General features: G+C 56.8%; 49 protein-coding genes, 4 tRNA genes and 1 other annotated feature (2 of these 54 only partly in view). Of the genes, 27 read left to right on the forward strand and 26 right to left on the reverse strand.

Translation table 11 applies throughout. From position 1 onward, the window contains the following. The 6 genes from hisH to hisL form a co-directional block, all read right to left on the reverse strand. Window positions 1–379: the 5' portion of an imidazole glycerol phosphate synthase subunit HisH gene (gene hisH / locus D5067_RS08440; RefSeq protein ID WP_119938334.1), read on the reverse strand. 212 nt of this gene lie to the left of the window's left edge; 379 of the gene's 591 nt are visible here — the first part of the coding sequence; the start codon lies at window positions 377–379; its stop codon lies off the left edge, out of view. Then, complete coding sequence (gene hisB / locus D5067_RS08445; protein ID WP_119938335.1) at window positions 379–1,446, reverse strand: bifunctional histidinol-phosphatase/imidazoleglycerol-phosphate dehydratase HisB; 1,068 nt, start codon at window positions 1,444–1,446, stop codon at window positions 379–381. Before hisB ends, hisH begins: the two co-directional genes overlap by 1 nt. Further along, window positions 1,443–2,504, reverse strand: coding sequence for a histidinol-phosphate transaminase (gene hisC / locus D5067_RS08450; protein ID WP_119938336.1), 1,062 nt, complete (start codon window positions 2,502–2,504; stop codon window positions 1,443–1,445). Before hisC ends, hisB begins: the two co-directional genes overlap by 4 nt. Continuing rightward, entirely contained in the window at window positions 2,501–3,805 is a 1,305-nt protein-coding gene (gene hisD, locus D5067_RS08455) for a histidinol dehydrogenase (RefSeq protein WP_119938337.1), read from the reverse strand. The genes hisC and hisD overlap by 4 nt, the downstream gene beginning before the upstream one ends. A gap of 5 nt (window positions 3,806–3,810) precedes the next feature. Next, window positions 3,811–4,710, reverse strand: coding sequence for an ATP phosphoribosyltransferase (gene hisG, locus D5067_RS08460; RefSeq protein ID WP_119938338.1), 900 nt, complete (start codon window positions 4,708–4,710; stop codon window positions 3,811–3,813). A 45-nt stretch (window positions 4,711–4,755) separates the two neighbouring features. Next, window positions 4,756–4,879, reverse strand: a sequence feature (His leader region). Continuing rightward, window positions 4,855–4,905, reverse strand: coding sequence for a his operon leader peptide (gene hisL / locus D5067_RS08465; RefSeq protein ID WP_099516347.1), 51 nt, complete (start codon window positions 4,903–4,905; stop codon window positions 4,855–4,857). Its footprint overlaps the feature before it by 25 nt. A gap of 175 nt (window positions 4,906–5,080) precedes the next feature. Between hisL and D5067_RS08470 the strand changes: the two genes are divergently transcribed. From D5067_RS08470 to D5067_RS08480, 4 genes are all read left to right on the forward strand, one after another. Further along, window positions 5,081–5,905 carry an SDR family oxidoreductase gene (locus D5067_RS08470; RefSeq protein ID WP_119938339.1) on the forward strand — a complete coding sequence of 275 codons (825 nt, stop codon included), beginning with the start codon at window positions 5,081–5,083 and terminating at the stop codon, window positions 5,903–5,905. Between the two features lie 41 nt (window positions 5,906–5,946). Then, window positions 5,947–6,876: a LysR substrate-binding domain-containing protein gene (locus D5067_RS08475; protein ID WP_119938340.1), complete on the forward strand. Its 930-nt coding sequence runs from the start codon at window positions 5,947–5,949 to the stop codon at window positions 6,874–6,876. Window positions 6,877–7,097: 221 nt separating this feature from the next. Next, on the forward strand, window positions 7,098–7,160 hold the full coding sequence (gene yoeI, locus D5067_RS24135; protein WP_119938412.1) for a membrane protein YoeI: 63 nt from the start codon (window positions 7,098–7,100) through the stop codon (window positions 7,158–7,160). Further along, the gene (locus D5067_RS08480; RefSeq protein ID WP_119938341.1) at window positions 7,150–8,508 is read left to right on the forward strand and encodes an APC family permease; all 1,359 of its coding nucleotides are present in this window, start codon (window positions 7,150–7,152) and stop codon (window positions 8,506–8,508) included. The genes yoeI and D5067_RS08480 overlap by 11 nt, the downstream gene beginning before the upstream one ends. A 111-nt stretch (window positions 8,509–8,619) precedes the next feature. Here the strand turns inward: D5067_RS08480 and sbcB are convergent, their stop codons facing one another. Continuing rightward, window positions 8,620–10,044 (reverse strand): exodeoxyribonuclease I, encoded by a 1,425-nt coding sequence (gene sbcB / locus D5067_RS08485; RefSeq protein ID WP_119938342.1) that lies wholly within the window; start codon window positions 10,042–10,044, stop codon window positions 8,620–8,622. Window positions 10,045–10,254: 210 nt separating this feature from the next. Here sbcB and dacD point away from each other — a divergent pair, with 210 nt between their 5' ends. From dacD to D5067_RS08505, 4 genes are all read left to right on the forward strand, one after another. Then, window positions 10,255–11,421, forward strand: a complete 1,167-nt coding sequence (gene dacD / locus D5067_RS08490; protein ID WP_119938343.1) for a serine-type D-Ala-D-Ala carboxypeptidase DacD — start codon at window positions 10,255–10,257, stop codon at window positions 11,419–11,421. A gap of 118 nt (window positions 11,422–11,539) precedes the next feature. Beyond that, entirely contained in the window at window positions 11,540–12,013 is a 474-nt protein-coding gene (gene sbmC, locus D5067_RS08495) for a DNA gyrase inhibitor SbmC (protein ID WP_119938344.1), read from the forward strand. Window positions 12,014–12,104: 91 nt separating this feature from the next. After that, window positions 12,105–13,163: an FUSC family protein gene (locus D5067_RS08500; RefSeq protein ID WP_119938345.1), complete on the forward strand. Its 1,059-nt coding sequence runs from the start codon at window positions 12,105–12,107 to the stop codon at window positions 13,161–13,163. Between the two features lie 168 nt (window positions 13,164–13,331). After that, window positions 13,332–13,667 carry a DUF496 family protein gene (locus D5067_RS08505; protein WP_119938346.1) on the forward strand — a complete coding sequence of 112 codons (336 nt, stop codon included), beginning with the start codon at window positions 13,332–13,334 and terminating at the stop codon, window positions 13,665–13,667. Window positions 13,668–13,834: 167 nt separating this feature from the next. Here the strand turns inward: D5067_RS08505 and D5067_RS08510 are convergent. After that, window positions 13,835–13,910 (reverse strand) — tRNA-Asn (locus D5067_RS08510). 226 nt (window positions 13,911–14,136) lie between these two features. Here D5067_RS08510 and emmdR point away from each other — a divergent pair. Then, window positions 14,137–15,579 carry a multidrug efflux MATE transporter EmmdR gene (gene emmdR / locus D5067_RS08515; RefSeq protein WP_233606828.1) on the forward strand — a complete coding sequence of 481 codons (1,443 nt, stop codon included), beginning with the start codon at window positions 14,137–14,139 and terminating at the stop codon, window positions 15,577–15,579. 80 nt (window positions 15,580–15,659) lie between these two features. After that, window positions 15,660–15,735, forward strand: a tRNA-Asn gene (locus tag D5067_RS08520). A gap of 95 nt (window positions 15,736–15,830) precedes the next feature. Here the strand turns inward: D5067_RS08520 and D5067_RS08525 are convergent. From D5067_RS08525 to shiA, 3 genes are all read right to left on the reverse strand, one after another. Next, window positions 15,831–17,603 (reverse strand): aminopeptidase P family protein, encoded by a 1,773-nt coding sequence (locus tag D5067_RS08525; protein WP_119938348.1) that lies wholly within the window; start codon window positions 17,601–17,603, stop codon window positions 15,831–15,833. An 18-nt stretch (window positions 17,604–17,621) separates the two neighbouring features. Continuing rightward, a complete protein-coding gene (locus tag D5067_RS08530) occupies window positions 17,622–19,076 on the reverse strand; it encodes an AMP nucleosidase (protein WP_119938349.1) in 1,455 nt (484 codons plus the stop codon). Between the two features lie 76 nt (window positions 19,077–19,152). Next, the gene (gene shiA, locus D5067_RS08535) at window positions 19,153–20,469 is read right to left on the reverse strand and encodes a shikimate transporter (protein ID WP_119938350.1); all 1,317 of its coding nucleotides are present in this window, start codon (window positions 20,467–20,469) and stop codon (window positions 19,153–19,155) included. A gap of 256 nt (window positions 20,470–20,725) precedes the next feature. On the opposite strand from shiA, the gene pagP reads away from it, so the two are divergent. Then, window positions 20,726–21,301 (forward strand): lipid IV(A) palmitoyltransferase PagP, encoded by a 576-nt coding sequence (pagP, locus tag D5067_RS08540; protein ID WP_119938351.1) that lies wholly within the window; start codon window positions 20,726–20,728, stop codon window positions 21,299–21,301. On the opposite strand, the gene D5067_RS08545 is transcribed toward pagP, so the two are convergent. From D5067_RS08545 to D5067_RS08555, 3 genes are read right to left on the reverse strand one after another with little or no spacing between them, the layout of a single operon-like run. Next, complete coding sequence (locus D5067_RS08545) at window positions 21,298–22,263, reverse strand: acyltransferase (RefSeq protein WP_119938352.1); 966 nt, start codon at window positions 22,261–22,263, stop codon at window positions 21,298–21,300. The two genes, pagP and D5067_RS08545, sit on opposite strands and share 4 nt — an antisense overlap. Then, window positions 22,260–25,322 (reverse strand): efflux RND transporter permease subunit, encoded by a 3,063-nt coding sequence (locus D5067_RS08550; RefSeq protein WP_119938353.1) that lies wholly within the window; start codon window positions 25,320–25,322, stop codon window positions 22,260–22,262. The genes D5067_RS08545 and D5067_RS08550 overlap by 4 nt, the downstream gene beginning before the upstream one ends. Further along, window positions 25,322–26,407 carry an efflux RND transporter periplasmic adaptor subunit gene (locus D5067_RS08555; RefSeq protein ID WP_210433814.1) on the reverse strand — a complete coding sequence of 362 codons (1,086 nt, stop codon included), beginning with the start codon at window positions 26,405–26,407 and terminating at the stop codon, window positions 25,322–25,324. Before D5067_RS08555 ends, D5067_RS08550 begins: the two co-directional genes overlap by 1 nt. Window positions 26,408–26,802: 395 nt before the next feature. Between D5067_RS08555 and D5067_RS08560 the strand changes: the two genes are divergently transcribed. The 3 genes from D5067_RS08560 (at window position 26,803) to ldtA (ending at window position 30,983) form a co-directional block, all read left to right on the forward strand. Continuing rightward, the gene (locus D5067_RS08560; RefSeq protein ID WP_119938355.1) at window positions 26,803–27,234 is read left to right on the forward strand and encodes a universal stress protein; all 432 of its coding nucleotides are present in this window, start codon (window positions 26,803–26,805) and stop codon (window positions 27,232–27,234) included. 47 nt (window positions 27,235–27,281) lie between these two features. Continuing rightward, entirely contained in the window at window positions 27,282–29,975 is a 2,694-nt protein-coding gene (locus tag D5067_RS08565) for a cation-transporting P-type ATPase (protein ID WP_119938356.1), read from the forward strand. A 111-nt stretch (window positions 29,976–30,086) separates the two neighbouring features. Then, complete coding sequence (ldtA, locus tag D5067_RS08570; RefSeq protein ID WP_119938357.1) at window positions 30,087–30,983, forward strand: L,D-transpeptidase; 897 nt, start codon at window positions 30,087–30,089, stop codon at window positions 30,981–30,983. Window positions 30,984–31,125: 142 nt separating this feature from the next. Here the strand turns inward: ldtA and D5067_RS08575 are convergent. Continuing rightward, window positions 31,126–31,201 (reverse strand) — tRNA-Asn (locus D5067_RS08575). Between the two features lie 321 nt (window positions 31,202–31,522). Here D5067_RS08575 and nac point away from each other — a divergent pair. The 4 genes from nac to proR all read left to right on the forward strand — a co-directional run bounded on the left by nac (window position 31,523) and on the right by proR (window position 34,327). Beyond that, a complete protein-coding gene (nac, locus tag D5067_RS08580; RefSeq protein WP_119938359.1) occupies window positions 31,523–32,440 on the forward strand; it encodes a nitrogen assimilation transcriptional regulator NAC in 918 nt (305 codons plus the stop codon). 96 nt (window positions 32,441–32,536) lie between these two features. Beyond that, window positions 32,537–33,487, forward strand: coding sequence for an HTH-type transcriptional regulator Cbl (cbl, locus tag D5067_RS08585; protein ID WP_119938360.1), 951 nt, complete (start codon window positions 32,537–32,539; stop codon window positions 33,485–33,487). Between the two features lie 179 nt (window positions 33,488–33,666). Further along, on the forward strand, window positions 33,667–34,020 hold the full coding sequence (locus D5067_RS08590; protein ID WP_119938361.1) for a type II toxin-antitoxin system RelE/ParE family toxin: 354 nt from the start codon (window positions 33,667–33,669) through the stop codon (window positions 34,018–34,020). 4 nt (window positions 34,021–34,024) lie between these two features. Continuing rightward, window positions 34,025–34,327, forward strand: coding sequence for a transcriptional regulator ProR (gene proR / locus D5067_RS08595; protein ID WP_119938362.1), 303 nt, complete (start codon window positions 34,025–34,027; stop codon window positions 34,325–34,327). A 50-nt stretch (window positions 34,328–34,377) separates the two neighbouring features. Here the strand turns inward: proR and D5067_RS08600 are convergent. Further along, a tRNA-Asn gene (locus D5067_RS08600) sits at window positions 34,378–34,453 on the reverse strand. 100 nt (window positions 34,454–34,553) lie between these two features. Further along, window positions 34,554–35,351 carry a DgsA anti-repressor MtfA gene (gene mtfA, locus D5067_RS08605; protein WP_119938363.1) on the reverse strand — a complete coding sequence of 266 codons (798 nt, stop codon included), beginning with the start codon at window positions 35,349–35,351 and terminating at the stop codon, window positions 34,554–34,556. A 313-nt stretch (window positions 35,352–35,664) separates the two neighbouring features. Between mtfA and psrA the strand changes: the two genes are divergently transcribed. Beyond that, window positions 35,665–36,567 (forward strand): L-proline-binding transcription factor PsrA, encoded by a 903-nt coding sequence (gene psrA / locus D5067_RS08610; protein WP_119938364.1) that lies wholly within the window; start codon window positions 35,665–35,667, stop codon window positions 36,565–36,567. On the opposite strand, the gene D5067_RS08615 is transcribed toward psrA, so the two are convergent. From D5067_RS08615 to D5067_RS08625, 3 genes are all read right to left on the reverse strand, one after another. Then, complete coding sequence (locus tag D5067_RS08615) at window positions 36,539–37,327, reverse strand: substrate-binding domain-containing protein (protein WP_119938365.1); 789 nt, start codon at window positions 37,325–37,327, stop codon at window positions 36,539–36,541. The genes psrA and D5067_RS08615 overlap by 29 nt on opposite strands. Window positions 37,328–37,333: 6 nt before the next feature. Continuing rightward, a complete protein-coding gene (locus tag D5067_RS08620) occupies window positions 37,334–38,635 on the reverse strand; it encodes an MFS transporter (protein WP_119938366.1) in 1,302 nt (433 codons plus the stop codon). 279 nt (window positions 38,636–38,914) lie between these two features. Continuing rightward, the gene (locus D5067_RS08625; protein WP_119938367.1) at window positions 38,915–40,213 is read right to left on the reverse strand and encodes a serine hydrolase domain-containing protein; all 1,299 of its coding nucleotides are present in this window, start codon (window positions 40,211–40,213) and stop codon (window positions 38,915–38,917) included. Between the two features lie 119 nt (window positions 40,214–40,332). Here D5067_RS08625 and D5067_RS08630 point away from each other — a divergent pair, with 119 nt between their 5' ends. Continuing rightward, entirely contained in the window at window positions 40,333–41,214 is an 882-nt protein-coding gene (locus D5067_RS08630; protein ID WP_235843335.1) for a LysR family transcriptional regulator, read from the forward strand. Window positions 41,215–41,247: 33 nt separating this feature from the next. On the opposite strand, the gene fumA is transcribed toward D5067_RS08630, so the two are convergent. After that, the gene (fumA, locus tag D5067_RS08635) at window positions 41,248–42,897 is read right to left on the reverse strand and encodes a class I fumarate hydratase FumA (protein WP_119938369.1); all 1,650 of its coding nucleotides are present in this window, start codon (window positions 42,895–42,897) and stop codon (window positions 41,248–41,250) included. A 54-nt stretch (window positions 42,898–42,951) separates the two neighbouring features. Continuing rightward, a complete protein-coding gene (locus tag D5067_RS08640) occupies window positions 42,952–44,460 on the reverse strand; it encodes an anion permease (RefSeq protein ID WP_210433815.1) in 1,509 nt (502 codons plus the stop codon). A gap of 608 nt (window positions 44,461–45,068) precedes the next feature. Between D5067_RS08640 and D5067_RS08645 the strand changes: the two genes are divergently transcribed. Both D5067_RS08645 and D5067_RS08650 read left to right on the forward strand, forming a co-directional pair. Continuing rightward, complete coding sequence (locus tag D5067_RS08645) at window positions 45,069–47,849, forward strand: flavocytochrome c (protein ID WP_119938371.1); 2,781 nt, start codon at window positions 45,069–45,071, stop codon at window positions 47,847–47,849. A gap of 94 nt (window positions 47,850–47,943) precedes the next feature. Beyond that, window positions 47,944–48,906, forward strand: coding sequence for an FAD:protein FMN transferase (locus D5067_RS08650; RefSeq protein WP_119938372.1), 963 nt, complete (start codon window positions 47,944–47,946; stop codon window positions 48,904–48,906). Here D5067_RS08650 and dcuR read toward each other — a convergent pair. Both dcuR and D5067_RS08660 read right to left on the reverse strand, forming a co-directional pair. Then, the gene (gene dcuR, locus D5067_RS08655; RefSeq protein ID WP_119938373.1) at window positions 48,887–49,606 is read right to left on the reverse strand and encodes a two-component system response regulator DcuR; all 720 of its coding nucleotides are present in this window, start codon (window positions 49,604–49,606) and stop codon (window positions 48,887–48,889) included. The two genes, D5067_RS08650 and dcuR, sit on opposite strands and share 20 nt — an antisense overlap. Then, a complete protein-coding gene (locus D5067_RS08660; RefSeq protein ID WP_119938374.1) occupies window positions 49,603–51,219 on the reverse strand; it encodes a sensor histidine kinase in 1,617 nt (538 codons plus the stop codon). Before D5067_RS08660 ends, dcuR begins: the two co-directional genes overlap by 4 nt. A 154-nt stretch (window positions 51,220–51,373) precedes the next feature. On the opposite strand from D5067_RS08660, the gene D5067_RS08665 reads away from it, so the two are divergent. Next, a complete protein-coding gene (locus D5067_RS08665; protein WP_119938375.1) occupies window positions 51,374–52,237 on the forward strand; it encodes an N-acetylmuramic acid 6-phosphate etherase in 864 nt (287 codons plus the stop codon). 56 nt (window positions 52,238–52,293) lie between these two features. On the opposite strand, the gene ompC is transcribed toward D5067_RS08665, so the two are convergent. Next, complete coding sequence (ompC, locus tag D5067_RS08670) at window positions 52,294–53,481, reverse strand: porin OmpC (RefSeq protein WP_119938376.1); 1,188 nt, start codon at window positions 53,479–53,481, stop codon at window positions 52,294–52,296. A 284-nt stretch (window positions 53,482–53,765) separates the two neighbouring features. Between ompC and D5067_RS08675 the strand changes: the two genes are divergently transcribed. From D5067_RS08675 to D5067_RS08685, 3 genes are read left to right on the forward strand one after another with little or no spacing between them, the layout of a single operon-like run. Beyond that, window positions 53,766–54,467 carry a phosphohydrolase gene (locus D5067_RS08675; protein WP_119938377.1) on the forward strand — a complete coding sequence of 234 codons (702 nt, stop codon included), beginning with the start codon at window positions 53,766–53,768 and terminating at the stop codon, window positions 54,465–54,467. A gap of 43 nt (window positions 54,468–54,510) precedes the next feature. Continuing rightward, window positions 54,511–55,944, forward strand: coding sequence for a DNA cytosine methyltransferase (locus D5067_RS08680; RefSeq protein WP_162844800.1), 1,434 nt, complete (start codon window positions 54,511–54,513; stop codon window positions 55,942–55,944). Beyond that, window positions 55,925–56,407, forward strand: a complete 483-nt coding sequence (locus tag D5067_RS08685) for a very short patch repair endonuclease (RefSeq protein WP_119938379.1) — start codon at window positions 55,925–55,927, stop codon at window positions 56,405–56,407. Before D5067_RS08680 ends, D5067_RS08685 begins: the two co-directional genes overlap by 20 nt. Here D5067_RS08685 and yedA read toward each other — a convergent pair. Further along, window positions 56,379–57,293 carry a drug/metabolite exporter YedA gene (gene yedA / locus D5067_RS08690; RefSeq protein ID WP_119938380.1) on the reverse strand — a complete coding sequence of 305 codons (915 nt, stop codon included), beginning with the start codon at window positions 57,291–57,293 and terminating at the stop codon, window positions 56,379–56,381. The two genes, D5067_RS08685 and yedA, sit on opposite strands and share 29 nt — an antisense overlap. 178 nt (window positions 57,294–57,471) lie before the next feature. Between yedA and D5067_RS08695 the strand changes: the two genes are divergently transcribed. Next, window positions 57,472–57,671, forward strand: the beginning of a protein-coding gene (locus D5067_RS08695) for a DUF808 domain-containing protein (protein WP_119938381.1). It continues 712 nt past the right edge of the window; only the first 200 of its 912 coding nucleotides appear in the window; its start codon is at window positions 57,472–57,474; its stop codon lies off the right edge, out of view.

The raw sequence follows: 57,671 nt of genomic DNA on the forward strand, positions 1-57,671 counted from the left end.
TGCCCGCCTTGGGGTAGACGCGGTTCCAGCCCATGTGCGGAAGGGGCAGGCCGTGGTCGATCATTTTCGGCACGTCTTCGCCAATAATGCCCAGCAGGTCAACGCCGTTGCTCTCCTCGCTGCGGCGGCCCAGGATCTGCATGCCAAGGCAAATGCCCAGTACCGGCTGGGTACAGGCTTTGATCAGATCGACCAGCTCGCGTTCGCGAATCTGATCCATCGCGGCCTGCGCGGTTCCCACGCCCGGCAGGAACAGTTTGTCTGCGCGCAGCACCACGTCCGGGTCACGGCTGACCAACGGCTCGTAGCCGTGGCGGGCAATCGCCGATTTCACGGAGTTCAGGTTGGCGCATCCGGTATCCAGAATCACCACGTTCATCACAGCACTCCTTTCGACGAGGGCAGCGCGTCGCCTTCAACGCGGATCGCCTGGCGCAGGGTGCGGCCAAAGGCTTTAAACAGGCTCTCCACGCGGTGGTGGTCGTTTTTGCCTTTGGTTTTCAGGTGCAGCGTCAGGCCCATGGTGTAGGAAAGCGAACGGAAGAAGTGCTCCACCATTTCGGTGCTGAGATCCCCTACGCGCTGGTAGGTGAAGTCGGCTTTATATTCCAGGTGTGGACGACCGGAGATGTCCAGCGCGCAGCGCGCCAGGCACTCGTCCATCGGCAGCACAAAGCCAAAGCGGTTGATGCCGCGCTTGTCGCCGAGCGCCAGCTTCAGCGCTTCACCCAGCGCCAGGCCGGTATCTTCTACGGTGTGGTGATCGTCAATATAAAGGTCGCCTTTCACCGCGATTTCCATGCGGAACCCGCCGTGCGTGGAGATCTGGTCAAGCATGTGGTCGAAGAAGCCCACGCCGGTGTGGATCTTGCTGCTGCCTTCGCGGTCCAGCCAGACCTTCACGTCAATCTGCGTCTCTTTGGTGTTGCGCTCGACGTGCGAATAACGGTCGCGTCTGGTCAGCTGCTCGCCAATCTTCGCCCAGCTGAGGTCGCTGCTGCTGTAGCGCAGGCCCGCGATGCCCATGTTTTCGGCGAGGGTGATGTCGGTGGCGCGGTCGCCAATGACGTAGCTGTTGGCTTTATCCAGCGCTTCTTCCGCCAGATAGCGTTCGACCAGCTTCACCTTAGGTTTACGGCAGTCGCACTCGTCGGCCGGCAGGTGCGGGCAAATCAACACCTCATCAAACGTCACGCCCTGCGAGGTGAGGATCTGCATCATCAGGTTATGCGGGCCGTCAAAGTCTGCCTGCGGGAAGCTGCTGGTGCCCAGACCGTCCTGGTTGGTGATCATTACCAGCTTAAAGCCCGCGTTCTGCAGCTTGAGCAGCACCGGGATCACGTCGGGTTCAAAAGCCAGCTTGTCGAAACGATCGACCTGATAATCGGAGGGTGGCTCCGAAATGATGGTGCCGTCACGATCGATAAAGAGGTACTTCTGGCTCATACTTTCTCCGCTTTCAGGGCGTCAATGACGCGCTGGCTCTCTGCACGGGTGCCAATGGTAATGCGCAGGCAGCCGCTTAAGGATGGTTGTTTGTTTTGGTCACGTAAGATAATGCCCTGATCCCATAAAGATTTAAATACAGCGCTTGATGCGGTGAAACGCACCAGAATGTAGTTGGTTTCAGAGTCAAATACCTGCTCCACGCAGGCGATATCCTTCAGGGCGGTGAACAGATACTGACGCTCTTCGAGGATCTGCGCCACGCGCTCGCGCATCGCATTGATGCCCAGCGGGGCCAGCGCCTGAGCGGCAATGTCCGCGACCGGGGTTGAGAGCGGATACGGGGCGATCACTTTCAGCAGCAGGTCTATCACCTCTTTATTCGCCAGCGTAAAGCCGCAGCGCAGGCCTGCAAGGGCGAAGGCTTTTGACAGCGTGCGCAGCACGACAAGGTGCGGATACTCTTCAAGCCAGCCGGCAAGCGTCGCCTGCGGGCAGAACTCAATGTAGGCTTCATCAGCGACGACCAGCGCCTTGCCGCGCGTCAGCTCCAGCAGCGTACGAATGTCCTGCGGGTTGATAATCTGTCCGGTTGGGTTATTCGGGCTGCAGACAAACACCACCTTTACGCCGTCGAGGTTGTCGGCGATGCCCTGCAGATCCAGCTGCCAGTCTTCCAGCGCCTGCACGTTGCGGCATGCCACGCCGAAAGTTTCCGCGCTGACGCTGTACATGCCGTAGGTGGGCTGGCAGTACATTACCGCGTCTTTACCCGGCTCGCAGAAGGCGCGGATCAGCAGCTCAATGCCTTCATCTGCTCCACGGCTGACCAGCACCTGCTCTGTCTTCACGCCCGCGTACCGGGCGTAATTTTCGATTACCGCTTTAGGCTGGCACTCCGGATAGCGGTTCAGCGTCTGCTGCGACAGCTCAAACTGGACGGCTGTCGGAAACTCGTTGGCGTTCAGCCAGACGTCACCGTTGCCGCCAAGACGGCGCGCGGACTGATAGGGCGTCAGGCGACGGACATTTTCACGGGCCAGTTCTTCAATGCTCATGCTTGCTCCTTCAGGGCTGCAACGCGCAGCGTAACGGCGTTTTTGTGGGCGGTCAGACGTTCCGCGGCGGCCAGGGTTTCAATGGTGGACGCCAGTGAGGCAAACCCTTCGCGGGAGAGTTCCTGCACGGTCATGCGCTTCTGGAAGTCGGCCAGCCCGAGGCTTGAACAGGTAGAGGTGTAGCCATAGGTCGGCAGAACGTGGTTAGTGCCTGACGCGTAATCGCCCGCGGACTCCGGGGACCAGTCGCCCAGAAACACCGAGCCTGCGCTGGTGATGCTGTCCACCAGGTCACGCGCGCTGCGGGTCTGAATAATCAGGTGCTCCGGCCCGTACTGGTTGGAGATTGCAATACACTGCTCCAGGTCGCGCGCCACAATCAGGCGGCTGGCGGACAGCGCCTGGCGTGCGGTTTCGGCACGCGGCAGGTCGGCAAGCTGGCGCTCGACCGCTTCGCCTACGCGCTTCGCCATCTCCGCGTCCGGCGTCAGCAAAATCACCTGTGAGTCCGGCCCGTGTTCGGCCTGAGATAGCAGGTCGGAGGCCACAAAGTCCGGCGTTGCGCCGCTGTCTGCGATCACCAGCACTTCTGACGGCCCGGCGGGCATATCGATGGCCGCGCCGTCCAGACGCTGGCTAACCTGACGTTTGGCTTCGGTCACGTACGCATTGCCCGGGCCGAAAATTTTGTCGACCTTAGGGATGGATTCGGTGCCAAACGCCAGGGCGGAAATCGCCTGCGCGCCGCCCACGTTGTACACCTCCTGCACGCCGCAGAGTTTTGCCGCATACAGAATTTCATCGGCAATCGGCGGCGGGGAGCACAGCACCACTTTCCGGCAGCCGGCGATGCGCGCCGGGGTCGCCAGCATCAGAACCGTGGAGAACAGCGGGGCAGAACCGCCGGGGATATAGAGGCCGACGGAAGCCACCGGGCGCGTCACCTGCTGGCAGCGCACGCCGGGCAGCGTTTCCACATCGACCGTTTGCAACGTCTGCGCGGTGTGGAAGGTATCAATGTTTTTCACCGCGACGGCCATCGCCTGCTTGATCTCATCGCCGAGACGGTTTTCCGCTGCCGCGATTTCCTCTTCGGTGACCCTTAACGCGCCAACCTCGGTTTTATCAAACTTCGCGCTGTACTCGCGCAGCGCGTCGTCGCCGCGAGCTTTGACGTTATTGAGGATCTCAGCCACGGTGCGGGTGATGCTCTCTGAGGCGGAAATTGCCGGGCGCATCAGCAGCTCACGCTGCTGCGCGTCATTACAGGTATTCCAGTTGATGATTGTGTTAAAGCTCATGGCCGTTACTCCATCATCTTCTCAATTGGCAGCACCAGAATGGAGCTTGCACCCAGCGCCTTCAGTTTTTCCATGGTTTCCCAGAACAGGGTTTCGCTGCTCACCATGTGCATCGCCACGCGCTGCTGATCGCCTGCCAGCGGCAGAATAGTCGGGCGCTCGGCGCCGGGCAGCAGGGCAATGACTTCATCCAGACGCTCGGTAGGGGCGTGCATCATGATGTATTTGGATTCGCGCGCCTGAATAACGCCCTGAATACGGGTCAGCAGTCTGTCGATGAGCTGCTGTTTAGCATCGTCCATGTCGCCATCGCGCTGGATGAGGCACGCTTTAGAGCGGTAAATCACTTCCACTTCGCGCAGGCCGTTCGCTTCCAGCGTCGCGCCGGTGGAGACGAGGTCACAGATAGCGTCAGCCAGACCCGCGCGCGGGGCCACTTCAACAGAGCCGTTCAGCAGGCAGGATTTAAACTGCACGCCCTTTTGATCGAGGTAACGTTTCAACAGGTGAGGGTAGGAGGTGGCAATGCGCTTGCCATTCAGCGCCGCCGGGCCGTCCCAGGCTTCGTCTGCAGGGGTGGCCAGCGACAGGCGGCAGCCGCCGAAGTCCAGGCGACGCAGGGTAAAGTAGCGCGGGTCTTCGCCCTGAGCACGACGGGTCAGCAGCTCTTCTTCCAGTACGTTTTCGCCGATGATGCCAAGGTCAACGACGCCGTCCATCACCAGGCCCGGAATATCGTCATCACGTACGCGCAGAATATCGATAGGCATATTTTCAGCCAGGGCGATCAGGCGCTGGGTGTGCAGGTTGATTTTAATCCCGCAGCGGGCGAGCAGTTCGCGTGAATCGTCACTCAAACGGCCTGATTTTTGAATAGCTATGCGTAAACGTGAGTTATCTAACATTCTGTGTTCCTCGTTAACCTGTTTTAATCTGTCTGAATGCGGTCCAAAAAAAAGCCCCCGGAAGATGATCTTCCGGGGGCTTTCTCTTGCGTTCTCGCACCACTGGAAGATCCAAACGTCTTCCAGCACACATCGCCTGAAAGACTAGTCAGGATGATGGTGATGATGGTGGTTTTTAAATGGAACGCGTGTCATATAAATTCTCGTTGAATGCTTATGCATCTGATGTCTTTTAACCTAAACCACTTACACAACAGATTGCAAGGGCTTTTTGTGATCATTAATTCATTTCATATTCATGCTATGAATTGTGTGTTCTGTCGGGCTGGCGTAGCCTTAATACAGACGAGTAAGAGTCAGGAGAATGTGCATGAAAAAGGTCGCGATTGTCGGTTTAGGATGGTTAGGAATGCCGCTGGCGATGTCATTAGCCGCGAAAGGCTGGCAGGTGACCGGGAGCAAAACCACGGTGGACGGAGTGGAAGCGGCGCGCATGTGCGGGATTGAGGGCGTTGAGCTGCGCCTCGAACCTGAGCTGGTGTGCGATGCTGACGACCTCGATGCGCTAATGGACGTTGATGCCCTGGTGATTACCTTACCCGCGCGCCGCAGTGGACCGGGCGAGACGTTTTACCTGCAGGCCATGCAGGAGATTGTCGACAGCGCGCTGGCACACCATATCCCGCGGATTATTTTCACCAGCTCGACCTCGGTCTACGGCAACGTGGACGGGACGGTAAAGGAAAACAGCGAACGCCTTCCGGTCACCGCCAGCGGCCGGGTGCTGAAAGATCTGGAGGACTGGCTGCACAACCTGCCGGGCACTCAGGTGGATATTGTGCGTCTGGCCGGGCTGGTTGGGCCGGGGCGTCACCCCGGACGTTTCTTTGCCGGGAAATCTGCCCCGGATGGCCAACATGGCGTCAATCTTGTCCATCTGGATGATGTTGTTAGCGCAATTGAGCTGCTGCTGCAGGCTCCGAAGGGAGGGCACATCTATAATATATGTGCGCCTTCCCATCCGTCGCGAAATGTCTTCTATCCGTTGATGGCGCGCCAGCTCGGCCTGGCTCCGCCGGTATTCGCTGATGCTCAGGGGGCAGGCAAAGGCAAAATCATTGATGGCAATCGCATTTGCCATGAACTGGGATTTGAGTATCAGTATCCCGACCCGCTGGTCATGCCCATGGATTAACGCCATCAGCGGACACGATCGCGCACTGCGAGGGGGCGAAGATGAAACCGCTGCTGGATGTTCTGATTATCCTGGACGCGCTGGAAAAAGAGGGGAGCTTCGCCGCGGCCTCCGCGAAGCTCTACAAAACGCCTTCTGCGCTCAGCTATACCGTTCACAAGCTGGAGAGCGATCTCAACATTCAGCTTCTCGATCGTTCCGGCCACCGCGCGCGCTTCACCCGCACCGGGCAGATGCTGCTGGAAAAAGGGCGTGAGGTGCTTCACACCGTTCGCGAACTTGAGAAGCAGGCCGTAAAACTTCATCAGGGATGGGAAAACGAGCTGATTATTGGGGTGGATGATACCTTTCCCTTTTCGCTGCTGGCCCCCCTTATAGAGTCGTTTTATCAGCGCCACAGCGTGACGCGGCTGATTTTTATCAACGGCGTGCTGGGTGGGTCGTGGGATGCTCTGACGCAGGGCAGGGCGGACATTATTGTCGGGGCGCTGCATGAGCCGCCCCAGCTCAGTGATTACGGTTTCGCGCGCCTGGGCGTGCTGGAACAGGTTTTTGCCGTCGCGCCGCATCATCCGCTGGCAAACGAGCCGGAGCCTTTAAATCGACGGGTGATAAAAGGGCACCGCGCCATTGTCGTCGGAGACAGCTCCCGTCCGGAATGCGCCGTCTCTTCGCAGCTGCTCGATGAACAGGAAGCAATCACCGTTTTTGATTTTAAAACCAAGCTGGAGCTGCAAATCAGCGGGCTGGGATGCGGTTATCTTCCCCGCTATTTAGCCCAGCGTTTTATTGAAAGCGGCGCGCTGGTTGAGAAGCAGGTAATGTCACAAAACTGTAATGAACCGGTATGGGTTGGCTGGAACGAACAAACCGCCGGGCTTGCCAGCGCGTGGTGGCGGGATGAAATTTTAGCAAATAGTGCTATCGCCGCTGTTTACACTCAGGCGGATGTCGGTAAATCAACCGGTTAGTGAAATTAATTTATTGATGGCTTTCTCAATCTATTGCCTTTTGTATCAGGAATAGGGCAAAATGCCGCCGCTGCAAACAAATGAATAATCGACGATATAAAAGGCGTCGGTTATTTTTTTTTGCATGTACGAAACGAAACTAAAAATCCAAGAGGCCGGGCTTCGTACCGGATAGATATTTACTAAAATCCGACAGTTGTTGTCGCTGAGGAAGACTGAAAATGGGGCAATATTTCGCTTACGTGGCGGTTATCACCGTAAAGGAGATTAACCATGTCGCATAACGCAACTCCAAAAACCTCTCGCGTGGAATTACGTAAAACGCTTACGTTGATTCCGGTTGTCATGATGGGCCTGGCCTATATGCAACCGATGACGCTGTTCGATACATTCGGTATCGTATCAGGCCTCACTGACGGTCACGTTGCAACGGCGTACGCCTTTGCGCTGGTCGCTATCCTCTTTACAGCGCTGAGCTACGGTAAACTGGTTCGTCGTTTCCCGTCTGCAGGCTCTGCCTACACCTATGCTCAGAAATCTATTAGCCCTGCGGTTGGCTTTATGGTGGGCTGGTCATCTCTGCTGGACTACCTGTTCATGCCGATGATCAACATTCTGCTGGCAAAAATTTACTTCGAAGCGCTGGTGCCTTCTGTACCATCGTGGATCTTTGTTGTGGCGCTGGTGGCCTTTATGACCATCTCTAACCTGCGCAGCATCAAGACGGTTGCTAACTTCAACACCCTGATTGTTATCCTGCAGATGGGTATTGTTTCCGTTATTGTTGGCCTGATCATTTACGGCGTGATGCACGGTGAAGGCGCGGGTACGCTGACCAGCACCCGTCCGTTCTGGTCCGAAGGCGCGCACGTTGTGCCGATGATCACCGGTGCGACTATCCTGTGCTTCTCGTTCCTGGGCTTCGACGGCATCTCTTCTCTGTCTGAAGAGACCAAAGACGCCGAGCGCGTGATCCCGAAAGCGATTTTCCTGACCGCGCTGATTGGCGGCCTGATCTTTATCGGTGCCTCCTACTTCCTGCAGCTGTACTTCCCGGACATCTCTCGCTTTAAAGATCCGGACGCGTCTCAGCCTGAAATCATGCTGTACGTTGCGGGTAAAACCTTCCAGTGGGGCGTGCTGATCTTCTCCAGCGTGACCGTTCTGGCTTCCGGCATGGCGGCGCACGCGGGCGTTTCTCGCCTGATGTACGTGATGGGCCGTGACGGCGTGTTCCCGACCCGCTTCTTCGGCTACGTTCATCCGAAATGGCGTACTCCGGCGTGGAACGTGCTGCTGGTAGGCGCCATTGCGCTGCTGGCGATTAAATTCGACCTGGTAACGGCAACCGCGCTGATTAACTTCGGTGCGCTGGTGGCGTTTACCTTCGTTAACCTCTCGGTGATCTCTCAGTTCTGGATCCGCGAGAAGCGCAACAAGACGCTGAAAGACCACTTCAACTATCTGGTGCTGCCAGTGTGCGGTGCCCTGACGGTGGGCGCGCTGTGGATTAACCTGGAAGAGAGCTCTATGGTTCTGGGTCTGATCTGGGGTGCTATCGGTCTGATTTACCTGGCTTGCGTAACCAAAAGCTTCCGCAACCCGGTTCCTCAGTACGAAGACGTCGCGTAATATCAAGTCGGGTGGCGGCTACGCCTTACCCGACCTACAAAACCCGTAAGCCCGCGCCTGCGGGCAAAAAAAAGCCGGAGACATCGCCTCCGGCTTTTTTGTACCCATCACTCAGACAATTTCTTGCGCGTACTGGAACAGGGATTTCAACAGCGCCTGTTTCTCAGCATTCCCTTCATACTGGCCGTAGAGCATTTCCAGCTCCTGGGCATAGCTGCTAAGGAACTCTGGCGTAAAGACGTTACGACGATGCTGCAGCCAGCGCTCCTGCTCTGCTTCGTCCAGCGTGCCGGGATAGTTTCGCGCACGATAGTTAAATATCAATTTGTCGATGCGTTTATCCACGAAGGTGATATCCAGCGCCGGCAGGTTACGCGGCTCGGTTTGAAGAACGATGTTCATGGCCGCGCGGTCGGCATCGCTGAAAAAGCCGTTATAGAGCTGCGCATCGACATTTTCAGACGGCACAAACGGCTCGGCTTCGGCAAAGATAGCCACGACTTTCTCGCGCACCTGCGGGTGGTCGCGCAGCACCTTCAGATTATCCAGACAGTGCTGTCGGTTAATGCCGAGCCTGTCGGCATCTTCAGGACGCAGCGTGTTGGCCTGCGCCAGCACCGGGCATTTGTTGATATGCACCAGTTTGACCGGCACGGCGGGCAGGTCACCGAGTTCATTTTTTGGGGTATAGAGCCGCTCGCGCAGCGTATCGCTGTCGAGCTCCAGCAGCGGCGATATATCACCGGCGAGATCGACCATAATCACCGCGTTACGGTTATCGGGATGCCAGGCGAGCGGGGCGACCCAGCTGGTATTGCCGCGCCATGCGCCGAACATGCCGGAGATATGCACCAGCGGTTTCATCTGCGGCACGTCGATCAGGGTCGTCAGCTTCTGCTTGCTGCGGTGGCCCAGCAGGTACTCAAACAGGCGCGGCTGCGCCGTTTTGACCAGCTTCGCCATGGCGATAGTGGCGTAGACGTCCGCCATTGCGTCGTGGGCATTGCTGTGTTCGATGCCGTTTGCGCGCGTCAGGTGTTCCAGCCTGAAGCTCGTCAGCCCTTCCTCATTTTCCGGCCAGCTAATGCCCTCAGGGCGCAGCGCATAGCAGGCGCGCATGATGTCGAGTAAATCCCAGCGCGAGTTACGGTTCTGCCAGCTCCAGGCATAGGGATCGTAGAAGTTGCGGTAGAAGATATTACGCGTCACTTCATCGTCAAAACGGATGTTGTTGTAACCCACCACGCAGGTATTGGGAACGGTGAAGAGATCGTGGATACGGCGGGCGAACTCTGCCTCGTTAACCCCTTTGTCCCGCGCTTCCTGAGGGGTAATGCCCGTTACCATCACCGCGACGGGCTGCGGCAGATAGTCATCGGCGGGTTTGCAGTAAAACACCTCCGGTTCGCCAATGATGTTGAAGTCTTCATCGGTACGGATGGCGGCGAACTGCGCCGGTCGGTCCAGCGCCGGGTGGGTGCCAAAGGTTTCGTAATCGTGGAATAAAAATGTGGGACGCGCGGCAGAATCAGACACCAGTAATACCATCCTGTTAAAAAATGACGTCTCTATGGTAAACGATCGTGAGGGGCAGGCCGAATAAAAAGCGCCGGGAGGGATGAAATTTGCGAGGCGCATTCAGAGAAAAACCGGCGCGCTGTCACATTTTTTTGCAATTAAGGCAGGTAACGACATCAGAACTCCCGTAAAAAGGTCAACGATTTTTAATGACCTGAGGATATACCGTTGAAACGCCGTCTGTTTATTGCTGTTTCTTTACTCGCTTCGAGTATTTCATCCGCGCTGGCTGCTGACCCGTTGGATTTTTCCCCGCAGCCGCCGGCCATCCAGGCGGGCTCCTGGGTGCTAATGGATTACACCACGGGTCAGATCTTAACGGCGGGCAACGAACATCAACAGCGCAATCCGGCGAGCCTCACCAAGCTGATGACGGGCTACGTGGTTGACCGCGCCATCGACAGCCACCGAATTACGCCCGATGACATCGTTACCGTAGGCCGCGACGCGTGGGCCAAAGGCAACCCGGTTTTTGACGGATCTTCCCTGATGTTCCTGAAGGCGGGCGATCGCGTCTCTGTGCGAGACCTGAGCCGCGGCCTGATTGTTGACTCCGGCAACGACGCCTGCGTAGCGCTGGCCGATCACGTTGCGGGCGGTCAGCCGCAGTTCGTGAATATGATGAATGACTACGTGCAAAAATTGCACCTGCGCGATACCCACTTCGAAACGGTGCACGGGCTGGATGCGCCGGGACAACACAGCTCCGCCTACGATCTGGCCGTGCTTTCCCGTGCCATCATTCACGGCGAGCCTGAGTTCTACCATATGTACAGTGAGAAAAGCCTGACGTGGAACGGAATCACCCAGCAAAACCGTAACGGCCTGCTGTGGGATAAAACCATGAACGTGGACGGGCTTAAAACGGGGCACACCTCCGGGGCGGGCTTTAACCTGATTGCCTCCGCGGTGGACGGCCAGCGTCGGCTGATTGCGGTAGTGATGGGAGCCGATAGCCCGAAAGGGCGTGAAGATCAGGCCCGCAAGCTGCTGCACTGGGGACAGCAAAACTTCGATACGGTGCAGATCCTTCACAACGGTAAAAAAGTGGGAACCGAACGTATCTGGTACGGCGATAAAGAGCAGATCGAATTAGGAACGGATCAGGACTTCTGGCTGGCCTTACCAAAAGCAGAAGTGCCGAACATTAAGGCCAAATACGTGCTGGATAAAAAAGAGCTGGAAGCGCCGATTGCTGCCCACCAGCGGGTAGGCGAAATTCAGCTGTATGACCGCGACAAGGTGGTGGCCCACTGGCCGCTGGTTACCCTTGAAAGCGTTGATAAGGGCGGCCTTTTCTCCCGACTCGGTGATTATCTGCACCATAAACTCTAACCTTTTGGGGCAGACTGGCGGGGCTGCGAGTCTGCTCACATAATAAACACTCCTCGTTTGCTGATAATATGCAATCCACTTTATAGTGTATAAATACACAGTAATAAACGGAGGCAGCATGGACTACAGCATCAAGCAGCAACAGAAACGTAAAATCGCTGGCTTTCACCTCGTGGGGCCGTGGGAAAAAACGGTTAAGCAGGGTTTTGAACAGCTGGTCATGTGGGTCGATGGACGTCACATTCAGCCGCTGGAATGGGTGGCGGTCTACTACGATAACCCGGATGAAGTCCCGGCGGAGAAATTGCGCTGCGATACGGCAGTCACCGTTCCTGATGATTTTATCATCCCCGACAATAGCGAAGGGGTGATGATGACCGAAATTGCCGCCGGTGATTATGCCGTAGCGACAGCGCGCGTCGAAAATCATGACTTTGCCACGCCGTGGTACCAGTTCTTCAACTCCCTCCTGCAGGACAACAAATACCAGATGGCCCCCAAACCCTGCTTCGAGCGCTATCTCAACGATGGCAACGCGGAGGGCTACTGGGATATTGAAATGTATATCGCGGTAGAGCACAAAGCGGGTTAACCCTGTTAATGGTAGGTTTTTCAGCCGGGAACGATCCACCCGGCTGAAAACACAGTACAATTGTGGTTTGCCGTGTAGCTGGAGAGCGGGTGTGCGTCCCGACAAATCATTAACGCCGTTTGAAATTCGGCTGTATAAACATTACCGCGTGGTGCACGGGTGCCGCATTGCGCTGGCCTTTATTCTGACGTTTATCCTGGTGCGCCTGCTGGAAATCCCTGAAGGGACGTGGCCGCTGATCACGCTGGTGGTCATCATGGGGCCGATTTCGTTCTGGGGTAACGTTGTGCCGCGCGCCTTCGAGCGTATTGGCGGCACGGTTTTGGGCTCTGCATTAGGCCTGATTGCCCTGAAGCTGGAGCTGATCTCCTTCCCGGTGATGCTGCTGTGGTGCGCTGCGGCTATGTTCCTCTGCGGCTGGCTGGCGCTGGGGAAAAAGCCGTATCAGGCGCTGCTGATTGGCATCACGCTCGCGGTGGTGGTCGGCGCCCCGGCGGGCGACATGACGACCGCGCTGTGGCGAAGCGGTGATGTCATTCTTGGCTCATTGCTGGCAATGCTCTTCACCGGTATCTGGCCGCAGCGCGCGTTTCTGCACTGGCGCATTCAGATGGCGAACTACGTTACCGCGTTTAACCGGGTCTACCAGGCCGGATTTTCTCCTAACCTGGTTGAACGCCCGCGGCTGGAAAAGCATCTGCAGAAAATCCTTAATGACGTCGTCAAAATGCGCGGCCTGATTACGCCAGCCAGCAAAGAGACCCATATCCAGAAATCGATTTTTGAAGCCATTCAGACGGTGAGCCGAAATCTTGTTTGCATGCTTGAGCTGCAGATTAATGCCCACTGGGCGTCTCGCCCCAGCCATCTGCTGATGCTTAACGCGCACACGCTGAAAGAGACGCAGCAGATGACGCAGCAAACGCTGCTGACCATCGCCCACGCGCTGTATGAGGGTAACCCGCAGCCTATACTGGCGAACAGCGAACGTCTGACGGAGATTGTCGCGGAGCTGAAACAGCTGATGAACGAGCGGCAGGGCGATAACGTGGCGGAAACGCCGATCCACGGTTACGTCTGGCTAAGTATGGAGCTGGCGCGGCAGCTAGAGCTGTTGTCGCACCTTATTTGCCGCGCGCTGCGCAAATAAAAAGCAGCCATCTCCTTATGTGACGGCTGCTGCTTCGATTCAGCAGCAATTGGGGTTATGATAGCGTCAAACGATATACTCATTGTCATTCGCGACCGCTGTCAGTAAGGTTATTGTTACAACGGTTGCTTTAACGAATCCGAATCTCACATTATCAGGGGTGTAAAAATGGAAACTACCAAGCCTTCGTTCCAGGATGTTCTGGAGTTCGTCCGCCTGTTCCGCCGCAAAAACAAGCTGCAGCGTGAAATCCAGGACGTGGAGAAGAAGATCCGTGACAACCAGAAACGCGTTCTCCTGCTGGACAACCTGAGCGACTACATTAAGCCAGGCATGAGCGTTGAAGCTATTCAGGGCATCATTGCCAGCATGAAAAGCGATTACGAAGACCGCGTTGATGACTACATCATCAAAAACGCTGAGATCTCCAAAGAGCGTCGTGAGATCTCCAAAAAGCTGAAAGTGATGGGCGAAATCAAAAACGCTGAAGCAAAAGGCGAGTAATCGCAGCGATTGCAAACAAGGCTCTCTGGTGACAGAGGGCCTTTTTTATTTCCGGGAGTACAGGGTTCGAGGGTTTTTGCAGGTCGGGTAAGACGCAGTCGCCACCCGACAATCTTACAGAATGCAGAAAAGCAAAAAGCCCGCTTTAAAAGCAGGCTTTTTAAATTTGGCTCCTCTGACTGGACTCGAACCAGTGACATACGGATTAACAGTCCGCCGTTCTACCGACTGAACTACAGAGGAATCGGTGTGGAGGCTCATATTAACGGCGAAAAAAGTTTTGTCAAACCTGATCTTAGGGAAAAGCGATTGATTGCTGATTCTGTCGTCAGTTTGTTGTAAATCCAAACATATTTTTATGGAAAATACTTTGCAGGATGAGCATTTCTACCCCATCATTTGAAATGGAGTTTCAACTTTCTCGCTAAGGTCCATTTTGAACGTCACCGCCCCCTTACGCCAGGCGATCATGCGCACGCCCTGGTATGCAAAACGCAAAAGCTATCGTGTTCTGTTCTGGCGTGAAATCACCCCCCTAGCTGTGCCTATTTTTCTGGAGAACACCTGCGTCCTGCTGATGGGGGTGTTGAGTACCTTCCTGGTGAGCTGGCTCGGTAAAGAGGCGATGGCCGGCGTCGGGCTTGCGGACAGCTTTAACATGGTGGTGATGTCCTTCTTTGCCGCCATCGATCTGGGTACAACGGTGGTGGTGGCCTTCAGCCTCGGCAAGCTCGACCCCAAACGCGCCCGCGAGGCGGCACGCCAGTCGCTGATGATCATGACCGTGTTTTCGATAATCCTTGCTGCGGTCATCCATTACTACGGCAAAGAAATTATTGATATCGTCGCGGGTGAAGCGACGCCCGAGGTTAAGGACCTGGCGCTGACCTATCTGGAGATGACGGTGCTTAGCTATCCGGCGGCGGCTATCGCGCTGATTGGCAGCGGCGCGCTGCGCGGGGCGGGTAATACCAAAATTCCGTTGCTGATTAACGGCGGGATGAACATCCTCAACATTATCATCAGCAGCGTCCTGATTTACGGTGCATTTTCCTGGGACGGGCTGGGTTTCGTCGGGGCAGGGCTTGGGCTGACCATCTCTCGCTACATTGGTGCCGCGGCGATTATTGGGGTGCTGATGACCGGCATCACGCCTTCTCTGCGCCTGACGCTGAAAAGCTATTTCCGCCCCTTTAACTTCGCCATCATCTGGGAAGTTATGGGGATAGGGATCCCGGCCAGCATTGAATCGGTGCTGTTCAACGGCGGTAAGCTGCTGACGCAAATGTTTGTGGCCGGAATGGGTACAGACGTTATTGCCGGTAACTTTATCGCGTTTTCTATCGCGTCACTCATCAACCTGCCGGGCAACGCCCTCGGGTCGGCATCGACGATCATCACCGGTAAACGCCTCGGGAAAGGGCAGATAGCCCAGGCGGAGCGCCAGCTTAGGCATGTCTTCTGGCTCTCAACTATTGGCCTGACGGCGATTGCCTGGGGCACTGCGCCGTTTGCCGGGCTGATGGCCGCCTTCTATACCCATGAAGACGACGTAAAAGAGGTGGTGAAGATCCTCATCTGGCTTAACGCCGCGTTCATGCCGATTTGGGCAGCGTCCTGGGTGCTTCCCGCCGGTCTGAAAGGCGCCCGCGATGCCCGGTTTGCGATGTGGGTGTCAATGCTTGGCATGTGGGGCTGTCGCGTCGTAGCGGGCTATACGCTGGGGATCATGCTGGGAATGGGCGTCGTGGGCGTCTGGTTGGGGATGTTCCTCGACTGGGCGGTGCGCGGCGCGCTGTTCTACTGGCGCATGGTTAGCGGACGCTGGCTGTGGAAATATCCGCGGAAAAAGCCAGAGCCCGTCGCAGGGGAATCGACAGAATGCCTGACAAATGCGCGAAGTGGAGAATAAATCGGCAAACGATCGAAAAACTGCATTCTGCCTTTGACATCCTTGGGGAGCATCGATAATATGCGCCCCGTTCACACGATTCCTCTGTAGTTCAGTCGGTAGAACGGCGGACTGTTAATCCGTATGTCACTGGTTCGAGTCCAGTCAGAGGAGCCACATTTAAGAAGCCTGCTTTTAAAGCGGGCTTTTTGCTTTTCTGCATTCTGTAAGATTGCCGGGTAAGGCGAAGCCACCACCCGGCAAAAGCCGCACTATCCGTTCACACGTATCGGCGCCGTTGCCTCCTCCAGCCACTGTCGTGCATCGCTATCCACCCGCGGTAACAGCGCCTCGCGCACCTGTTGGTGATACGCATCCAGCCACTGTTTCTCCTGCTCGCTCAGCAGGTGCAGTTCCGCCTGGCTTAAATCAATCGGGATCAGCGTCAGCGAAGCAAACGCGCAGAACCCGGGACGGCTTTCCACAATCTCAACCTGGTTTTCAATACGAATCCCGTGGCTGCCGCCCAGGTAGTACCCCGGCTCAATCGTCATGATATTTCCCGCCACCAGCGGCCACGGATTCACCTTTTTGGCGATGCGATGCGGGTTTTCGTGGATCAACAGCTGGTGTCCTACGCCGTGCCCGGTGCCGTGATCGTAATCCAGCCCCATCTCCCACAGCGGACGACGCGCAAAAGCGTCCAGCTGATGTCCCTGGCTGCCGGACGGGAACTGCAGCGTAATCAGCGACAGGAAGCCCCTCAGCACGGCGGTGTAGTGCAGGCGCTGCTGCGGGTCGACCTTGCCCCAGGCCAGCGTGCGCGTGGCGTCGGTGGTGCCGTTGTGGTACTGACCGCCGGAGTCATTAAGATAAAAATGGTCATGGCCGAGAGGCTTGTTGCTGGCTTCGCTCGAATGATAGTGGCACATGGCCGCGTTGCTGGACGAGGCGGAAATGGTCGCAAAACTTTGCTCAATGAACCCGGGCTGCTGCTCGCGGAAGGCGAGCTGTTTTGCCTGCACCTCCAGCTCCGTCAGCGGCTCTCCTGCGGCGGCACGCAGGGGGACCTCACGGCTCAGCCAGGCGAGGAAATTCACCCACGCCGCGCCGTCCTGATGATGACATTCGCGGTAACCTGCCAGCTCAACCGGGTTTTTATTGGCCTTCATCAGGGTAATCGGGTCGGTCAGCCAGATAATCTCTCCCTGCGGCTCGATGGCAAAACGCAGCGCGACGGGCGCGGAATCGTTATCCACCATGACCCGCTTACCGCGTGAAAGCTGCTGGCAGCGTTCGATAAATGCGTCCTGCGGGGAAATGGTGAAGGCGTTGCGTACCCTGTCCGGCAGCGTGCCGAGCTTGTTATCGTTAACGAACCACTCAACGGAGCCGTCGCGGCTCAACAATGCAAACGACAGCGGAACCGGGCTGGTAGGGATGTCGGCGCCGCGCACGTTCAGTAGCCATGCGATGTTGTCCGGCAGCGTGACGGCAAGATAATCGGCATTGTTTTCTGCCAGTACTGCAGCAACGCGCTGACGCTTGTCGGCGCTGCTTTCTCCGCTGATTTCTACCGGCATTTCCCGAATAAGCCCGGCCGGAGGGGCTGGTCGATCGGTCCAAAGGCTGTCGAACGGAGAAGGACTCAGCGGCACCAGCTCGCACGGCGTCGCCGACAGCTGCGTAAACTCCGCATTGGTCATCAGCAGCGGGTCAAACCCGATGCGGGTTCCCGGCTCAACGTTTTGCTCAAGCCACTCCGCCAGCGGTTCGTTGTGCAGGTGATGGATCGCAATCTCGTCCATATTGACCTGAACGCGGGCCTGAACCTGGTAGCGTCCGTCAACGAAGAGCAGGGCTTTATCCTTCAGCACCAGCGCGAGGCCAGCCGATCCGTCAAAGCCCGTCAGCCAGGCCAGCTTTTCGTCATACGGCGCGCAGTACTCGCTCTGCCAGGCATCCGCGCGCGGGACGATCGTTCCGTCGAGACGGTTGGCTTCCAGCCACTGGCGCAGGGCGGTTAACGGTGATGAGGTGTACATGGTTTGTCCTTTTTATTTTTAGCGGAACGGCGGCTCGTTAAAGGTGCGCAGCTTGCGGGAGTGCAGCTTGTCGCCCTCGGCCCGCAGCAGATCGATGGCGCGAATGCCGATCTGCAGATGCTCGGATATCGCCCCTTCGTAGAACCGGTTGGCCTGACCGGGAAGCTTAATTTCGCCGTGCAGCGGCTTGTCGGATACGCACAGCAGCGTGCCGTAAGGGACGCGGAAGCGATAGCCCTGGGCGGCGATGGTGGCGCTCTCCATATCGATAGCCACCGCGCGGCTCAGGTTGAAGCGCAGGGCCGAGGCGGAGTAGCGCAGCTCCCAGTTGCGGTCATCGGTAGTGACGACGGTGCCGGTGCGCAGGCGCTGCTTAACCTCTTCCCCCGGCATGCCGCTCACCTCTTTGGTGGCGTCGTACAGCGCGCGCTGCACTTCGGCAATGCTTGGAATAGGAATATCCGGCGGCAGTACCGCGTCGAGCACATGGTCGTCGCGCAGGTAGGCGTGGGCCAGCACGTAATCCCCGATCAGCTGGCTTTCGCGCAGGCCGCCGCAGTGGCCAATCATCAGCCAGACGTCCGGGCGCAGCACGGCCAGGTGGTCGCAGATGGTTTTGGCGTTTGACGGACCCACGCCAATGTTGATAAGCGTAATCCCCTGGCCGTCGGCGGTGATCAGGTGCCAGGCGGGCATCTGGTGCTTCTTCCACGCCAGGTCGGAAATAGCCTGCTCCGGCGCTTCAGTTTCGGCGGTGATCCAGATCCCGCCCGCGCAGGAGAGGGCGATGTACGGACTGTCCGGATCGAGAATCTGGCTGCAGCCCCAGCGGACAAATTCGTCCACGTAGCGGGTGTAGTTGGTGAACAGCACAAACGGCTGAAAGTGCTCTGCGGGCGTACCGGTGTAGTGACGCAGGCGCGCCAGCGAGAAATCCACGCGGCGGGCGTCGAAATGCGACAGCGGCGAGAATTCCGCCGGATGATAAATCCCGTCCGCCGTCTCATCGCCAATCTGCGAGAGTTCGGTGGTCGGGAAGTGGCGCGTCAGCCCTGCGCTCATGGAGCGGTCAAGCGTCAGCGCTGAACCGTCAATCACGTACGGATAAGGGATCTCATGCAGCGACGGCTCAACGGCGATGTGCGCGCCGTAGTCCTGATACAGCAGGGTCAGCTGTTCTTCGAGGTACGGGCGGAACAGCGCAGGGCGGGTGACGGTGGTGCTGTAACAGCCTGAGTGGGTAAAGCGCGCGTAGGCGCGGGTTTTCGGCGTGGTGCTGGCGCTGCCGTCCCAGGTGACGGAGAGCGATGGATAAACAAAAAGGCCGTGACTCCTGGCCTTTTCGTCGGGAAGTTTCCCCGTTTCGATGTACTCACTGATGGCGCTGCGCAGCGCGTTGACGGACTGTTCGTACAGCGCGTCCAGTTTTTCCAGCGCCTGAGCCGGGGTCAGGCTGGAGCCCTTATTATTCATCTCTGTCTCCTTGTTCCACAGGTGTGTGACTCTACCCGATAGTATGTCACTCGCCTGTGAAACAAAAGTGAGGAGATCAGGGGTGGGCGGTCTCTTTCATAAACAGCGCCGTGGCGGCAGAGAGCAGGCAACCGGCCAGCAGATAAATCGCCACGCTGTGCCAGTTTCCGCCGGAGAAGGTGACCAGCGCGGCGGCGATAAACGGCGTAAACCCGCCGCCAACCACGCTGGCGACCTGATACCCCACGCCCGCGCCGCTGTAGCGATAGCTGGCGCCGAACAGCTCGGTAAACATCGGCTGCTGCACGCACACCACCATGTCGTGGGCGATGTTCGCCAGCATGATCGCGAAGAAGACGATCCAGAAGATTGACTGCGCCTCCAGGGCCATAAAGAACGGCCAGGCGCTGAGCGTGCCGATCAGTGCGCCGGTGATGTAAACGCGGCGGCGGCCAAACCGATCGGCCAGCCAGGCGAAGCAGGGTATGGTCAGGCAGCTTATCCCGCCGACCAGCAGGCCGATATTCAGGAACAGCTCGCGCGGCAGCCCGAGATTCTGCGTGGAATAGTTCAGGGCAAAGGCGGTGACGATATACATGGTCAGCAGCTCGCACAGGCGCAGGGCAATGATTTTCAGAAAAGCGCCAGGGTGTGTTGAAAGCGCTTCCATCACCGGAAGCCGCTTTTTGACTACCGGTTTTTCCTGCTGCTGTTTTTCGAATTCAGCGGACTCTTCCATGCCGTTGCGGATCCACAGCGCGGCGATGACCAGCACGATGCTAAAGATAAACGGAATACGCCAGCCCCAGCTCAGAAACTGCTCGTCGGTGGTGAGCTGGCTTATCAGCGACACCAGGCCGGTAGAGAGCAGCAGGCCCACGCCATAGCCCACCTGTACGCCGCTGCTGTAGAAGGCTTTCTTGTTTTTTGGCGCGCTCTCAACGGAGAGCAGCGCCGCGCCGCCCCATTCACCGCCGACGGCAAAGCCCTGAATTGCGCGCAGCGTCACCAGCAGCACCGGTGCCCACCAGCCGATAGAGGCAAACGAGGGCAAAATGCCGATAAGCGCAGTGGCGATGCCCATCATCCAGACGGTGAGCATCAGCATGCGCTTGCGGCCGAGGCGGTCGCCGAAGTGGCCGAATATCACGCCGCCCAGCGGGCGGAACAGAAAGCCGACGCCGAAGGTGGCAAACGCGGCGAGGGTGCCCATTGCCGGGCTGATCTGGGGGAAGAATTCGCGGTTAAACACCAGCGCGGCGGTAATGCCGTAGAGCAGAAAATCATACCAGTCGACGACGGCACCGGCGAAGCTGCCGAGCGCTGCACGGCGGGCACGACTGAGTGAAGGTGTCTCCTCGTTGGGACGATCGGAGATGAGGGTGGAGTCCATAGTTGTCCTGTCTGTACTGATTTTTAATTATTGGTATAAGAAAAGGTCACTCACATTGCGTCCGTCATATAAACGGAACGTATGAGACTACCGCGACAGAACGCCGGAGAAAACGTTTTTATCTTTCCGGAAGGCGCTTAATAAAAAAATTTCATCTCCACCTGCACCGATATAATTATGTTTGTTTGGCTCCGGTTAGTGCTGAATGGTTTACAGTAATAGTGACCGCTGCGTGACTTAAGCTGAGGGAATAACTATGCAACGCGCCTTTTCATCATTCTGGATTGTCCTGTTTTTATTCGTCGCACCGCTTCATGCGGAGCCCAAAGTCTATGGCGAACAGCGTATAAGCCGCTGGTGGGACAGCCTGACGGACGATATTTCGCAAACCTGGGAGCAGCCGGAACGTTACGATCTGTACCTGCCGTTCCTGAGCTGGCACGCCCGCTTTATGTATGACAAAGAGAAAACCGACAAATACAACGAAATGCCGTGGGGCGGCGGGCTGGGCGTATCCCGCTATAACGAAGAGGGGAACTGGAGCGCGCTCTTCGCCATGATGTTTAAAGATTCGCACAATGAATGGCAGCCGGCGATGGGCTACGGCTGGGAGAAAGGCTGGTACCTGGATAACGCCAAAGACTTCCGCCTGGGGCTGGGAGCCGCAGCGGGCATCACGGCGCGCGACGACTTCGCAAACTACGTGCCGCTGCCGTTTATCTTCCCGCTGTTCTCTGCCGGGTATAAGCGCGTCACCGTCCAGTTCACCTATATTCCCGGCACCTATAACAACGGCAACGTGCTCTTCGCCTGGCTGCGCCTGGGCTTCTAAAGGGTTATCACCTTTTTGGCCACCGCGTTAGACAGCACGAGCAGGGAGAACAGCACGGAAGTGATGAAGGTGAGCACGATCAGCGTTAGCTTTACGCCGAGAGAGGTCACCGGAATCAGCGCCGTCAGCAGGTGAAAAACCGAGTAGTGCACAATATAAACGCCGGTCATCGTTTTGCTGATGGCCGCCAGGATGGACTCTTTGAACTCGGCGTTGCGGCGAAAGCGCACGCCGTTTGCCGCAATCACCAGCGCAATAATCAGAATGTAGATCTGCGAGCCGGTGAGGATAAAGGCGTTTCTGTCCGCCTTGAACAGGGCGAAAAAGAAGTGGCGCTCGTAGAACCAGGTGAAGAGATAGATAAACGGGATGGCGACAACCGCCGCCCTGACCACATTTTTGCGGCTTATCCACTCCGCGATTTTGGGATCGCAGAACAGCTGCCCCGTCAGGTAAAACAGCAGCCACGTCCACAGGCGATACTGCGGCGAAAGCGACAGCACGTGGGTCTCAGGATAGATCGCTGAGAGCAGATCGTACCCGTATGAGAACAGCAGCAGGGCGGCGATCGCGCCGCAGAACAGGGTGCGCCGCTGGCTGAGCCATTCCACCGCCGGGTGGAAGGTATAAATTACGATAAAGGCGAACACGAACCATGGCTGGATCAAATACCCGCGCTGATACGGCTCCCACAGGTAGTAAATCGTAACCCAGAACAGAAAGACGATGATCAGGCTTTTGATTTTGCCCAGCTGCCAGCGGGTGCCGTGCCGGGACTGCCCGTCAAGATAGCCTGAGACCACAAAAAACAGCGGCGTGGCGATGGTCGATATAAAGGTTAAAAACCCCAGGATCCAGTGATAGTCATAATCATAGCGATCCCAGGTGTTGTAGATGGTGAAGAAGGTAACCGCCGTCATACAGCCCAGCGTCTTGATGATGTTCAGTCCTGTCGCATTCATTGTTGTTCCGCTTTGTCCTTACGATGGAAGCACGCATATATCACGGGAAGTACCAGCAGCGTCAGGATTGTAGCAAACCCAAGTCCAAACATAATCACAACGGCCATGCTCTGGAAGAAAACATCCAGCAGGAGGGGGGCGAGACCCAGTACGGTGGTGAACGCGGTGAGCAGGATAGGGCGCAGGCGCGAGGTGGCCGCGTAGATAATCGCCTCATGCTGATCTTTGTGCACTTTTTGCTGTTCGATCTCCTCCACCAGCACGATACCGTTACGGATTAGCATTCCGCTCAGGCTCAGCAGACCAATCAACGCCATAAAGCCAAACGGGATCCCGGTGAGTAAAAAGCCGGGCGTGACGCCGATCAGCGCCAGCGGCACGGTCAGCCAGATGGCGACGGCGTTTTTCACCGAGCTGAACATCAGCACCGTAATCACGAACATCACCAGATAGCCAATCGGCAGCGTGCTGAATACCCCCTGCTGCGCTTCGCTGGAGCTCTCAGCATCGCCTCCCCACTCAATGCTATAGCCGTGGGGCAGGGTGAGGGCGTCAATTTGCGGCTTCACGCGGGCGAGAATATCGCCAGACGTTTGCTGGCTCAGCGGGTCGGGATCGGACTGCACGGTCAGCACCCGCGAGCGGTCGCGGCGCAGAATAAGCGGATCCTCCCACTCCAGCGAGAAGCGGCTCACCACGTTGCTGAGCGGAATGTACTGCTGGCGCGTCTGGCTCCAGACCAGCACGTTATTAAGATGGTTAGCGTCAAGACGCTCGCTTTCCGGCGGGCGCACCACCACGGGCAGCAGGTCGCTCCCTTCCCGGTACAGCCCCGCCCGGCTGCCGGAGAAGTTCATCTCCAGCGCGTTATCGACATCCTGTTTATCCACCCCAAGCTCGCGTCCAAGTGCAGTCACGTACTGCGGGCGGATAACTTTGCTGCGGTTCTGCCAGTCGTTTCTGACGCTGTCGGTGGCCGGGTCGCGGCTCAGGATATCGTCGACCTGGCTGGCAATCAGGCGCAGTCGATCGGGGTCCGGTCCCTTAATGCGTACCTCAATGGCGCTATCTCCGGACGGGCCAAACATGACGCGTTTAGTGCTGGCATTGACCTGCGGGTAGTTGCGCGCAATGTACTCATCCACGTGGCGCGCCAGGGCCGAAATGTTGCGCTGGTCGTCCATCCTCACCATGATTTGCGCGTAGTTGCTGTACTGGCGCTGCCCGCTGTAGGTCAGAATAAACCGCATGCTCCCCTGGCCTATGGTCGAGACGGTGGTTTCAACGCCCGGCCGGCCGTTGAGGGTCTTTTCGATATCGCTGGTCATCTTCTCGGTCCATTTAATATCGGTACCGTAGGGTAACCAGAGGTCGACAAAGAAAATTGGCGTGTTGGACGAGGGGAAGAAGTTTTGCCGTACGGAGCCAAAGCCCCAGATGGCCGCCGCCAGCAGCGCCGCCATCACAACTAGCGTCGGCGCTTTACGGCGCAGCAGGGTATTAAGCAGGTGCTGGTAGAGGCGATAGAGCCGTTTGTCGTAGGGATCTGACTCGGCGGTTTTCTCGGGCTCGTCGTCGTTTTTAAACAGCCACCACTTGATCAGCACCGGGGTGATGGTGAGCGCGGAGAACCAGCTTAGCATCAGGGAAATCAGCAGCACCTGGAACAGCGATTTACAGTACTCGCCGGTGGAATCCTGGGACAGCCCGATAGGCGCAAACGCCAGGATCGCAATCACCGTCGCCCCCAGCAGCGGCAGGGCGGAGCGGCGGATGATGTAGTTAACGGCGGTTAACAGCGGAGAGCCCTGCTGGCGGGCAATCAGCACCCCTTCGACAATCACGATGGCGTTGTCCACCAGCATGCTGAGGGCGATAATCAGCGCCCCGAGCGAGATGCGCTGCAGCTCAATGCCCCACAGATACATAATCAGCAGCGTACCCAGCACGTTGAGCGCGAGGGAGAACGCGATGATGATCCCGCTGCGCACGCCCATGAAGATCAGCAGCACGCCGATGACGATGGCCAGCGCCATCAGGAAGTTAATGATAAAACCGTTAACGGAGTGGCCCACTTCGGCGGCCTGATCGTAAAACAGATCGATATGAATCCCCGCCGGTTTCTCCGCTGACATCTGGCTTAGCTTCGCCTCCAGCGCGTGGCCCACGTCGATAACGTTGACGCCGGGAATAAACGAGACGCCCATGGTGACGGCTTTCCTGCCGTTGGCGTGGTAGATACTGGCAGGGGATTCGTTTAGCCCACGCGAGAGGGTCGCGATGTCGCGCAGCCGCGTCGCCGCCCCGGTGCCGGACGGCGTGATAATCAGATCCGCCAGCTCGTCGATGTTCTCAAACTCGCCCGTCGGGTGCAGGCGGATAGACTCGGTCCCGGAGGTAATTTCTCCCGCGCTGGAGACCACGTTCAGCCTGCTGAGCAGGGCGGAAAGCTGGTTCAGCGTAATGCCGCGCGCGGCCATCTTGGTCAGCGAAATATCGATGTTTATCTGCTGGGTAATGGCGCCACCGATAGCCACTTTGCCCACGCCGGGCACCAGGACCAGCTCGCGGCGCAGCTGCTCGGCGTATCTCACCAGTTCAGGGTTGCTGAATTCGTCCCCGGAAATGGCGAAGAAAAAGCCGAACACGTCGCCAAAATCGTCATTCACGAAGGGCGTAACGACGCCGGGCGGGAACTGACGCGAGGCATCGCCAACCCGTCGGCGCAGCTCATCCCAAATTTGCGGCAGCTCGTTCGAATGATAGCGTGAGGCAATATTCACGGTGATTTGCGACAGGCCGTTGGAGGAGATTGAGCTGACGTTATCCAGATAGGGAAGCTGCTGTAGCGCATTCTCCAGCGGCAGCGTGACCTCTTCCTCAACCTGCTGCGCCGACGCGCCGGGATAATGGGTTATGACCACCGCGGTTTTGATGGTAAAGGCCGGATCTTCCAGCCTGCCAATATTCAGCAGCGCAAATATGCCGCCGACGCCGAGCAGCAGAATGGTCAGCCAGACGCGAATGGGGTTATTAATAAACTGGCGAGAGATGTCCATTACAGTCCCCGCTCGCGCGTCCAGATGCGCACCGGCTGGTTGGCGTGAAGCTCGCCAACGCCCGCCGCCACGACGCGTTCCCCTGCCTTCAGGCCGCTGGCGATCACCACGCCCTCGGTGCTCACTTGCCCCACGCTGACCTTGCGATCTTCCAGGTGAAGCGCATCGCCTTCGCCCACGACCACCCAGACGTGCGGCTCATTGCGCGGGCTGTTATTCGGATTGAAAACGGCCTCGACCGGCACTACCAGCGCCTGGCTGCCGGCACCGGCGGGAAGGTTCGTCAGGTTGATGGTTACCGTGCCGCTGACGCCGCCCACGGCGGGAAAGTCATCCGGCCGCGGCATAGTGAGGATCACCTGCCAGGTCAGCGTGTTGCTGTCGCTGCTGCCCGAATGCTCCTTGTAGACGGCGGTAAACTCGCGGTCCGGAAAGGCGTTAATCCTCACGACAGGGCGATACTGCGCGTTGCGGATATCGAGGGTTTTAAACAGGTTCTCTGGAATGTTGAACACCACGTCCAGCAGGTCGGTGCGGGTCAGAGTCGCAATCGGCTGACCGGCGGAAACAACCTGATGGTTGCGCACGTGCACGCTGGCCGCCGTCCCGCTAAAAGGGGCGACGAGCGTCATCTGGTTCAACTCTTCACGGGCAATTTGCAGCGCCGCATTCGCCGAGTCGCGGGTCGCCCGCTGAACGTCCATCTCGGCTTTTGAAATGGCCTGACGGCCCGCGAGCGTCTGGAAGCGATCGAACTGCCGTTGCGCCAACGTTGCGGCCGTCTGTCTGTCGTTAACCCGCTGCTGGGCCTCGCGGGCGTTCAGCCTGGCCAGCTGCTGCCCCTGCCTGATGGCGACACCCTGGCGGATATCGAGCGCTTCAATCTGCCCGGCGCGCTTAAACGCGAGGTCGGTGGCATCACCTGATTCAATACGTGCGGGGAAAACGCGCTGCTGTGCATTGCCGGGTGCAGTCACCTCCGCCACTTTAACCATTCGCGGCTGGGGGGCGTTTTGCTCCGGTTTCGGGTCACACGCTGTGAGTGTCAAAATAACCAAGGGCAAAAGAGAGAGGTAGCGGTTCACTGTATTCCCCTAATAAATAACCGTTTTATTTATTCCATAACGATGGCAGGGGTGATGCTATTCTGCCAGAACAGTGACGACCATATAGGTAAATAGACCAATCGCCGTGCTGGCGATAATGGCAAGCGCAATAAACATAGCCAGTCGGATCAGGCTTAAACCATACATACATTCCTCCATGAGCCGTAATCGGTGTCTGACTATGAGCATAGTTGGAGAAAAGATAAATGTTAAATAGCCATAATCAGTGGGGAAGCGCTAATCCTGATTTTCCTGTGCTACGTTTAATATCATTCATCTCTTTTTTCCGTCACTGGCATTAAGGGCAAACCCCTGCATTTAAGGCATTTTTTGCTCCGCTCACAATCAAATTGGTTATAAAAAGGATGCTCGATATGTATAAAAATATTCTCGTTCCGGTGGATGTCTACGAGCCAAGTCTGGCTGACAAAGCGCTGCAGCACGCGCAGTTCCTCGCGCAAAGCGCGTCGGGTGAGATTCATCTGCTGCACGTTATGCCAAAATTTTCAGCCGAACTGACGCGGGGTTTTATTTCAGATGCGCGAAAGATGGATGAATATATGATTAATAATTCGAAAGAAAAACTCGCCGCCCTCGTTAAAAAGCTAAACCTGCCGGAAGAGCATGTTCATCTGCACGTTCGCAGCGGCAACATCCGCGATGAGGTGATTAAGCTGGCGGATGAGCTTGCTGCCGGGGCGATTATTGTCGGTTCACGAAACCCGAATATTCAAACCCATTTATTAGGCTCAGAGGCGGCGAGTATCGTTCGTTACGCGCATGTTCCTGTTTTCGTTATTCGTTAATTGCATGAAAGCAAGGTGATTTCTGAAAAGAACCTGAGGAAGGAACGATGAAAACAGAAAAACCTGACCGTCCGTATTATCAGCAGACCGTTGATGAAACCCTGGAAAATATTCATTCCACCGTGGACGGACTGAGCAGCGCTGAGGCATCGGCCCGGCTGCAGCAATATGGTGAAAACGCATTACCGCAAAAGCCGGGCAAGCCCGCCTGGCTGCGCTTTTTGGCCCATTTTAACGATGTGCTGATTTACGTTCTGCTGGCCGCCGCGCTGCTCAAGCTGATCATGGGCCACTGGATCGATATGTTCGTGATCCTCGGCGTGGCCGTCATCAACGCCCTGATTGGTCACATTCAGGAGAGCAATGCGGAGAAATCGCTGCAAAGCATTCGCAATATGCTCTCGAGCGAGGCGGTGGTGGTGCGACAAGGCAGCCATGAAACGGTGCCTACCACGGCCCTGGTGCCGGGCGATGTTGTGGTGATCCGCGCCGGGGACCGCATTCCTGCAGATCTGCGCGTGATTGAAGCGCATAACCTCCGCGTTGAAGAGGCCATCCTCACCGGGGAATCGACCGTTGTTGAGAAAAATACCGACGCCCTGAACGGTGAATTGCCCCTGGGCGACCGTTATAACCTTCTCTACTCGGGGACGACGGTCAGCTCCGGGGGCGGGAAAGGGCTGGTGGTGGCCACCGGTGGCGACACGGAGCTTGGCCATATTAACCAGATGATGTCGGACATCGAAAAGCACCGCACGCCGCTGATGGTGCAGATGGACAAGCTCGGCAAAACGATCTTTATCACCATTATGGTGATGATGGTGGCGCTGTTTGTCTTCAGCCTCATCTTCCGCGACATGCCGGTGTCTGAGCTGGTGCTGTCGCTGATAAGCCTTGCGGTGGCCGCGGTACCGGAAGGGCTCCCGGCTATTATCTCTATTATCCTCTCGCTTGGCGTGCAGGCCATGGCGCGTCGGAAGGCCATTATCCGCAAGCTTCCCACCGTGGAAACCCTGGGCGCAATGACGGTAATCTGCTCGGATAAAACCGGCACCCTGACCATGAACGAAATGACGGTCAAGGCGGTGATTACCGCAGACACCACCTACCGCGTGGAGGGAGACAGCTACGAGCCGGTGGGGAATATTCACCCTATTGATGACCCAACGCCCGTCACCGTCACCCACGGATCGGTGCTGGAGCGCTACCTGCGCACCATTGACCTCTGTAACGACAGCCAGCTGATGAAAGACGATCAGGGGCTGTGGAAAATTACCGGCGGGCCGACGGAAGGGGCGCTGAAGGTGCTAGCGGCAAAAATTCCGCTGCCTGCGGTCAATGCAGAGATGCGCAGTAAGATCCCGTTCGATTCGCAATACAAATATATGTCTACGCTGTACCGTCTTGGCGACGAAGAGGTGATTCTCATTACCGGCGCGCCGGACGTTCTGTTCCGCCTCTGCCAGTTCCAGCAGACGAATGCAGGGCTGCAGCCCTTCGATCAGCCCTACTGGGAAAGCAAGATTGAAGAGTACGCCCGAGAGGGGCTGCGCATGGTGGCGGCGGCCTGGAAACCGGCCTATGACGGGCAGCGCGAGCTGGATCATCCGGACCTGCAGGATGGCGTCATTCTGCTCGGGATTGCCGGCATGATGGATCCTCCGCGTCCGGAAGCCATCACCGCCATTGCCGACTGCCTGCAGGCCGGTATTCGCGTGAAGATGATCACCGGCGACCACCCGCAAACGGCCATGAGTATTGGACAGATGCTGGGGATTGGCAATGCCGCCAGCGCCATCACCGGCCGCGAGCTGGAGGCGATGGACGACCATCAGCTGAGCGAGGCGGCGCAAAAATACGATATCTTTGCGCGAACCAGCCCGGAAGATAAATTCCGCCTGGTGCAGGCGCTGCAAAGCCGGCAGGAAGTGGTGGGAATGACCGGCGACGGCGTGAACGATGCCCCGGCGCTCAAGCGGGCGGATGTCGGCATCGCCATGGGGATAAAGGGTACCGAGGTCACCAAGGAAGCCGCCGATATGGTGCTAACGGATGACAACTTCGCCACCATTGCCAGCGCGGTACACGAAGGGCGTCGGGTTTATGACAACCTGAAAAAGACCATTTTGTTCGTTATCCCGAGCAACATCGCTCAGGCTTTACTGATCATCATTGCGCTGCTGGCGGGTAACCTGATCCCCTTAACGCCGGTGCTCATCCTGTGGATGAACATGGCGACATCGGCAACGCTGTCGTTTGGGCTGGCGTTTGAGGCAGGTGAGAAGAACATCATGAACAGGCCGCCGCGTAAGGCGAATCTGCACGTGATGGACGGATACGCCATCTGGCGCGTTGCGTTCGTCGGCCTGATGATTGCCATCAGCGCCTTTGTGCTGGAGGCCTGGCTACAGCCGCGCGGCTACTCGCCGGAGTTTATTCGCACCGTGCTGCTGCAAACCCTGGTAACGGCGCAGTGGTTCTATATGCTCAACTGCCGCGTGACCGACGGTTTCTCCCTGAGCAGAGGGCTGCTGGCGAATAAAGGGATCTGGGTGGTGAGCGGCGTGCTGCTGGTATTGCAGCTTCTGATCATCTACGCACCGTTCATGCAGATGCTGTTTGGCACCGAAGCGCTGCCGTTCCGCTACTGGATCATCACCCTGCTGGTGGGGTTCGTGATGTTCCTGATCGTCGAGGTGGAAAAAGTGCTGACGCGCAGATGGCGTAAAACCGACGCGTAACAGCGTTTAAATGAAAAAGCCTGCTTAACCGCAGGCTTTTCTCTTTGTGGGACTTTTCTGAAGGTAGGTTATAGTTACCCTGTATATCTTCTGCTCAATGATAGGGAAATTATGCTTCGTCTACCTTTGCTCGCGCTGGCCCTTGCCGCATTCACCCACAGTGCACTGGCGGTAACATATCCGCTGCCCCCTGACGGAAGCCGCCTGGTGGGCGTGCCAACGACCTTTACTGTTCCAGAAGGCAATACGCTGCCGCTCGAGGCTTTTGCCGCTAAGTACGGGCTGGGGCTGAGTAATATGCTTGAGGCCAATCCGGGGGTGGATCCCTTTTTACCCAAATCGGGTACCCAGCTTGTGATCCCGCAGCAGCTGATTTTGCCAGACACGGTTCGCGAGGGGATTGTCGTAAACGTGGCAGAAATGCGCCTTTACTATTATCCGCCTGGTAGCAATACCGTTGAGGTTCTGCCTATCGGCATAGGTCAGGCCGGGCGCGAAACGCCGCGCAACTGGGTGACGGCGGTGGAACGCAAGCAGGTAGGGCCAACCTGGTCGCCAACGGCGAACACGCGCCGTGCGTATGCCGCCGAGGGCAAAACGCTTCCCGCGTTTGTGCCTGCCGGGCCGGACAACCCGATGGGGCTATACGCAATCTATATTGGCAGGCTGTATGCCATTCATGGCACTAACTCGAATTTCGGCATTGGTTTGCGCGTAAGCCAGGGCTGCATTCGTTTGCGTAATGACGATATCAAATACTTGTTTGATACTGTGCCGGTCGGGACGCGCGTGCAGCTTATCGATCGGCCGGTTAAATCAACCACCGAGCCGGACGGCAGCCGCTGGCTTGAGGTCCATGAACCGCTGTCGCGTAACCGCGCGGAGTTTGAGTCAACGAAGAAAGTACCGCTGCCCATTTCGGCCACCCAGCGGACGCAGCTGATAAACGAAGGGGCGGGCGCTGAACTGGAACGTCGGTCGGGGATGCCGGTTAAGATCGGCATGTGAGGGCTGATGCCCTCACCCCGGCCCTCTCCCACGGGAGAGGGGGCAAACACTAAAAACGGCAACAAGGTTGCCGTTTTGCATTTACCTTGCGCAGGAAAGCAAAAAGCCTGCTTAAGTTTCCTTAAGCAGGCTTTTCTAAATATGGCTCCTCTGACTGGACTCGAACCAGTGACATACGGATTAACAGTCCGCCGTTCTACCGACTGAACTACAGAGGAATCGTGTGAACGGGGCGCATATTATCGACCTGCGTTCGCCTTGTCAAAGGGTGGATCAACACCTTTTGCTCGTTTGCTGACAAAATCAACAAACTGGCGTTTTTGGCAACGGATTGCACCGTTATTGTGCAGGCATACCCCTTATGGGGCAGATCATAAACCGCTGTTTCACTCATAAAACCCCCTTCCGTGATTAGGTTTCCTTATTTTCAGGCGCTTAGCAGACAAATCAGACCTCTTCGAAAAACTGGCATTCATATTGCAAAAACTCTGTTAACAATTACAGCCAGTACCGGCACAGCATTTCGAACAGGGGGCAAAATGAACTTAAGACGACTGAAATACTTCGTAAAAATCGTCGATATCGGCAGCCTGACTCAAGCAGCGGAAGTGCTGCATATTGCGCAGCCAGCGCTGAGCCAGCAGGTGGCTACTCTGGAAGGCGAAATGGATCAGCAGCTGCTGATCCGCACCAAGCGCGGCGTAACGCCGACCGAAGCAGGCAAAATTTTGTACACCCACGCCCGGACCATCCTTCGCCAGTGCGAACAGGCGCAGCTGGCGGTGAACAACGTGGGGCAGACGCTGAGCGGGCATGTCTCCATCGGCCTGGCGCCGGGAACGGCAGCATCGTCTATTACCATGCCGCTGCTGCAGGCGGTGCGCGCCGAGCTGCCGGAAGTGCTGGTATATCTGCATGAGAACAGCGGCTCCGTGCTGAATGACAAATTGCTCAGCGGGCAACTCGATATGGCGGTGCTTTACGATCGCTCCCCGGTTGCCGGGATCACCAGCCAGCCGCTGCTGAAAGAAGATCTCTATCTGGTCGGCACGCGCGATTGCCCGGGCCAGAGCGTTGACCTCACCGCCGTAGCGGAGATGAACCTTTTCCTGCCGCGTGATTACAGCGCCGTGCGCGTGCGCGTGGATGAAGCATTCTCCCTGCGCCGCCTGACGGCCAAAATCATTGGTGAAATCGACTCCATCTCTACGCTGACGGCGGCCATCGCCAGCGGAATGGGCGTTACCGTGCTGCCTGAATCCGCCGCACGCTCGCTGTGCAGCGCAGCAAACGGCTGGATGGCCCGCATCACGACGCCGTCAATGAGCCTGCCGCTCTCGCTTAACATGTCTGCACGCGGGTCGCTGTCGCCTCAGGCACAGGCCGTAAAAGAGATTCTGATGTCTCTGGTGAGCAAGCCGTCGCTGGAAAACCGCGAGCTGCTGCTCGTAAGTTAATATTCCATAAAAGCATAAGATGCTGGTTTTTATTATTTGTTCTACAGCTCTGCTGACTCTAACAATAGAGACATATCAGATGCGCCGGAGTGAATCGTGAATTTCCAGCAACTTAAAATTATCCGTGAGGCGGCCAGGCGGGACTACAACCTGACCGAAGTCGCCAACATGCTTTACACCTCCCAGTCGGGCGTCAGCCGCCATATCCGCGAGCTGGAAGAAGAGCTTGGCATTGAGATTTTCATCCGTCGCGGCAAGCGCCTGCTTGGCATGACGGAGCCGGGCAAAGCGCTGCTGACCATCGCTGAGCGGATCCTCAACGAGGCCAGCAACGTTCGTCGTCTGGCGGATCTCTTTACCAATGATGCGTCAGGCGTGCTGACCATCGCCACCACCCATACCCAGGCGCGCTATAGCCTGCCGCCGGTGATCAAAGCATTTCGCGAGCTGTTCCCGGAAGTGCGTCTGGAGCTCATCCAGGGGACGCCGCAGGAGATCGAGGTGCTGCTGCAAAACGGTGGGGCAGATATCGGCATCGCCAGCGAGCGCCTGAGCAACGACCCCCTGCTGGTGGCGTTCCCGTGGTTCCGCTGGCACCACAGCTTGCTCCTTCCCGTCGATCACCCGCTGAATCAGGTCTCTCCACTGACGCTGGAAGAGATCGTCAAATGGCCGCTGATTACCTATCGGCAGGGCATTACCGGGCGTTCACGCATTGACGAAGCGTTTAACCGCAAAGGGCTCACGCCTGATATCGTGCTGAGTGCGCAGGACTCCGATGTGATCAAAACCTACGTTGAGCTAGGGCTGGGCATTGGCCTCGTGGCCGAGCAGTCCGGCGGCGAGCGCGAGGTAGGCGATCTCGTCCGGCTCGATACCCGACACCTGTTCGATGCCAATACCGTATGGCTGGGGTTAAAACGCGGTCAGCTGCAGCGCAATTACGTGTGGCGTTTTATCGAGCTGTGCAACGCGGGGCTCTCAGTTGACGAAATCAAGCGTCAGGTGATGGAGCCGGAAGAAGTGGCGATTGATTATCAGATTTGACCGCGGCGGTGTGCCGGGCGGCGGCTTCGCCTGACCCGGCCTGCGAATCGTGCTCAATTTTCTGAAGGCGTCTTCAGCTTTTCAATGATTTAACATGCTCTCCCTATAGCCTGTCTGCATAATCCCCCCATAGCTTTACATCTATATAGTTTCTGATCTATATTTCACAAGGAGGTCCCGTGTGGGCGATTATTACAACGGACAGGTTCGATCGCTGGTTCACTTCACTCAATGATATCGACCGCGCCAGCGTGCTCGGTGCGCTTATGGTGTTGCGGGAGAAAGGGCCGGGCTTGCCCAGGCCCTTTGCCGATACGCTTAAAGGATCCCGTTTTCACAACATGAAAGAGTTGCGCATTCAAAGCCGGGGCGAACCCCTGCGGGCATTTTTCGCTTTTGACCCAAATCGTACCGGCATCGTGCTTTGTGCCGGTAACAAAGCGGGGAATGAAAGACGTTTTTATGACGAGATGCTTGAGGTTGCAGACCGGGAATTTGCCGCCTGGCTTAACGCATTCTCAAAGAAGGAGTAACGCGATGGGCAGAACGCTGGAACAGCTTATTGCGGATGAAAAACCCGACGTCGTCGCTGATGCTCAGGTAATAGCGGCGGATATTCTGCTTAATATTCATCTTGCAGAGCTGCGTGAAAAAGTACAAAAAACGCAGGTAGAAATGGCAGCGGCCCTGGGTATCAGGCAGCCGACCGTTGCCGTCATGGAAAAGCCGGGACGTGACCTGAAGCTTTCCTCACTCAAGCGCTATGTTGAGGCTGCGGGGGGAAAGCTGCGTATGGATGTTGAGCTGCCGGATGGTTCTCACTACGAATTTGTTCTGTAACATCAAAAAGCAAAAAGCCCGCTCAGTTTCCTGAGCAGGCTTCTTAAATTTGGCTCCTCTGACTGGACTCGAACCAGTGACATACGGATTAACAGTCCGCCGTTCTACCGACTGAACTACAGAGGAATCGTGTGAACGAGGCGCATGTTAATGGCCTCGCTAATTTGTGTCAACACTAAAATTAACGTGCTGATTCAAATGATTAATTAAGCTGCAAACTGCTGTTTTAGTGAACTTGAGCGGATAAATTATCGTCGTGCTCGCCATTTTTACGTAAACGCTGCAGCGGGTCCTGCTGGTAAAAGTGGCAAAATCGTTGCCACAGCGCCGGGAAGCGAGGGGCAAAAAGCTCGGGGGCGCTGAAGAAATACTCCGACAGCACCGCGAAACACTCGGCGGGGTCAGTCGCCGCATAGGCATCAATACTGGCTGCGCTTTCGCCCACCAGGTCAATCTCATCCTGAATGTTATCCATCGCGGCATGCAGGTCATGTTCCCAGCCAGCTACCTCACGCAGCGGGATCAGCGGTACGCCGCTGGCGCGGTCGCCGTTGCGGGTGTCCAGCTTATGCGCCACTTCGTGAATAATCAGGTTAAAACCTGACGCATCGAACGAATCCTGAATATCCAGCCAGTTGAGGATGATGGGACCCTGCTGCCAGCTTTGCCCGGACTGAACCACGCGCTGGCTATGCACAAGACCAATATCGTCTTCCCATTCGTCATCGACGATGAACGGAGCCGGGTAGATAAGCACCTCATGGAAGCCGTCCAGCCATTCGAGGCCCAGTTCAAGCACGGGTAAACAGAAGAGCAGGGCGATGCGCGTGTTTTTGAGCGGGTCAAGCTCGAAGCCCTGCAGCGGGACCAGGCGTTTTTGCAGCAGGAAGCGATCGGCCAGCTGAATCAGTTTTGACCGATCGTCCGGCGGGAGATTGGCCAGCACGGGGATCGCCAACGCCTCTTCCCACGGCAGTGCCATATTTCGACCAGCTTCATTCGATTTCCAGGGCCACTTAATCATCGCTTTGCTCGCAAACTCGTCACATGAACAAAATTGAAAGGTCAGGTCTGTTGAAATGCCAGCTCACTGTCTGTTTTAGTATGACATCCGTATTCTGAAGTTTGGACATTCACAGCCTGTTTCAGAGGAATCCAGCCCGCATAAACTACCACCATGTCCGTGCAGGTGGATAGAGGTTTACGGGTATCTCCTTCAATTTGTGAAGTATGTCGTTCCAGAAACGTGCCTGAGGCTGAATTGCTCCGTTTTTAACGCGAGCGGCTATGATAAAGCTCGTATGGCTAACCTGCGCATAAAGGACCTTGTAAATTCTATGCCCGTAAATTTTGACCTTAACGATCTCTACGCTTTCCGGGCGCTGTTGGAATATGGCAATTTCCGTATCGCCGCCGAGTCAATTTGCCTTTCGCAGTCCGCGCTGAGCCGGCGCATTGAAAAGCTGGAGGCGGCAATCGGAGCCAGGCTTTTCGACAGAACGACCCGGCGCGTCACGCTCACGCTGTATGGCCAAACCTTTGCCGAGCGCTGCGGGCAGCTTCTTCAGGATGTGGAGGTGATGCTTGCCGATATTGATAAGGTCAGTGAGGAACGCACGGGGCTGATAACCGTGGCGACCGTTCCCTCGGCAGCCTACTATTTTATGCCGGATGTCATCCGCCGCTTCCGGTCGCGCTACCCCCGCGTCCGCATCAAGATGATAGACAGCAGCGCCGGTAACGTTATTGAGGCGGTAGTCAGCGGGCAGGCGGATTTCGGCATCTGCTTTGCCCGCAGCCTCCAGCCGGACCTTGAGTTTGTTCCGCTGATTGAGGATGTCTACGTCGCCGCCTGCCGCCGGGATAGCGAGATGGCAAAAAGAAAAAGCCTGAGCTGGCAGGCTTTTTATCAGCAGGATTATATCAGCCTCGATAAAACCTCAGGCAACCGCAATCTGCTCGATCAGCGGCTCGGGCATATTCACCCCGAGCGGCCGAGCATCTGTGAAACGCGCCATGTCACCACCATGCTGGGGATGGTAGAGGCCGGGATCGGCATGGCTGCCGTTCCCGCCATGTCCATGCCGCGCTCCGAACAGTCTGTGCTGACGTCGATCCCCCTCACCGACCCTGAGGTCAGGCGTACCGTTGGGCTGATTCGCCGCAGCGGTCGCATTCAGTCCTACCTTGCCGTTGAGCTCGAAACGCTGATCACAGACCAGTTTCGCGTGTCGGCGTAGCGGCTATCAGGCCCGTTGAGGTGATGACCCCGCGGGCGGCGGGCGATGAGAGAAAGCTAAGCAGCGCTTTTCCCTTCTCGGGGCGATCGGCGCCCTCGATGACCGCGCCGGCAAAGCGCGTGATGTACTGCAGTTCACCGGGTAAGGCGCCCACAAAGGTAATGCCCGATACCGGCAGAAGTTCGCTGACCTGCTGAAAGCCCAGCGCGTATTTCCCTTTCGACACTTCCGAGGCCACGGGGATACGTTCAACCCTGTGGGCCTTATCCTTCAGCTGATTTTCAATGCCGAGCTTGAGGAAAAGCTGGCTTTCAACGTACCTGCCGCTTGCGCTGTCGGAATAGGCCACGGAGGACGCGTTCAGCAACGTTTTGCGCAGCGCAGACGTCGTGGAGATATCCGGTACGGGCTCGCCTTTTTTGACGACCATGCCTATCGGAGAATCTGCAAGCTCAACGCGGGAGCCCGCCGCAACCTTGCCCTGCTGGTCAAGGGCGCTGAGGGCATCGCCAACCATAATCACCACGTCTGCTTTTTCGCCTCTCGCAAGGCGAGCGGGGATGGCCTGCGGGGTTTTCCCCATCGAAGGGCCTGATATTAAAACGATTCTGTCGCCGCTTTTTGCTTCATACTGCGGCGCGAGTTTCTCCAGCGCGGCCCTGAAGCCGCCTGAGATCATCACGGTCACGTCCTGAGCGAGAGCGGCGGTGCTCACGGCGGAGCATACCAGCAGGGCAACGCATTTTCTGAGGTTCAGCATGACGGTCTACTCCTCTACCGCGTTATGCAAAACTAACGTGCGGCGGCGATAAAGATAGAGCGTCGCCAGCAGGGCGCAGATGGCCGCGAAGCTCATCCAGTAGCCCGGAGAGGCTTTGTCGCCGGTGTATTCGATTAATGCGGTAGACACCACCGGCGTAAAACCGCCGAAGACGGCCGTTGCCAGGCTGTAGGCCAGAGAGAAGCCCGCCACGCGCACTTCTGCGGGCATGATTTCCGTCAGGGCAGGGATCATCGCGCCGTTGTACAGGCCGTAAAGGAAAGAGAGCCACAGCAGGACGCTCAGCATCATGGAGAAGCTGGGGGCATTTGCCAGCAGCGTCAGCGCAGGGTAGGTCGTCGCCAGCGCAAGGAGAGTCATGGCAATCAGGACCGGTTTTCGTCCAAACCGGTCAGACAGCGCGCCGCCCACCGGCAGCCAGATAAAGTTTGATACGGCTACAAGCAGCGTCACCAGCAGGCTGTCCGATGCGCTCAGCATCAGCACTTTTTTGCCAAACGTCGGTGCGTATACGGTGATGAGATAAAACGCTGTCGTGGTCATTGCCACCATCAGCATGCCGGCGATGACAACCTGCCAGTTAGCGAGCAGCGTTTTGAACACCTGACCCATGGCCAGATGGCGGCGACGGGCGGTAAATACTTCGGTTTCTTCCAGCCTGCGGCGGAGGAAAAAGATAAAGGGCACAATCAGGCAGCCAAACAGGAAGGGGATACGCCAGCCCCAGTCCCGAATGGCGCTCTCCTCCATCAGGGCGTTAAGCGCAAAGCCCATTGCAGCCGCAATCATAATCGCCACCTGCTGGCTTCCGGACTGCCAGCTGGTGTAAAAGCCCTTGCGACCCGGCGTGGCGATCTCAGCCAGATAAACAGACACGCCGCCGAGCTCGGCCCCGGCGGAGAATCCCTGCAGTAAACGCCCCATCAGAACCAGCAGCGGCGCCCACAGGCCAATGCTCTGATAGGACGGGATCAGCACGATCAGGAAGGTTCCGGCCGCCATGATGGACAGCGTGACGATCAGCCCCTTGCGGCGTCCTACTTTGTCGATATAGGCACCGAGCACGATTGCCCCGATCGGACGCATCAAAAATCCCGCGCCGAAGACGGCAAAGGTCATCATCAGTGACGCAAACTCACTGCTTGCCGGGAAAAAGGTATGCGCAATGTAGGTGGCGTAAAATCCAAAAAGGAAGAAATCGAATTGCTCAAGGAAGTTGCCTGACGTGACGCGAAGTATCGCGCCCGCCCTGGAACGTACGGTTGCAGGTGAGGTTACGGAAACCATGTTTATCTCCAGTTTATTATTGACGTTTTGCTCGTCTGTTTTTGAAAACTGGATCAGGAATGGCAAATAGATAAGCGCAATTAGCACATCGGCTGATGCATAACGTGCATCAATGACACTACGTTGACAGGGAGTTACATAAGTAACAATAACTTAACAATTGGCCGCGCTTTCATTCTCCTGATAATGCTAAGTGGCTGATAGTACGATTTTGTGAAGTGGCGCAGACGAGATGCAGGGAGAGGCCAGGCAAACGCTGCGTTGCCTGGCCGGGGGAATTTAGCGCAGCGCGTTTGCTATGGCGCTAAACATCAGCGATGCCTCAAGCGGCTGGGCGCTGAAGGACGGCTCGGCCTGCGGCCAGGTTGACCACTGGACGATGGTCAGATTTTCCGCCGGATTGACCATAATCATCTGTCCAAAGATCCCCAGCGCCCAGAGGGAACCCTTCAGAGAGGCCTGTGGAGCAGGCTCAACGCGGGCGGCGTTGACGGGAACCTCGTTGTTCCACCACTGGTAGCCGTACAGTCCGTTCGGATGGGCCGCAGACACTGAGCCCGCGGCGTGCGTCCAGGCTGAGGATTCTGCCACCCAGTTTTCCGGCAGGATCTGTCTGCCGTTCGGCAGCGTACCGTTATGCCGGATAAACTCGCCAAAGCGGCCCCAGTCCTCCAGCGTGGCGTTAAACCCGTGGGCGCCCACGTCGTGCTGGCCTTTGCTGTAGGCGTGCCACACGCCGTCGCTCGCCATGCCGTACGGCTGCCAGATGCTTTGCTCCAGCCAGGCCGCGAGCGTCATGCCTGTGGCGCGTTCCAGCACGTCGCCCAGCAGCCACGCGCCGCCAGAGGAGTAAGACCAGCGTTCTCCGGCCGGGTGTTCACGGTGTAAGCCTGAAACCAGCTTACGTACGCAGTCGTACGCGCCCGGTTGGGCTTCACACTCGGTGAGCCGGGCGAAGTCTGATTTCGGGTTGGTGTAATCCTCATCCCACGCCACGCCCGAGGTGTGGGTGATGAGCTGTTTCAGCGTCACGCCGTCCCAGGCGGTGCCTTTTAAATCCGGTTCGTACCGGGTGATAAGGTCGTCAAGCGAGTGGATTTTGCCCTCTTTTATCGCCACGCCGACCAGCGCCGACACCACCGATTTACCCACCGAGCGCGACGTCCAGAGCGTGGAGTCGGTGTTGCCTTCACCGAGATATTTAAAGGCGATCTTGCCGTCTTTTAACACCAGCATGCCGCTGACGTTCTGCCGCTTGAGGTAATCCTGAAGGTCATAGGTCTTACCGTTCACCCGGTAGCGGGCATCCTTCAGCGGTTTTTCTGCCGCCAGCAGCGGCGTGGCGTTGCCGTGGCGGAAGACATCCCCGGCGTAGTTGCGGTAGTCGTTGCGAAAACCGACCACGCGATCGGCCTGGCTCCAGGTGAGCATGCTGTGCGCGTCCGGGAGTTTGCTGTCAAAAGGTGCAGGGCAGGCGCTCAGGTCCGTGCCTTCGCAGGCGGCCATGGCCGCAGGGGATAACAAACTGCTGACGACCAGGCCCGCCAGCAGGGTGAGGTTTAACGATTTGTTTTTCATGTTTATCTCGTATGGCTCAGGAAGGGCTTCAGTTTAAGAACCCGCGGCCTATAATAAAAAGCGTGTTATGGGGGAAAAACCCCCGAAAAGTTGAGGGGGAGAGAGGTGTGGCAACGTTGATGTATTCCTTTGCCCAGCTGGAGGCATTTACGGCGGTGGCCGAGCAGGGCAGCCTGAGCCAGGCGGCGGTGAAGCTAAAAAAAGACCGCACCACGCTGCGCGATTTGATTGATTTTCTTGAGGATGGATTAGGGTATAGGCTGTTCCTTCGCGAAGGGCGCGCCCTGCGGTTAACTCCGGAAGGGGAGCAGCTTCAGCGCCAGGCGCATCTGCTGATGCGGCAGGTCAGGGCCTTTGAAGCCTTTGCCAGAGAGGTGCCTTTCAGCGCAACGCAGGATATTTCCCTCGTGTACGACCCCTTTACCCCCCGGGCATTTTTACAGACGCTGATTGCCGAAATGGCAAAACGTAAGGTTCGCCTGAGTTTGACCTGTGCGTCCCGGGATGAAGCAGAAGGCTGGCTTGCGGGCGGCCACGCCGACCTGGGAATTTGTCAGGCGCGCAACCGCAGCGTAGGCAGCGAAATGGAGTGGCGGGCGCTGGGGGCAATCGATATGGATTTCTATGCCTCAGCAATGCTTTTTACGGAGACTGCTTCGCCGCTGTCGCTGCTCGATCTCTCTCTGGTTCCGCAGGTGATTATGCATGCGGCCTCTGACGAACCGGTGGCGCGTCGTTTGCAGATCTCAGGGCACACGATTTTTACCAACGAGCTGGAGATGGTGCGCGGGCTGATGGAGCAGGGCTGCGGATGGGGCTTTTTGCCTACGCATCTTCATGCGCAACGGTGGAAAAACGTAAAAAGGCTGCGCACCGAAGTGGGCAGCCAGGGGATTAGTCAGACGATGGTGACCATCTGGAAGCCGGGCAGCGACAAGCGCGAGACGATCGATGACGTGCTGTCGAAACTGCCGACTCTTTGGCAGAACAGCATGGCGTAGGCCGGGCAGGCACAGCGCCACCCGGCATCACGCTTAGCGCTGTGAACAGCCTTTACACTGCTGGTTCTGGATTTGCTGGAAGAAATCGTTACCTTTGTCATCCACCAGGATAAACGCCGGGAAGTTCTCCACCTCAATTTTCCAGATCGCTTCCATACCCAGCTCCGGATACGCCACGCACTCCAGGCTCTTGATGCTGTTTTGCGCCAGCACCGCCGCCGGGCCGCCGATGCTGCCGAGGTAGAAGCCGCCGTGCTTGTGGCAGGCATCCGTCACCTGCTGGCTGCGGTTGCCTTTCGCCAGCATGATCATGCTCGCGCCGTGGGACTGCAGTAAATCCACATAGGAGTCCATACGGCCCGCCGTGGTTGGGCCTAAGGAGCCGGAGGCATAGCCTTCCGGCGTTTTGGCCGGCCCTGCGTAGTAGATCGGATGATCTTTTACGTACTGCGGCAGGGGTTCACCGCTGTCGAGGAGTTCTTTCAGCTTCGCGTGGGCGATATCGCGCGCCACGATGATGGTGCCGTTCAGCGACAGGCGAGTAGAAACCGGGTGCGCAGAGAGCTGCGCCAGGATCTCACTCATCGGCTTGTCGAGATTAATACTGACCACCTCGCCTTCACCCTGCTGGCGCAGGGATTCAGGAATGTACTGGCCCGGATTGTGCTCCAGCTTCTCGATCCAGATACCGTCGCGGTTGATTTTCGCTTTGATGTTGCGGTCGGCAGAGCAGGAGACGCCCATGCCGATTGGGCACGATGCGCCGTGGCGCGGCAGGCGGATCACGCGGATATCGTGGGCGAAATATTTACCGCCGAACTGCGCGCCGAGTCCAAGGTTCTGCGCTTCCTGAAGCAGTTCCTGCTCAAGCTGAACGTCGCGGAACGCCTGGCCGTGCTCGTTGCCTTCGGTGGGCAGAGCGTCGTAGTAGCGGGCAGAGGCGAGCTTCACGGTTTTCAGCGTGGCTTCAGCGGACGTCCCGCCGATCACAAACGCGATATGGTACGGCGGGCAGGCCGCCGTCCCCAGCGTACGCATCTTTTCAACCAGGTAGTTTTTCAGCTTCGCCGGGGTAATCAGCGCTTTGGTTTCCTGATAGAGGTAGGTTTTATTCGCTGAACCGCCGCCTTTGGCCATGCACAGGAATTTATACTCGTCGCCGTCAACGCTGTAGAGGTCAATCTGCGCAGGCAGGTTGGTGCCGGTATTGACCTCTTTATACATATCCAGCGCGGCGTTCTGAGAGTAGCGCAGGTTGTCTTCAATGTAGGTGTTGTACACGCCCTGGCTCAGGGCCGCTTCGTCACCGCCGCCGGTCCAGACGCGCTGGCCTTTTTTGCCCATGATGATGGCGGTGCCGGTATCCTGGCAGGTTGGCAGCACGCCTTTGGCCGCGATTTCAGAGTTGCGCAGGAACTGCAGGGCAACGTATTTATCATTCTCGCTGGCTTGCGGGTCGCTCAGAATGGCGGCAACCTGCTTCTGGTGCGAAGGACGCAGCATAAACGCGGCATCGTGGAAGGCCTGCTGCGCCAGCAGAGTCAGGGCTTCTGGCTCCACGTTGAGCACTTCCTGACCGTTGAACTCAGCAACGGAGACGTGCTCTTTGGTCAGCAGATAGTATTCGGTGTCGTCATGTTCGAGCGGGAAGGGGTTCTGGTAGAAGTACGGTTTATTCGACATAGCGTATCGCTCCATAAAAATAAAACCGCCGGAGGTAAGCCCGGCGGTCAGAAATCAGAACATCATGGACATCCACGGATAACCAATCAGCAGCAGCGCCGCCAGGAAGATGGCACCAAAGATGGTGCCCAGACGCCAGTAGTCTTTGGTTGGCAGGTAGCCGCTACCGTAGTAAATAGGGCTTGGGCCAGTACCGTATGGCGTGATAATCCCCATGATACCCAGCGAGGTCACCATCAGCAGAACGAACACTTCCATATTCATGCCTGGAATGGTGGCCGCGATAGTCAGCATCGCGGGCAGCAGCGCCGTGGTGTGCGCGGTAGTGCTGGCAAACAGATAGTGCAGCAGGTAGAACGCCACCAGCAGGATGACAGTTGCCACACCCGGAGAAATGCCGGCCATCAGTTGGCCGCCTTCTTTACCCAACCAGGCAATGAAGCCGGTGGAGGAGAGGCCGTCCGCCAGCGCAACCAGGGTGGCAAACCAGACGAAGGTGTTCCAGGCCGCTTTGTTACCGGTGATGTCGTTCCACTCCAGCACGCCGGTCCACAGCATCAGGCCGACGATCAGCAGGGCAGCCATTGCCGGTTCAATCCACGCGGCGGCGAAGATCCACATCAGCAGCGCACAGCACACGAACACCAGCAGCAGGATTTCATTGCGTGAAAGCTTGCCCAGTTTTTCCAGCTCGCGGCTCGCCCACAGCGGCACTTCGTCGTTCACCTTCACTTCTGGCGGGTAGAACCAGTAGGCCAGCAGCGGCATGGTCAAAATCAGCAGCACGCCCAGCGGCAGGAAGGCGATAAACCAGGTACCCCAGGAGATGTTAATCCCGACGATGCTTTTCACCAGCGCCAGCGCCAGCAGGTTCGGCGCAAGAGCCGACAGGAACATTGAGCTGGTGATACAGGCTGCGGTGATCGCCACCCACATCAGATAGGAACCCATGCGGCGTGCGCTTGGATCGTTAGGTTTTGAACCGTACAGCGGCGGCAGGTTAGCGATAATCGGGTAGATTGTCCCGCCGCTGCGCGCGGTGTTGGACGGCGTAAACGGTGCCAGCAGCAGGTCTGCAAAGGTGATTGCATAGCCGAGCGTCAGGCTGCGGCGGCCAAGGTATTTCACCAGAATCAGCGCCAGGCGACGGCCGAAGCGGGTTTTGTCATACCCGGCAGCGAACATAAAGGCGCCGAAGATCAGCCAGACGGTGGAGTTACCAAACCCGCTCACCGCCCATTTAAAGGAGGCGCCCGCCAGCTTGAATTTTGGGTCGGCCAGCTGTTCCGGGCTAAACAGCACCCACTGGCTGCAGAGGGCAATCGCGACGACGCCCGTCAGGCCGATAACCGCGCCCGGCAGAGGTTCGAAGATCAGCCCGACGATCACGCCGACAAAGATAGCGAAGTAGTGCCACGCATAAGGCGGCAGCCCTTCCGGTACCGGAACAAACAGCAGCAGCACGGCGACGATAATCGGCAGCGCCATCATGAGCAGACGTTTCGCATTTCCGTCTGATGCTTTACTCGCCGCAGGAGGCGTTACAGCAGTTTTTGTATTCATAGTTTCACGTCTTAAGTTGTCAAGAATTCTTCGTACGGTGAAAAGACAAATTCGGTTTCTTTAATTTCTTTGCTTTTTTTAGTTATTAAAGGTGCGTTTTTGTATTTTCAGTAATAGCGATTTAACGCATTTTTGTATGCGGTAAATTAAAAATCATGATGTTTATATATTGCGCCTTTGGATGCCAGATCTGTTGATCGCGATCAAAAAAATAGAATTAGTGGAGTATATTTCTTCTTTTTTAAATAACCACTCTGGCGTATAGGGTTATTATGGGTTTTATGTGATTTTTTTATCATTTTGATAACATTTTCACTCTTGGTTTGATTGTAAGTATATGATTTATATATCTATTTGCTTGTAGTGATTAATTGGTCTAACCATTTTTGTTTTAACGCATTTTAAATTATTGTGAATGAAGAAATGATAATGACTAACACCAATGTATTATTAATGTTATCGAAGGGATTAAATAGTTTTTTAACTAACGTAATGGCTTTAGAAACTAAAAAAAGTATTATATTACTATCATGACATCGGCATAAAAAATCGAAATAAAACTGAGTCCGATAACGAATTCTTAATTTTAAAAGCTTGGAGTTTCTATTATGAGCACTAACGAACGTATTTTAAGTCCCTTCACATTACCGAATGGCACTGAACTGAAAAACCGTTTGTTAATGGCGCCAATGACCACCTGTACTGGCTATTATGATGGCACGGTCACCAGCGAGCTGGTGGAGTACTATCGGGCGCGTTCCGGCAGCATCGGCACCATTATCGTTGAGTGCTGTTTTGTCGACGATCTTGGCCTCGCATTCCCTGGCGCCATTGGTATTGATAGCGATGAAAAAATCGCCGGGCTGGCGAAAATTGCTGAGGCGATCAAATCCAAAGGTTCTAAAGCTCTCCTGCAGATTTACCACGGCGGCCGCATGGTCGACCCGAAACTGATCGGCGGGCGCACGCCGGTTGGTCCAAGCGCCGTTGCCGCGCCGCGTGACGGTGCCGCTACCCCAGTAGCGCTGACCACCGAAGAAGTGGACGCCATGATCGGCAAGTTTGGTGAAGCCGTACGCCGTGCGATTCAGGCCGGTTTTGACGGCGTTGAAATCCACGGGGCAAATACCTATCTGATCCAGCAGTTCTATTCGCCAAACTCAAACCAGCGCGACGACGAGTGGGGCGGCAGCCGCGATAACCGCGCTAAGTTCCCGCTGGCGGTACTGGACATCACCCACAAAATGGTGCGCCAGTACGCTGATGATGCCTTCATTATTGGCTACCGCTTCTCGCCGGAAGAGATGGAAGTGCCGGGCATCCGCTTTGACGACACCATGTACCTGCTGGAAAAACTGGCCGCGCGCGGCGTGGATTACCTGCACTTCTCCGTCGGTGCCACCCTGCGTCCGTCCATTGTCGACACGCAGGACCCAACGCCGCTGATCGAAAAATACCGCGCGATGCGCTCCGAAACCCTGGCGAAGGTGCCGGTAATGGGCGTCGGCGGCGTGGTGAATGCCGCTGATGTGAATGAAGCCCTGGACCACGGCTACGATCTGATTGCCGTAGGCCGCGCAACCATTGCCTACCCGGACTGGACTGACCGCATCGCGGCCGGTGAAAGCCTTGAGCTGTTTATGGACAGCACGCAACGGGAAGCGCTGAGCATCCCTGAACCGCTGTGGCGCTTCTCGCTGGTGGAAGCGATGATCCGCGACATGAGCATGGGCGAATCCAAATTCAAACCGGGCACGTTTGTTGAGAAAGTCCAGGACGATGCCAACGAGCTGGTAATTAACGTCAGCCTCGAAACCGACCGCATTGCCGACATCGAGCTGGCCGCGGGCCCGAGCGAGGACGTGGAGTTTGTCACCAGCTTTGAAGAGATCCGCAACCGTATTCTGGATGCGAATACCCCGCACGTTGACGCCATCACCGGCGCGACCAGCCAGAGCGAAGCGGTGAAAAAAGCCGTGTCGAAAGCGATGCTGAAATCCAGCAAAGCGCTGGCGGCAGAAGAGGGCGTTGACCCGAACGAGCCTAAATCGGTGGACGTTGTGGTCATCGGCAGCGGCGGTGCAGGCCTGGCGGCGGCCATTCAGGCCCACGACGAAGGCGCGAGCGTGCTGATTGTTGAGAAAATGCCTACCATCGGCGGTAACACCATTAAAGCCTCTGCCGGGATGAACGCTGCGGAAACCCGCTTCCAGCGCGTGAAGGGCATTCAGGACAGCAAAGAGCTGTTCTATCAGGAAAGCCTGAAAGGCGGTGGAAACAAGAACAACCCTGAGCTGCTGCGTCGCTTCGTGGAGAACGCGCCGGAGGCCATCGAGTGGCTGGCCACGCGCGGCATTATGCTGAACGATATCACCACCACCGGCGGGATGAGCATTGACCGTACCCACCGTCCAAAAGACGGTTCGGCAGTCGGCGGCTATCTGATCAGCGGCCTGGTCCGTAACGTGACCAAACGCAACATCGACGTGATGCTGGATACCTCCGTCAGCGACATCCTCTTCGAAAACGGTGAAGTGACCGGCGTGCGCCTGACTACCGAAGAGAACGAGACCGTCACCGTGGCAGCGAAAAGCGTGATAGTGGCAACGGGTGGCTTCAGCGCCAACAGCCAGATGGTGGTGAAATATCGTCCGGATCTGGAAGGGTTTGTCACGACCAACCACAAAGGGGCGACCGGCGGCGGCATCGCGCTGCTGGAGCGCATCGGCGCGGGCACGGTGGATATGGGCGAAATTCAGATCCACCCAACCGTTGAGCAGAAAACCTCGTATCTGATTTCCGAGTCCATCCGCGGCGGCGGGGCGATTCTGGTCAATCAGAAAGGGAACCGCTTCTACAACGAAATGTCGACCCGCGATAAAGTCTCTGCGCAGATCATCGCCCTGCCTGAGAAATACGCCTACATCGTTTTCGATGAGCATGTTCGTACCAAAAACAAAGCGGCGGATGAGTATATCGCGAAAGGGTTTGTCACCAGCGCCAGCTCGCCAAAAGCACTGGCGGAAGCGCTGGGTATGGATCCTCACGCCTTCCTCGCAACGCTTGAGCGCTACAACGGCTTTGTGGAAAAACAGCACGACGATGATTTCGGCCGCACCACCGCGCTGCGAGCGCCAATCAACGAAGGGCCGTTCTACGCCATTCAGATTGCACCGGGCGTGCACCACACCATGGGCGGCGTGACCATCAACACCGACACCTGCGTGCTGGATAACAACCACAACGTGTTGCCGGGCGCGTATGCTGCCGGTGAAGTTGTCGGCGGGATCCACGGCGGGAACCGTATCGGCGGTAACGCAGTGGCAGATATCATTATTTTTGGTACTCTTGCCGGACATCAGGCGGCGATGCGTTCGAAAAAGGCATAAGGCTCCCGTTCTGTAGGCCGGATACGCGCAGCGCTGTCCGGCATTTTCCCCGGCGGCGCGGTGCCTGCCGGGGCTACATTTGAGGAATCACGCCATGCCTGATGACAACCGCGTTTACAGCTACTCCGCCGTCCTGATGGGCTCACCCATCCTCCTGAAGCTTTTTTCCCATGACGAAGCGCTCGCCTCCCGCGTGTTTCGCCTGATTAAACAGTACGAAGACCTCCTCACCGTCAACCGCGCGCATTCCCAGGTAATGGATATCAACCACGCCGCCGGTCAGCATCCGGTTTCCGTCAGCCGCCCCGTGTTCGAGCTTATTCGCTGCGCGAAGGCAGCAAGCATGCTCAAAGACAGCGCCTTTAACCTTGCCATTGGCCCGCTGGTGAAGCGCTGGAAAATCGGCTTCAGTGGCGACAGCGTGCCGCCGGCCGATGAGATCGCAGCGCTGCTGGCGATAACGCATCCCGACGAGGTGCTGCTTGATGAGGCCAACAGCAGCGTATTCCTGACCCGCGCGGGAATGGAGATCGATCTGGGCGCCATTGCCAAAGGCTACATTGCGGACAGGGTGCGGGATTACCTTCATAAAGAGGGCGCCGAGCTGGGGCTGATCAACCTTGGCGGCAATATTCAGACCTTAGGCTCGCCCGAAGGCGGCTGGAGCGTGGGGCTGAAAAAACCCTTCGCCGGGGACGAGCTGATTGGCGCCATGACGGTGGAGAACAGGTCCGTCGTTACCTCGGGAACCTACGAGCGCTACTTTGAGCAAAACGGCAAACGCTATCACCACATTCTCGACCCGCGCACCGGGTACCCGCTGGACAACGAGCTGGATAGCGTCACCATCGTGTCGAAAGATTCCATCGACGGCGATATCTGGACCACGCTGATGTTCGGCATGGGCGTTGAGAAGGGCTGCGCCATGCTGCGCGCGCGTCCCGATATCGAGGCTATCTTTGTGACCAAAGCAAAAGAAGTGGCGATCTCATCGATGCACCACTTCCGCTTTACGCTGCTGGATAACGGCTACCGCATTACTGGCAGTACTGCTTGAGCAGGCCGGTTTGTTCCGGCTGGAGCCGGTAGCGATACACCGGACGTCCGGTGGCGCCGTAGTGGATGCTGGTAAACAGAATATTAATCTGCGCCAGCCAGATCAGGTATTTGCGGCAGGACACGCGCGAAATATTGACCGCGTTCGCCAGATCGTCGGTCGAAAATTCCATCTCCGGATGGCTGTCGATCCACTGGCAGATGGTGCGCAGCGTTTGCGGCGTTAACCCTTTCGGTAATTTCTTGCTGTCCGCCAGCTCCGGCGCGCCGCCGTGGATAAGCCTGTCCACGTCCGCCTGCTCATAGTACTGGTGCGAACCCATCAGGCTGTGTTTCGCCTTCCAGCCGTTCAGCGCCTCTTCAAAACGCGGGAACTGGAAGGGTTTGATCAGATAGTCCACCACGCCGTAGTGCATGGAGGTCTGGATCGTCGCGGCGTCAGAGGCAGAGGAAATCATAATCACGTCGATCGGCCGGCCTGATGCGCGAATGATCGGCAGCAGATCCAGCCCGTTATCCTGTTGCATATAGACATCCAGCAGCACCAGGTCGACCGGCTGAGCAGGGTTAGCGATAACCGCCTCCGCCTGGTTAAGCGTAGAGGCGATGCCGCAGCAGCTAAACCCTTCAACACGGTTCACATACAGACGGTTGAGGTCGGCTACCATAGCGTCATCATCGACAATTAATACATTTATCACGCGATATTCCTCTCGCTATCCCAGGGGATCTGAACAAAAAATTGGGTAAATACGCCAGGCTCCGACTCGACGGTGATATCACCGCCCAGGTTCTGGATCTGCTGACGCGCAAGGAACAGCCCAACGCCGCGGTTTTCACCTTTCGTTGAGTAGCCCTTGGTAAAAATAGCGTCCAGCCGCGCGGGATCAATCCCGGGGCCGTCGTCGCTCACTTCGCAGCTGAGCCAGCCATTCTGGTAGTGTAGCAGGAGGCCGATCTCGCCTTCCGGCTGGCCTTCCATCGCGTCCAGCGCGTTCTCAATCAGGTTCCCCAGCACGGTGATCAGCACCGCCACCTGTTCTTCATTGGCGGTATCCGGGAGCTGGCACTCCTCCGCCAGCGTCAGGGTGAACCCCGCCTCTTTGGCCCGGTTGATTTTACCCAGCAGGAAGCCTGCAATCACGGGTGATTTCACCTTGCGCTGGATTGCGCCAATGTCCGTCTGGTAATTCTGCGCGGTCTGGATGATGTACTCTTCCAGCTTGTCGTAACGCTTCATGTGCAGCAGGCCGAGGATCACGTGGAGTTTGTTCATAAACTCGTGCGTGTGCGATCGCAGGACGTCGACATAGTTGACCATGCCGTCGATGCGCTGCATCAGCTGGCTGATTTCGGTTTTATCGCGGAAGGTGCTGATCGCGCCTATCACCTGATTCTGACTTTTCACCGGCACCATGTTGCACAGCAGCAGGCGTCCGTTGCAGCTGATCTCCTGATCCTGACGCGCGACGCCGGTCTTCGACACGTCCCGCAGGCTCGCCAGCAGCGGTTCGCTGGCGTTTTCCGTCTGCTTGCCCGATGTCAGGAGCAGTATTTCTCTGGCCGTGTGGTTAATCATGGTCACGCGACCGTGGATATCCACCGCCAGCACCCCTTCGCGAAGCGACTGCAGCATCGCCTGGCGCTGTTCAAACAGGGCGGAGATCTCATACGGTTCCAGTCCGAAGAGGATGCGCTTCAGGACCCTGACCAGGCCCCATATCGCCAGCGAACTCATCAGGATGCTGAATAAAATGGTCCAGACGGCGTTGAGCCGCCCGCGCGCGATTTGCTCTTCAACTTTATAGAGAGAAATACCCACCACGACGACGCCGATTTGTTCGTGTTGTGCATCATAGACGGGGGTGAAGACACGCAGCGCTTCCGCAAGCGCACCCCGGTTGACGGAGACATTCTCCTTGCCTTCCAGCGCGGGTGACAAATCATCACCAATAAAGTGCAGCCCCAGCAGCGCTTCGTTTGGGTGTGAGTAGCGGATCCCGCGCATATCGGTGACCACGGTAAACAGCAGATCGTTGCGCTTCGTCACCGCCTGAGCGATGGGCTGAATGATATCCGCCTGCGGCGCCTGCATCAGCCCGCGCTTCACTTCCGGGCTGTCGGCAAAGGTTCGGGCAATGCCGAGCGCGGTGTCTTTGACATCGTCACGGGTTGCCCGGGTGATTTGCACCGAATAGAGCGCAAACACCATCAGCAGTACAGAGCCGATAATGGCGCACACCATGAGCGTGACCAGCGTGTTCAGCTTTATAGGGCGCTTGCGCGAGAGGGGGAAGGGCTGCAAATCGCTCATTAACGCTCCGCGATGTTCAAGAAAGGCCTGATTATCGCTTATGACAGGCTTTTCATAAAGCTATGCATTCGCGCCGCTTTTCGTGACCCTGCTCTCAGGCCACCTATATAAAACACTTTATAGTGTGCGGGTACTCATAATAAGGAGGTTGTTTATGAGCATTATGCTTACCGGTTCAGTCAAGGAAAGACGGCACGCCAGCACGATGAATATCGACAGATTGTCTACGCTGGATATGCTGAAAGTCATTCACCAGGATGATGCACACATTTCTGAAGCCATTACCCCATGCTTAACGACGATTGCCCGCGTGGTCGATAACGCTGCGGCGACCCTAAGCCACGGCGGGCGGTTAATTATCGTTGGCGCTGGAACTTCCGGGCGCATGGCAATCCAGGCGGCAGAGGAGTTTGCACCGGGTAAACATCCCGTTATCGCCATTGTCACGGACCAAGACGCCGGAAGTTACGAGCGTGGGGTTGCGGACCTTCAGGCCATAAAGTTTGGCGAGCACGACATGATGCTGGCATTAACCGTCAGCGGAAAAACGCCGTGGGTCTGGGGTGCGATGCGCCACGCCTGGTCGCTGGGTTCACCGGTTGCCGCGATCACTACCGATGCGCAGAGCGAAGCGGCACAGCTGGCAAGCATGATTATTGCGCCTGAGCTGGGCGCGGACGTCGTTGCGGGGTACGCCAATGCCAAAGCGGGCATCGCCCAGAAAATGATCCTCAATATGCTTACGACCGGGCTGGCTGTGAGGACCGGGCGCGTGTACAGCAACCTGCGCGTAGATATTGAAGCAAGCAGTACCAAATGGGCCGAGCGGCAGATCGCCATTGTAATGGAGGCAGGAGGCTGTACTCGCGCAGTGGCTAAAACCGCGCTCGAAAGCTGTAACCACAGCTGCAAAACGGCGGTGCTAATGGTGCTGACGGGTCTGGACGCGTGGAAAGCGCATGAGCTGCTGGCGCAAAATAACGGCTTTATTCGCGTGGCGTTGCAGGAAGCGCCCTAGTATTTGGCGGTAGAGAGAAAAAAAGCCCGCAATGCGGGCTTTGATGTTTCTGGGGATTAGAACTGGTAGGTCATGCCTACGCCAACGATGTCGTCGGTGGAGATACCGTTGTCCTTGTAGAAGGCGTCGTCTCCGTCCAGCAGGTTGATTTTATAATCAACATAGGTGGAGAAGTTCTTGTTGAAGCTGTAGGTCATACCCAGGTCAATGTAGTTAACCAGGTCCTGATCCACATAGTCATAGCCATTGCCTGGGTGATAGTCGTTACCGCCCAGATCCACGCCTTTGGAGTAAACCCATGCCAGTGACGGACGCAGGCCGAATTCGAACTGGTACTGCGCTACGGCTTCAAAGTTTTGGGTTTTATTGGCGATGCCGTCGTTACCGTATGGGGTCATGTTGCGGGTTTCCGCGTACATCATTGCCAGGTAATAACCCTGAGCATCGTATTTCGCGCCAACGGTCCAGGCTTCTGCACGTTCGCCGCCTGCATATTTGCTGAAGCGGTTGTAGCTTCCTGCGCCATAAGCAACCTGCTCATTAGTACGGTCAGAAGACGAGTATGCTGCACCCAGGCTCAGACCGAAGTCGAAGTCATAAGAGGTAGACATCCCGAAGCCGTCGCCATTCTGGAAACGAACATCATCATGACCGTTTTTGGTGCCTTCCTGAACATCAACAATATTGCCGTTTTGATCTTCGTGTGGGCCACCTTCGTTATTACCCTGATACTGCAGCGCGAAGTTCAAACCTTCAACCAGACCAAAGAAATCTGAATTACGGTAGGTTGCCAGACCGTTCGCACGGCCGTTCATAAAGTTGTCGGTCCAAGTGTAAGAATCGCCACCGAATACTGGCAGCATATCGGTCCAGGCTTCAACGTCATACACGACGCCGTAATTACGGCCGTAATCAAAAGAACCGTATTCACCATATTTCAGGCCAGCGAATGCCAGACGGTTAAAAGAGGTGTCACCCGCGTTTTCTGTATCATTTGCGTAGGTTTTATATTCCCACTGGCCGTAGCCGATCAGATCGCTCGTAATCTGCGTTTCGCCTTTGAAACCAATCTGTACGTAGGTTTCATCACCGTCGTCGCCAGCGTTGTCAGAAAAAGTATGACGGGCATCAACTTTGCCGTACAGGTCAACCTTGTTGCCATTTTTGTTGTACATTTCAGCCGCATTTGCTGCGCCAGCCATTAATAAAGCGGGTACCAAAATTGCCAGAACTTTTCTTTTCATTATATATTCCCTTTAAAGATAATTTATATGAATATATGTAATCACACTCCGTAATTACATCGTCGATACTATTCTATGGATTGTTATTTTGGTTCAAAAATAAATGTAATTCAATCAATATAAATATTACTAAATATTTCAATGCGTCTCTTTATTTTTCGCGTGAATTAATTCATTGAAAACATTATCGGTAATTATTGTTAATTATTTCTGAATTCTATTTATTAATGCTATCAATTCAGGTGTGTTATATTAAACGTCCTTTTAAGCAGCAGGGCAGAACAATGGAACTTGCGCAGTGGCAGCAGCAGTTTGAACGTTGGTTAGACGAGCATCATTGCACCGAGGATGCGGCGCATGATATTTCGCATTTCCGCCGCGTCTGGTTGTCGGCCCGAAAAATGATGGAAGAACTGACGGTGGACCCGCTGGTGGTGCTGACCGCCTGTTATTTTCATGACGTTGTTAGCCTGCCCAAAAACCACCCCGAACGCAGCCGGTCGTCGCGGCTGGCCGCTCGTAAAACGCGTGATATCCTAAGCCGCGATTTTCCAGATTTCCCACCCGAACGCTATCCAGCCGTTGAACACGCCATCGAGGCGCACAGCTTTAGCGCGGGGATTACGCCGCAAAGCCTCGAGGCCAAAATTGTTCAGGACGCGGACCGGCTGGAAGCCTTAGGTGCCATTGGTCTGGCGCGCGTTTTTGCCGTATCGGGCGCGCTAGGCGTGGCGTTGTTTGATCCAGAAGACCCGTTTGCCGACAGACGAACGTTGGATGACAGAGCCTTTGCGCTCGACCACTTCCAGACCAAACTGCTGCGCCTGCCGGACACCATGCAAACCGAAACGGGGCGCGAGCTGGCGCGGCACAATGCCGATTTTCTGATCCAGTTTATGGCGAAACTCAGCGCCGAGCTGCAGGGCGACTGCGTGGGCGTTGACGGTCAGGTACAGAGCCGTTTCCGTCGCAGTTTGCGCGCCTGAACTGTGGTAATCTGTCTTCAGTCTTTATTCTCCGGTTAAAAGAATGCAGGAAAATCGATCAGTGACGCAGCCCGCACCTGAGCGGGTTGAGAAATCAACGGCGGCCGTGCAGGCATTACTGCGCCAGCTGCTGGATATCTATGATGCTAAAACTCTGGCTAACCAGCTTGAGGCCCACGGAGAGAGTCACTGGAGCCCGGCAATACTCAAGAGGCTGCTCATCAGCGATCGGGCAGGGATGCGCATGAGCGAAAGCGAATTTCGTTATCTGCAAAACCTGCTGCCGCGCCCGTCCGCTGCGCATCCGAACTATGCCTTCCGTTTTGTCGATCTTTTTGCCGGTATCGGCGGGATCCGCCACGGCTTCGAAGCCATAGGCGGCCAGTGCGTGTTTACCAGCGAGTGGAATAAACACGCGGTTCGCACTTATAAGGCCAACTGGTATTGCGATCCGCAGCAGCACCACTTCAACGCGGATATTCGCGATGTGACCCTGAGCCACAAAACCGGCGTCAGCGATGAAGAGGCTGCACGGCATATTCGCAACGCCATCCCCGCGCACGATGTGCTGCTGGCGGGTTTCCCGTGTCAGCCTTTCTCGCTTGCCGGCGTATCGAAAAAGAATGCGCTGGGGCGCGCGCACGGTTTTGCCTGCGACACGCAGGGAACGCTGTTTTTCGACGTTGTGCGCATTATTGATGCCCGCCGTCCGCCGATATTTGTGCTGGAAAACGTCAAGAATTTAAAAAGCCATGACGGAGGGAAAACCTTCCGCATCATCATGCAAACGCTGGACGAGCTGGGCTATGACGTGGCTGACGCACAGGACATGGGCGCGGACGATCCCAAGATTATTGATGGCAAACACTTCCTGCCACAACACCGCGAGCGTATCGTGCTGGTGGGCTTCCGCCGCGATCTCAACCTGAAGGGGGATTTTACCCTGCGGGACATTCCCGGGCTCTATCCGGCCCGTCGCCCGTCGCTTGCCGATCTTCTGGAGCCGGTTGTCGACGCGAAATTTATCCTGACGCCGGTGCTGTGGAAATACCTCTATCGCTATGCCAAAAAGCATCAGGCCAAAGGCAACGGTTTTGGCTTTGGTATGGTCAATCCGAACAATCCCGACGTGGTGACGCGCACGCTGTCTGCGCGTTATTACAAAGACGGCGCGGAGATCCTGATCGACAGAGGCTGGGACAGAGCGCTGGGCGAGAAAGACTTTGACGACCCGCAGAACCAGCAGCATCGCCCGCGCCGCTTAACCCCGCGTGAGTGCGCCCGACTGATGGGCTTTGAGACGCCGCAGGGCTACGGTTTCCGCATTCCGGTCTCGGATACCCAGGCCTATCGCCAGTTTGGCAACTCGGTCGTGGTGCCCGCGTTTGCGGCGGTGGCAAAACTGCTGGCCTCCCGCATTAAACAGGCCGTAGCGCTGCGCCAGAGTGAGGCCGTCAATGACGGACGTGCACAATAAGGCCACGCGAAGTAAAAACATGCGTGCCATCGGCACGCGTGATACCGCGATAGAAAAACGGCTGGCCGTGCTGCTGGCTGCAGCCGGGGTTGATTTTCGCGTGCAGGACGCCGCGCTCCCCGGGCGCCCTGACTTCGTGGTCGACGCCTGGCAGTGCATCATCTTCACCCACGGCTGTTTCTGGCACCATCACGACTGCTATCTGTTTAAAGTCCCCGCGACGCGCACCGACTTCTGGCTGGATAAAATTGGCAAAAACGTCGCGCGTGACGAACGCGATATTGCCGCGCTTATCGCACAGGGGTGGCGGGTGCTGGTCGTCTGGGAGTGCGCGCTGCGCGGCAGGCTGAAACTCAGTGACGCACAGCTGACGGAGCGGCTGGAAGAGTGGATCTGCGGCGGCGCGCAGGCCGCGCAGATCGATACCCAGGGGATTAAGGCTTCTCCGCCCCGCACGGCGTGACGGTCGGTTTTGCAGGCAGCAAATATTTACCCAGCGTCACCAGCACCACGGCAAAGACAATCACGCCCAGCGCCAGCCATTCAATCGGTGACAGGGTTTCACCTGCAAAGCTGGTGCCCAGCAGCACGGCAACAACGGGATTGACGTAGGCGTAGCTGGTGGCGACGGCAGGGGAGACGTTGCGGATCAGGAACATATACGCATTGATGGCGATAATTGAGCCAAACAGCGCCAGATACCCAACCGCCAGGAAGCCCGACAGACCGGGCATAGCCGTCAATTTTTCACCCGTCAGGGTCGACGCAATCAGCAGTACGATACCCGCAGCAAGCATCTCAACGGCGCCCGCCATCATGCCGGACGGCAGCTCGATCCGCGAGCCGTACACGGAGCCAAACGCCCAGCTCATGGAGCCAATCAGAATAAGCAGCGCACCCCACGGGTTCCCGCTCAGGTTGCCGCCGCTGTTGAGCATGATGATGCCTGCCAGCCCAATGCCGATCCCAAGCCATTCCAGCTTGCGGGTACGAATGCCGAAAAGACGGCTAAAGCAGAGCGTAAACAGCGGCACGGTGGCAACGACCACGGCAGCAATTCCTGACGGTACGTTCTGGTGCTCGGCAACGGTGACGAAGCCATTCCCGACCGCCAACAGCAGCAGCCCAATCAGGGCCGCGTTGAGCAGAGGGCGCAGCGGGGGCAGCCTGTGGCCGCGCAGCAGCAAGAACGCCATAAGCAGCACGCCTGCAGAGAGGAAGCGAATACCGGCCATCATCAGCGGGGGCCAGCTTTCCACGCCAATGCGAATGACGAAATAGGTGGATCCCCAGATGATATACAGCGAAAAAAGTGCTCCAATGAGCGGTAATAAATGCCGGAAACGCATAGTCCCTCACGACGAAATAAAAAGTTCGCTCATAGTAAACGCCAAAACTATCGGGCTGGCGAGCCCTTTAGTTGTGTAATTGATGTGAAATTATTGTTGACGTGATGTGCCAGTTTCCGGGCTTACGCTTTTGTTCCATACTATTCACTTAATTAGCAAAAAAAGAAGGATAGAGATTTTGGCGGGAAGTAGCTTATTAACATTGCTGGACGATATTGCCACCTTGCTGGATGACATTTCGGTCATGGGAAAACTGGCGGCAAAAAAGACCGCCGGCGTACTGGGGGATGATTTGTCGCTGAACGCGCAGCAGGTCAGTGGCGTACGGGCGAATCGGGAGCTGCCGGTGGTGTGGGGCGTGGCGAAAGGGTCCTTTAT

Origin of the sequence: Enterobacter huaxiensis (assembly GCF_003594935.2) — a bacterium.
Lineage (GTDB): Bacteria > Pseudomonadota > Gammaproteobacteria > Enterobacterales > Enterobacteriaceae > Enterobacter > Enterobacter huaxiensis.

Coding starts and splice junctions, on each gene's coding strand:
- D5067_RS08660 (WP_119938374.1), bottom strand. CDS start 51,219: ATGAGCGATTTGCAGCCCTTCCCCCTCTCGCGCAAGCGCCCTATAAAG.
- D5067_RS08625 (WP_119938367.1), bottom strand. CDS start 40,213: ATGAAAAACAAATCGTTAAACCTCACCCTGCTGGCGGGCCTGGTCGTC.
- D5067_RS08530 (WP_119938349.1), bottom strand. CDS start 19,076: ATGAATAATAAGGGCTCCAGCCTGACCCCGGCTCAGGCGCTGGAAAAA.
- hisD (WP_119938337.1), bottom strand. CDS start 3,805: ATGAGCTTTAACACAATCATCAACTGGAATACCTGTAATGACGCGCAG.
- D5067_RS08480 (WP_119938341.1), top strand. CDS start 7,150: ATGTCGCATAACGCAACTCCAAAAACCTCTCGCGTGGAATTACGTAAA.
- ldtA (WP_119938357.1), top strand. CDS start 30,087: ATGCTTCGTCTACCTTTGCTCGCGCTGGCCCTTGCCGCATTCACCCAC.
- D5067_RS08620 (WP_119938366.1), bottom strand. CDS start 38,635: ATGGTTTCCGTAACCTCACCTGCAACCGTACGTTCCAGGGCGGGCGCG.
- D5067_RS08685 (WP_119938379.1), top strand. CDS start 55,925: ATGACGGACGTGCACAATAAGGCCACGCGAAGTAAAAACATGCGTGCC.
- D5067_RS08675 (WP_119938377.1), top strand. CDS start 53,766: ATGGAACTTGCGCAGTGGCAGCAGCAGTTTGAACGTTGGTTAGACGAG.
- D5067_RS08560 (WP_119938355.1), top strand. CDS start 26,803: ATGTATAAAAATATTCTCGTTCCGGTGGATGTCTACGAGCCAAGTCTG.
- D5067_RS08640 (WP_210433815.1), bottom strand. CDS start 44,460: ATGAATACAAAAACTGCTGTAACGCCTCCTGCGGCGAGTAAAGCATCA.
- D5067_RS08550 (WP_119938353.1), bottom strand. CDS start 25,322: ATGGACATCTCTCGCCAGTTTATTAATAACCCCATTCGCGTCTGGCTG.
- nac (WP_119938359.1), top strand. CDS start 31,523: ATGAACTTAAGACGACTGAAATACTTCGTAAAAATCGTCGATATCGGC.
- emmdR (WP_233606828.1), top strand. CDS start 14,137: ATGCGCACGCCCTGGTATGCAAAACGCAAAAGCTATCGTGTTCTGTTC.
- hisB (WP_119938335.1), bottom strand. CDS start 1,446: ATGAGCCAGAAGTACCTCTTTATCGATCGTGACGGCACCATCATTTCG.
- D5067_RS08630 (WP_235843335.1), top strand. CDS start 40,333: ATGTATTCCTTTGCCCAGCTGGAGGCATTTACGGCGGTGGCCGAGCAG.
- D5067_RS08645 (WP_119938371.1), top strand. CDS start 45,069: ATGAGCACTAACGAACGTATTTTAAGTCCCTTCACATTACCGAATGGC.
- sbmC (WP_119938344.1), top strand. CDS start 11,540: ATGGACTACAGCATCAAGCAGCAACAGAAACGTAAAATCGCTGGCTTT.
- D5067_RS08470 (WP_119938339.1), top strand. CDS start 5,081: ATGAAAAAGGTCGCGATTGTCGGTTTAGGATGGTTAGGAATGCCGCTG.
- D5067_RS08525 (WP_119938348.1), bottom strand. CDS start 17,603: ATGTACACCTCATCACCGTTAACCGCCCTGCGCCAGTGGCTGGAAGCC.
- yedA (WP_119938380.1), bottom strand. CDS start 57,293: ATGCGTTTCCGGCATTTATTACCGCTCATTGGAGCACTTTTTTCGCTG.
- D5067_RS08680 (WP_162844800.1), top strand. CDS start 54,511: ATGCAGGAAAATCGATCAGTGACGCAGCCCGCACCTGAGCGGGTTGAG.
- ompC (WP_119938376.1), bottom strand. CDS start 53,481: ATGAAAAGAAAAGTTCTGGCAATTTTGGTACCCGCTTTATTAATGGCT.
- hisC (WP_119938336.1), bottom strand. CDS start 2,504: ATGAGCATTGAAGAACTGGCCCGTGAAAATGTCCGTCGCCTGACGCCC.
- D5067_RS08615 (WP_119938365.1), bottom strand. CDS start 37,327: ATGCTGAACCTCAGAAAATGCGTTGCCCTGCTGGTATGCTCCGCCGTG.
- mtfA (WP_119938363.1), bottom strand. CDS start 35,351: ATGATTAAGTGGCCCTGGAAATCGAATGAAGCTGGTCGAAATATGGCA.
- proR (WP_119938362.1), top strand. CDS start 34,025: ATGGGCAGAACGCTGGAACAGCTTATTGCGGATGAAAAACCCGACGTC.
- D5067_RS08545 (WP_119938352.1), bottom strand. CDS start 22,263: ATGAATGCGACAGGACTGAACATCATCAAGACGCTGGGCTGTATGACG.
- D5067_RS08505 (WP_119938346.1), top strand. CDS start 13,332: ATGGAAACTACCAAGCCTTCGTTCCAGGATGTTCTGGAGTTCGTCCGC.
- hisG (WP_119938338.1), bottom strand. CDS start 4,710: ATGTTAGATAACTCACGTTTACGCATAGCTATTCAAAAATCAGGCCGT.
- D5067_RS08475 (WP_119938340.1), top strand. CDS start 5,947: ATGAAACCGCTGCTGGATGTTCTGATTATCCTGGACGCGCTGGAAAAA.
- pagP (WP_119938351.1), top strand. CDS start 20,726: ATGCAACGCGCCTTTTCATCATTCTGGATTGTCCTGTTTTTATTCGTC.
- psrA (WP_119938364.1), top strand. CDS start 35,665: ATGCCCGTAAATTTTGACCTTAACGATCTCTACGCTTTCCGGGCGCTG.
- shiA (WP_119938350.1), bottom strand. CDS start 20,469: ATGGACTCCACCCTCATCTCCGATCGTCCCAACGAGGAGACACCTTCA.
- D5067_RS08650 (WP_119938372.1), top strand. CDS start 47,944: ATGCCTGATGACAACCGCGTTTACAGCTACTCCGCCGTCCTGATGGGC.
- D5067_RS08565 (WP_119938356.1), top strand. CDS start 27,282: ATGAAAACAGAAAAACCTGACCGTCCGTATTATCAGCAGACCGTTGAT.
- fumA (WP_119938369.1), bottom strand. CDS start 42,897: ATGTCGAATAAACCGTACTTCTACCAGAACCCCTTCCCGCTCGAACAT.
- D5067_RS08665 (WP_119938375.1), top strand. CDS start 51,374: ATGAGCATTATGCTTACCGGTTCAGTCAAGGAAAGACGGCACGCCAGC.